Annotated in this window: 53 protein-coding genes (1 of these 53 only partly in view); 31 read left to right on the forward strand and 22 right to left on the reverse strand. The window is 55.5% G+C overall.

What is annotated here, in order from left to right; translation table 11 throughout:
• Positions 1-249 carry the 3' portion of a YtxH domain-containing protein gene (locus KVT34_RS16910; protein WP_217559990.1) on the forward strand. The gene continues 93 nt to the left of window position 1, outside the view, so 249 of the gene's 342 nt are visible here — the last part of the coding sequence; its start codon lies beyond the left edge, outside the window; it ends in the stop codon at positions 247-249.
• Positions 250-380: 131 nt separating this feature from the next.
• Here KVT34_RS16910 and KVT34_RS16915 read toward each other — a convergent pair whose 3' ends face one another.
• Positions 381-2,006 (reverse strand): response regulator, encoded by a 1,626-nt coding sequence (locus KVT34_RS16915; protein ID WP_217559991.1) that lies wholly within the window; start codon positions 2,004-2,006, stop codon positions 381-383.
• A complete protein-coding gene (locus KVT34_RS16920; RefSeq protein WP_217559992.1) occupies positions 2,003-3,820 on the reverse strand; it encodes a cache domain-containing sensor histidine kinase in 1,818 nt (605 codons plus the stop codon). The genes KVT34_RS16915 and KVT34_RS16920 overlap by 4 nt, the downstream gene beginning before the upstream one ends.
• A gap of 239 nt (positions 3,821-4,059) precedes the next feature.
• Between KVT34_RS16920 and KVT34_RS16925 the strand changes: the two genes are divergently transcribed.
• The 3 genes from KVT34_RS16925 (at position 4,060) to KVT34_RS16935 (ending at position 7,265) form a co-directional block, all read left to right on the forward strand.
• Entirely contained in the window at positions 4,060-4,944 is an 885-nt protein-coding gene (locus KVT34_RS16925; protein WP_217559993.1) for a carbohydrate ABC transporter permease, read from the forward strand.
• Positions 4,941-5,777, forward strand: coding sequence for a carbohydrate ABC transporter permease (locus KVT34_RS16930; RefSeq protein ID WP_217559994.1), 837 nt, complete (start codon positions 4,941-4,943; stop codon positions 5,775-5,777). Before KVT34_RS16925 ends, KVT34_RS16930 begins: the two co-directional genes overlap by 4 nt.
• Positions 5,778-5,951: 174 nt before the next feature.
• Positions 5,952-7,265 (forward strand): ABC transporter substrate-binding protein, encoded by a 1,314-nt coding sequence (locus KVT34_RS16935; protein WP_217559995.1) that lies wholly within the window; start codon positions 5,952-5,954, stop codon positions 7,263-7,265.
• A gap of 243 nt (positions 7,266-7,508) precedes the next feature.
• On the opposite strand, the gene KVT34_RS16940 is transcribed toward KVT34_RS16935, so the two are convergent.
• Together KVT34_RS16940 and KVT34_RS16945 are read right to left on the reverse strand one after the other, a co-directional pair.
• Positions 7,509-8,216, reverse strand: a complete 708-nt coding sequence (locus tag KVT34_RS16940) for a GNAT family N-acetyltransferase (RefSeq protein ID WP_254634932.1) — start codon at positions 8,214-8,216, stop codon at positions 7,509-7,511.
• Positions 8,194-9,054: an AraC family transcriptional regulator gene (locus KVT34_RS16945; RefSeq protein ID WP_217559996.1), complete on the reverse strand. Its 861-nt coding sequence runs from the start codon at positions 9,052-9,054 to the stop codon at positions 8,194-8,196. Before KVT34_RS16945 ends, KVT34_RS16940 begins: the two co-directional genes overlap by 23 nt.
• A 104-nt stretch (positions 9,055-9,158) precedes the next feature.
• Here KVT34_RS16945 and KVT34_RS16950 point away from each other — a divergent pair, with 104 nt between their 5' ends.
• From KVT34_RS16950 to KVT34_RS16985, 8 genes are all read left to right on the forward strand, one after another.
• Positions 9,159-9,593 carry a disulfide oxidoreductase gene (locus KVT34_RS16950; RefSeq protein ID WP_042230941.1) on the forward strand — a complete coding sequence of 145 codons (435 nt, stop codon included), beginning with the start codon at positions 9,159-9,161 and terminating at the stop codon, positions 9,591-9,593.
• Positions 9,594-9,740: 147 nt separating this feature from the next.
• On the forward strand, positions 9,741-11,042 hold the full coding sequence (gene melA, locus KVT34_RS16955; protein ID WP_217559998.1) for an alpha-glucosidase/alpha-galactosidase: 1,302 nt from the start codon (positions 9,741-9,743) through the stop codon (positions 11,040-11,042).
• 368 nt (positions 11,043-11,410) lie between these two features.
• The gene (locus KVT34_RS16960; protein WP_217559999.1) at positions 11,411-12,673 is read left to right on the forward strand and encodes an ABC transporter substrate-binding protein; all 1,263 of its coding nucleotides are present in this window, start codon (positions 11,411-11,413) and stop codon (positions 12,671-12,673) included.
• A 181-nt stretch (positions 12,674-12,854) separates the two neighbouring features.
• Positions 12,855-13,799 (forward strand): carbohydrate ABC transporter permease, encoded by a 945-nt coding sequence (locus KVT34_RS16965; protein WP_217560000.1) that lies wholly within the window; start codon positions 12,855-12,857, stop codon positions 13,797-13,799.
• Positions 13,800-14,714: a carbohydrate ABC transporter permease gene (locus KVT34_RS16970; RefSeq protein ID WP_254634933.1), complete on the forward strand. Its 915-nt coding sequence runs from the start codon at positions 13,800-13,802 to the stop codon at positions 14,712-14,714. It abuts the gene before it with no gap.
• An 80-nt stretch (positions 14,715-14,794) separates the two neighbouring features.
• On the forward strand, positions 14,795-15,649 hold the full coding sequence (locus KVT34_RS16975; RefSeq protein ID WP_254634934.1) for a sugar phosphate isomerase/epimerase family protein: 855 nt from the start codon (positions 14,795-14,797) through the stop codon (positions 15,647-15,649).
• Positions 15,650-16,098: 449 nt separating this feature from the next.
• The gene (locus KVT34_RS16980) at positions 16,099-17,145 is read left to right on the forward strand and encodes a Gfo/Idh/MocA family protein (RefSeq protein WP_217560001.1); all 1,047 of its coding nucleotides are present in this window, start codon (positions 16,099-16,101) and stop codon (positions 17,143-17,145) included.
• Between the two features lie 17 nt (positions 17,146-17,162).
• A complete protein-coding gene (locus KVT34_RS16985) occupies positions 17,163-18,356 on the forward strand; it encodes an acyltransferase family protein (protein WP_217560002.1) in 1,194 nt (397 codons plus the stop codon).
• Positions 18,357-18,658: 302 nt separating this feature from the next.
• Here the strand turns inward: KVT34_RS16985 and KVT34_RS16990 are convergent, their stop codons facing one another.
• Entirely contained in the window at positions 18,659-20,116 is a 1,458-nt protein-coding gene (locus tag KVT34_RS16990; RefSeq protein ID WP_217560003.1) for a YcdB/YcdC domain-containing protein, read from the reverse strand.
• A gap of 159 nt (positions 20,117-20,275) precedes the next feature.
• Here KVT34_RS16990 and KVT34_RS16995 point away from each other — a divergent pair, with 159 nt between their 5' ends.
• From KVT34_RS16995 to KVT34_RS17020, 6 genes are all read left to right on the forward strand, one after another.
• Positions 20,276-21,319, forward strand: coding sequence for a delta-lactam-biosynthetic de-N-acetylase (locus KVT34_RS16995; protein ID WP_217560004.1), 1,044 nt, complete (start codon positions 20,276-20,278; stop codon positions 21,317-21,319).
• A 212-nt stretch (positions 21,320-21,531) separates the two neighbouring features.
• Positions 21,532-22,341: a glutamate racemase gene (racE, locus tag KVT34_RS17000; protein WP_217560006.1), complete on the forward strand. Its 810-nt coding sequence runs from the start codon at positions 21,532-21,534 to the stop codon at positions 22,339-22,341.
• Positions 22,342-22,551: 210 nt separating this feature from the next.
• A complete protein-coding gene (locus KVT34_RS17005; RefSeq protein ID WP_217560007.1) occupies positions 22,552-23,754 on the forward strand; it encodes a M14 family metallopeptidase in 1,203 nt (400 codons plus the stop codon).
• A gap of 100 nt (positions 23,755-23,854) precedes the next feature.
• Positions 23,855-24,064: a hypothetical protein gene (locus KVT34_RS17010; protein WP_217560174.1), complete on the forward strand. Its 210-nt coding sequence runs from the start codon at positions 23,855-23,857 to the stop codon at positions 24,062-24,064.
• A 255-nt stretch (positions 24,065-24,319) separates the two neighbouring features.
• A complete protein-coding gene (locus tag KVT34_RS17015) occupies positions 24,320-24,835 on the forward strand; it encodes a hypothetical protein (protein ID WP_009676709.1) in 516 nt (171 codons plus the stop codon).
• 237 nt (positions 24,836-25,072) lie between these two features.
• On the forward strand, positions 25,073-25,306 hold the full coding sequence (locus KVT34_RS17020) for a hypothetical protein (protein ID WP_042230919.1): 234 nt from the start codon (positions 25,073-25,075) through the stop codon (positions 25,304-25,306).
• 247 nt (positions 25,307-25,553) lie between these two features.
• Here KVT34_RS17020 and KVT34_RS17025 read toward each other — a convergent pair whose 3' ends face one another.
• The 6 genes from KVT34_RS17025 to fosB form a co-directional block, all read right to left on the reverse strand.
• Positions 25,554-25,757, reverse strand: a complete 204-nt coding sequence (locus KVT34_RS17025; protein ID WP_042230916.1) for a hypothetical protein — start codon at positions 25,755-25,757, stop codon at positions 25,554-25,556.
• Positions 25,758-26,072: 315 nt separating this feature from the next.
• On the reverse strand, positions 26,073-26,252 hold the full coding sequence (locus tag KVT34_RS17030) for a hypothetical protein (RefSeq protein ID WP_042230914.1): 180 nt from the start codon (positions 26,250-26,252) through the stop codon (positions 26,073-26,075).
• A gap of 211 nt (positions 26,253-26,463) precedes the next feature.
• Positions 26,464-27,018, reverse strand: coding sequence for a signal peptidase I (gene lepB / locus KVT34_RS17035; RefSeq protein ID WP_217560008.1), 555 nt, complete (start codon positions 27,016-27,018; stop codon positions 26,464-26,466).
• Positions 27,019-27,154: 136 nt separating this feature from the next.
• On the reverse strand, positions 27,155-28,261 hold the full coding sequence (gene ytvI / locus KVT34_RS17040) for a sporulation integral membrane protein YtvI (RefSeq protein ID WP_217560010.1): 1,107 nt from the start codon (positions 28,259-28,261) through the stop codon (positions 27,155-27,157).
• Between the two features lie 176 nt (positions 28,262-28,437).
• Positions 28,438-29,184 carry a type I methionyl aminopeptidase gene (gene map / locus KVT34_RS17045; RefSeq protein ID WP_217560011.1) on the reverse strand — a complete coding sequence of 249 codons (747 nt, stop codon included), beginning with the start codon at positions 29,182-29,184 and terminating at the stop codon, positions 28,438-28,440.
• 319 nt (positions 29,185-29,503) lie between these two features.
• Positions 29,504-29,938 (reverse strand): metallothiol transferase FosB, encoded by a 435-nt coding sequence (gene fosB, locus KVT34_RS17050; protein ID WP_217560012.1) that lies wholly within the window; start codon positions 29,936-29,938, stop codon positions 29,504-29,506.
• Positions 29,939-30,046: 108 nt separating this feature from the next.
• Between fosB and KVT34_RS17055 the strand changes: the two genes are divergently transcribed.
• Both KVT34_RS17055 and KVT34_RS17060 read left to right on the forward strand, forming a co-directional pair.
• Positions 30,047-30,349: a heme biosynthesis protein HemY gene (locus KVT34_RS17055; protein ID WP_042230903.1), complete on the forward strand. Its 303-nt coding sequence runs from the start codon at positions 30,047-30,049 to the stop codon at positions 30,347-30,349.
• On the forward strand, positions 30,349-30,570 hold the full coding sequence (locus tag KVT34_RS17060) for a YuzB family protein (RefSeq protein WP_009676710.1): 222 nt from the start codon (positions 30,349-30,351) through the stop codon (positions 30,568-30,570). The genes KVT34_RS17055 and KVT34_RS17060 overlap by 1 nt, the downstream gene beginning before the upstream one ends.
• Positions 30,571-30,633: 63 nt before the next feature.
• On the opposite strand, the gene KVT34_RS17065 is transcribed toward KVT34_RS17060, so the two are convergent.
• Positions 30,634-31,539, reverse strand: coding sequence for a TIGR01777 family oxidoreductase (locus KVT34_RS17065; RefSeq protein ID WP_217560013.1), 906 nt, complete (start codon positions 31,537-31,539; stop codon positions 30,634-30,636).
• A gap of 233 nt (positions 31,540-31,772) precedes the next feature.
• Here KVT34_RS17065 and KVT34_RS17070 point away from each other — a divergent pair, with 233 nt between their 5' ends.
• From KVT34_RS17070 to KVT34_RS17080, 3 genes are all read left to right on the forward strand, one after another.
• Positions 31,773-32,696, forward strand: a complete 924-nt coding sequence (locus tag KVT34_RS17070) for a GNAT family N-acetyltransferase (RefSeq protein WP_217560014.1) — start codon at positions 31,773-31,775, stop codon at positions 32,694-32,696.
• A 127-nt stretch (positions 32,697-32,823) separates the two neighbouring features.
• Positions 32,824-33,771, forward strand: coding sequence for an aminopeptidase (locus KVT34_RS17075; protein ID WP_217560163.1), 948 nt, complete (start codon positions 32,824-32,826; stop codon positions 33,769-33,771).
• Between the two features lie 316 nt (positions 33,772-34,087).
• Entirely contained in the window at positions 34,088-35,314 is a 1,227-nt protein-coding gene (locus KVT34_RS17080; protein WP_217560015.1) for an MDR family MFS transporter, read from the forward strand.
• A gap of 174 nt (positions 35,315-35,488) precedes the next feature.
• Here the strand turns inward: KVT34_RS17080 and KVT34_RS17085 are convergent, their stop codons facing one another.
• Positions 35,489-35,731, reverse strand: a complete 243-nt coding sequence (locus tag KVT34_RS17085; protein ID WP_217560016.1) for a hypothetical protein — start codon at positions 35,729-35,731, stop codon at positions 35,489-35,491.
• A gap of 390 nt (positions 35,732-36,121) precedes the next feature.
• The gene (locus KVT34_RS17090) at positions 36,122-37,282 is read right to left on the reverse strand and encodes a THUMP domain-containing class I SAM-dependent RNA methyltransferase (RefSeq protein WP_217560018.1); all 1,161 of its coding nucleotides are present in this window, start codon (positions 37,280-37,282) and stop codon (positions 36,122-36,124) included.
• Between the two features lie 274 nt (positions 37,283-37,556).
• Between KVT34_RS17090 and KVT34_RS17095 the strand changes: the two genes are divergently transcribed.
• Entirely contained in the window at positions 37,557-38,231 is a 675-nt protein-coding gene (locus KVT34_RS17095; RefSeq protein WP_217560019.1) for an O-methyltransferase, read from the forward strand.
• Between the two features lie 199 nt (positions 38,232-38,430).
• On the opposite strand, the gene KVT34_RS17100 is transcribed toward KVT34_RS17095, so the two are convergent.
• Positions 38,431-39,642 carry an MFS transporter gene (locus KVT34_RS17100; RefSeq protein ID WP_217560020.1) on the reverse strand — a complete coding sequence of 404 codons (1,212 nt, stop codon included), beginning with the start codon at positions 39,640-39,642 and terminating at the stop codon, positions 38,431-38,433.
• A gap of 246 nt (positions 39,643-39,888) precedes the next feature.
• Here KVT34_RS17100 and KVT34_RS17105 point away from each other — a divergent pair, with 246 nt between their 5' ends.
• The 3 genes from KVT34_RS17105 (at position 39,889) to KVT34_RS17115 (ending at position 43,288) form a co-directional block, all read left to right on the forward strand.
• A complete protein-coding gene (locus tag KVT34_RS17105) occupies positions 39,889-41,130 on the forward strand; it encodes a spore coat protein (RefSeq protein ID WP_217560021.1) in 1,242 nt (413 codons plus the stop codon).
• Between the two features lie 156 nt (positions 41,131-41,286).
• The gene (locus KVT34_RS17110; RefSeq protein WP_217560022.1) at positions 41,287-41,913 is read left to right on the forward strand and encodes a fumarylacetoacetate hydrolase family protein; all 627 of its coding nucleotides are present in this window, start codon (positions 41,287-41,289) and stop codon (positions 41,911-41,913) included.
• A gap of 46 nt (positions 41,914-41,959) precedes the next feature.
• Positions 41,960-43,288 (forward strand): CapA family protein, encoded by a 1,329-nt coding sequence (locus KVT34_RS17115; RefSeq protein ID WP_217560023.1) that lies wholly within the window; start codon positions 41,960-41,962, stop codon positions 43,286-43,288.
• A gap of 81 nt (positions 43,289-43,369) precedes the next feature.
• Here KVT34_RS17115 and KVT34_RS17120 read toward each other — a convergent pair whose 3' ends face one another.
• Positions 43,370-43,702 carry a hypothetical protein gene (locus KVT34_RS17120; RefSeq protein ID WP_217560024.1) on the reverse strand — a complete coding sequence of 111 codons (333 nt, stop codon included), beginning with the start codon at positions 43,700-43,702 and terminating at the stop codon, positions 43,370-43,372.
• A gap of 169 nt (positions 43,703-43,871) precedes the next feature.
• Between KVT34_RS17120 and KVT34_RS17125 the strand changes: the two genes are divergently transcribed.
• Positions 43,872-44,771 (forward strand): DUF92 domain-containing protein, encoded by a 900-nt coding sequence (locus KVT34_RS17125; protein WP_483311444.1) that lies wholly within the window; start codon positions 43,872-43,874, stop codon positions 44,769-44,771.
• 97 nt (positions 44,772-44,868) lie between these two features.
• Here KVT34_RS17125 and KVT34_RS17130 read toward each other — a convergent pair whose 3' ends face one another.
• The 5 genes from KVT34_RS17130 to KVT34_RS17150 all read right to left on the reverse strand — a co-directional run bounded on the left by KVT34_RS17130 (position 44,869) and on the right by KVT34_RS17150 (position 49,098).
• Positions 44,869-45,243 carry a LapA family protein gene (locus KVT34_RS17130; protein ID WP_217560026.1) on the reverse strand — a complete coding sequence of 125 codons (375 nt, stop codon included), beginning with the start codon at positions 45,241-45,243 and terminating at the stop codon, positions 44,869-44,871.
• 80 nt (positions 45,244-45,323) lie between these two features.
• A complete protein-coding gene (gene pepF / locus KVT34_RS17135) occupies positions 45,324-47,114 on the reverse strand; it encodes an oligoendopeptidase F (protein WP_217560165.1) in 1,791 nt (596 codons plus the stop codon).
• 236 nt (positions 47,115-47,350) lie between these two features.
• Positions 47,351-47,539, reverse strand: coding sequence for a hypothetical protein (locus KVT34_RS17140; protein ID WP_217560027.1), 189 nt, complete (start codon positions 47,537-47,539; stop codon positions 47,351-47,353).
• Between the two features lie 159 nt (positions 47,540-47,698).
• The gene (locus KVT34_RS17145; protein WP_217560028.1) at positions 47,699-48,535 is read right to left on the reverse strand and encodes a TerC family protein; all 837 of its coding nucleotides are present in this window, start codon (positions 48,533-48,535) and stop codon (positions 47,699-47,701) included.
• A 320-nt stretch (positions 48,536-48,855) separates the two neighbouring features.
• Positions 48,856-49,098, reverse strand: coding sequence for a hypothetical protein (locus KVT34_RS17150; RefSeq protein ID WP_217560029.1), 243 nt, complete (start codon positions 49,096-49,098; stop codon positions 48,856-48,858).
• Between the two features lie 266 nt (positions 49,099-49,364).
• On the opposite strand from KVT34_RS17150, the gene KVT34_RS17155 reads away from it, so the two are divergent.
• Positions 49,365-50,081 (forward strand): class I SAM-dependent methyltransferase, encoded by a 717-nt coding sequence (locus tag KVT34_RS17155; RefSeq protein WP_217560031.1) that lies wholly within the window; start codon positions 49,365-49,367, stop codon positions 50,079-50,081.
• Between the two features lie 88 nt (positions 50,082-50,169).
• The gene (locus KVT34_RS17160) at positions 50,170-50,367 is read left to right on the forward strand and encodes a cold shock domain-containing protein (protein ID WP_009675016.1); all 198 of its coding nucleotides are present in this window, start codon (positions 50,170-50,172) and stop codon (positions 50,365-50,367) included.
• Between the two features lie 111 nt (positions 50,368-50,478).
• Here the strand turns inward: KVT34_RS17160 and KVT34_RS17165 are convergent, their stop codons facing one another.
• Complete coding sequence (locus KVT34_RS17165; RefSeq protein ID WP_217560032.1) at positions 50,479-51,108, reverse strand: TetR/AcrR family transcriptional regulator; 630 nt, start codon at positions 51,106-51,108, stop codon at positions 50,479-50,481.
• A gap of 258 nt (positions 51,109-51,366) precedes the next feature.
• Between KVT34_RS17165 and KVT34_RS17170 the strand changes: the two genes are divergently transcribed.
• On the forward strand, positions 51,367-53,610 hold the full coding sequence (locus KVT34_RS17170) for an MMPL family transporter (protein WP_217560033.1): 2,244 nt from the start codon (positions 51,367-51,369) through the stop codon (positions 53,608-53,610).
• Positions 53,611-53,755 lie beyond the last annotated feature (145 nt).

Below are 53,755 nucleotides of genomic sequence, written 5' to 3' on the forward strand. Positions count from 1 at the left end.
TCGGGCAAGGAGCTGCGCTCGGATATTGCCGCGCAGGCCGCCAACGTGTCGGAGAAAACACAGGAAATCGCACGTACCGTAGGGGAGAAGACTACTGAGCTGGTCGGCAAAGCGAAAGAAGTCACGCTCAACGCGGCGGAAGGAATCCGCTCGATTAAAAGCGGAGAAGGCCAAATTCCCGGCAAGCTGGCTGCGGAGGAAATTGCGGCTTCCGAAGCGGCGCAGGATCTGGTCATTCTCGGGAAATAAAAAAGCAAAAGAACAGCGGCGGTCCGATCACGGGCCGCCGCTTCTTTATGGAACAAAGTAAAGATCGATTCCATGGAATGTCGGTATGGAACCGGGGAAAGGAGGCACTTGCGCGAACGGTCTGCGCCCCTTCAATCCGCTGCCGGGCAAGTATTCCGCTTGCGGAACAGATTCGGGGAGATGCCTTCGCTTTTTTTGAAAGCGCGGCTGAAATATTTCTCGTCCTGGTAGCCGACCGCTTCCGCGACCGTATTGATCTTCAGCTCGGGGTCGGCCAGCAGCAGCTTGGCTTTGTTAATGCGCAGGCGCGTCACGTAATCCGATAAATTTTCTCCGAACTCGGTCTTAAACGAACGGGAAATATGGCTGGGACTGAGATGGAACCTCTCGGACAAATCGTCGAGCAGAATTTGTTCGCGGTAATGAAGCCGCACGTATTTCTCGATGCTGCGGATGACCGAATTCCGGTCGCCCCGCAGCAGAAACTGGGCGATGCCCGTCAGAATCGATTCCATCCGCTTCGTCCAGATAGCCAGGTCCGGCTTTCCGTGCTCGTCAAGCGGCAGGCAGAAAGACAAGTCGTCCGCCGCGCCGAGCTGTTCCTCGCCGTCCTCATCGACCTCATTCTCCAGCAGCAGCCGGCTGTGCAAGAGGGTGAACTCCTGCCACCACATTTCCAGCTGGCGGGTGTGGATATACGGGAGCTTGCGGATCTGCAGCTCCCACTGCTCCAGCACGCGGCGGATGCCCGCCAAGTCGTTCATCCGGACCGCCAGCGTCAGCTCGTCCTCGCGCGCGGCCAGCGGCGCCTGCAGAGTGCCGAGGGCTTGCCTGCGCACGTGATAGGGATGCAGGAAGATATCCTGCTCCCGGAGGTTGCGCAGCTGAAGGGCCGTCTCCGCTTCGTGGAACGTGCGCTGAATCCCGGAGGGAAACGGCTGGACCGTTCCGTAGCCGAGGTGGAAGTGCCCGCGCAGGGCGGCATAGAGGCCCGCGTTGATCTCTTCCAGGATCGCGCCCGCCTGATGGAAGCGGTCGAAGAAGAGCAGAACGGCCGCATGACGGTGCCAGTGGCGGAACGCGAGGCCGAGATTGCTTTTGCTCATAAATTCGCTGCATATGTTCGTGACCGCAAACAAGAGCAGATCCATCGCGCTTTCGAACTTCGCCTGCAGTCTCGCATCCAGCGGCTGGAGGGAGACGACGGCGGCGAGCACCTGCTTCTGATCCCGGCCGATGCCGAATTCACGCTCCAGCGTTTCCGCGTGAAGGGGATACTGCTCGGGATCGAGCAGCAGCTGGACGAAGCTCTTGTCGGCCAGCATCGGTTTGTACAGGTTCGCTTTGGTCTCCGACTGCAGCCGCTGGGCGCGTTCGTTCTCTTCGCTGCGCCACGCCGAGACAGCCCGTCCGACCGCTTCCTCCAGCTCCTCCTCGTCGATCGGCTTCAGCAAGTAATCGAAGCTGCCGAACTGGAGGGCGCTGCGCACGTAAGTGAAATCGTCATAGCCGCTGATGACGATCGCTTTGGTCGGAATGCCGCTTTCGGCGATCCGGCTGAGCACGTCAAGCCCCGTCAAGCCCGGCATCATGATGTCGGTAAAGACAAGCTGGGGTTTCTCGGCAGTCATCAGCCGGATGCCTTCCTCGCCTGATGAAGCCTCCAGCACTTCGGTAATATCGTACTGCCCCCAGTCCACGAGCAGCCGGATTGTCTCGCGGACGTGAGCCTCGTCATCAATGATGAGCGCCTTCATTCAGGTTCACCTTCTTCCTGCATAATCGGTATCGTCAGCAAGACGCGGAAACCGCCGTCTTCTCCGCGGCCAATTTCCATGGTGGTCTGCTCCCGGTAATAAAGCTTCAGACGGGAAAGCACGTTTGCCAGGCCGATATGGTTTCCGGGCTCGCCCATTTCCGCCATACAGGCTTCCAGGTCCGCGCGCAGCGCCGTCAGTTTGTCTTCTCCAATGCCGAATCCGTTATCGGAGACTTCGATGTGAAGCAGGCTGCGGTCACCGATGGAGCGGCATACGATGCGGACGATGTTATCGCTCCGGCTGCCGTCGAATCCGTGTTTGAAATAGTTTTCGACAAGCGGCTGGATGACCATTTTGGGCACCAGAATCGATTCCAGACCGGGTTCGAGCTCCATTTCCGCTTCAAACTGGTCCCGGAAACGCTGTTTTTGAAGCTTAATATAGGACTTCGCATAGTCCCATTCGCTTTTTAACGGAACGATCGTTTCTTCCGTTTTCATGCTGTACCGCATCATTTTGCCGAGCGAAGAAATAAGGGAATACACCTCGCGGTCTCCCTTCTGGAGAGAACGGGCCGCGATCGACTGCAGCGCATTGTTGATGAAATGCGGGTTAATCTGGGCCTGCAGCGCCTTAAGCTCATTCGTTTTATTCGCGACTTCCAGCTTATATTCCCGGAGAATCAATTCATTGATGGTGTGCATCATCGAACGGAAGCGTCTGGCGAGTATGCCGAGCTCGTCGTCGGCTTTGACCCGGATGTCCACGTTCATGTTCCCGGACTCGATTTTGTTCATATAGCCGATCAGCGCGGAGATGGGGGCGGTCATCCGCAGGGAGACATAGATCGTCACGACGGTTGCGAGTCCCAGAAAAATAACGCCGACGAGCGTCCATATGCCGGTAAGTTCCCGCTGACTTTTGTAAAGAACGGAATCCGGAACCCCTTTGACGAGAAGCCAGCTCCCTCCGGGCGCATGGATGGTTTCGTAAATATGAATGCCGTTGTAGGAAGCATCCTCCGAACGGAAGTAACCGCGTTCCGTGCGGGAGGCCGACTGGTTCAGCTCCTGGAGCCACGGCACGGGTTTCTTGCTTCCTTCCGGATCGGGATGGGCCTGGTACATAATTTCGCCGGACGGCCCGATAATATAAAGTTCCTCGCTGCCTTTGGTGTAAAGCTCGTCACAGATCGCTTTGATCGTGTCGGGCGAGAAATCCAGGGACAGAGAACCGAGCGGAATATTGTCCACGATGTTGGTCAAAGCCGTCTGGTAGGTGAATACGTCTCCGGACGAGTAGATAAAGAACTGCTTGCCGTAGGCGGACATGGGGTGGGGAGGCGTAATCCGGCTTTCTTCCCGGCGGATATCCGGTTTGAAGGGAGCGGCTCCCTGATCCGTCCGGACGAGCCTGTTTTCCGATAAAAGATACGATTTGCGCGCTTGTTCCACATATAAGTAAACCTGGCGGACATCCTGCGACGCATATTTCAACGTCTGCATGGAGCGTAAAACTTCCTGCTCCGTCAGAAACAGACGGGATTCGGAAAAGAAGTTGTCTGTCCGGTTCTCCAGTATTTCCATCATCACGGTATTGTGATAGAGAAGTTTCATGTTCTGCTCGACGCTCTGGAGGTACGTATCCAGATTGAGCTTTCCCTGGTGAATCAGATTCAGATTGTCCCGGATCGCTTTGTCTTCCAGCTTGGACTGCGTATAGAAGTGAGAGACGAGAATAGAAGTCGCGATCGGCAGGATCGTAGCCGCCAGAATAAAGGCGATGAGCTTGTTGCGGAGTCTGGACCGCATCGCAATTCCCCCCCTGTCGCTGCTTTGTGGTCATGCCGGCTTCTTGTCGGCATAGTAAGTGTACATCAGGATGCCCGGCGTGCAAATACACGGGCGAAAGTTTTGCCCCAAGCGCAAAATAGTCCACCAAAGGAGCAATTTAAGGTGTGTTTAACGTCATTAAACTGCATTACAATCACAGTATAAATCAAAAAAAGACACATTTGAAAGCGATTGCACTAGAAAGGGGGAGGGAAATCTTGACTACTCGCTCCAAAACGCACGACTGGCTTCAGCAATGGGTATTTGTCGGACCGGCACTTCTATTCTTCACCTTGATTGTCGTCGTTCCGTTTCTGATGAGCCTTTATTACGCTTTTACGGAATGGAACGGAGTCAGCGAAGGGGTCAAATTTATCGGTTTGGACAACTTCAAACGGATCATTTTCGAGGATACCGATTTCCATAACGCCTTCTGGTTCACGATCCGGTTTTCGGTAGCCATGATTATTTTAACGAACCTGGTCGGGTTTGTCCTGGCTCTGCTCCTGACGAAAGCGTTCAAAACGCGCAACGTTCTGCGGACCGTGTTCTTTATGCCGAACGTTATCGGGGGGCTGCTGCTCGGCTTTATCTGGCAGTTTATTTTCGTAAAAGGCTTCGCCTCGATCGGGGAGATGACGGGAATCTCGTTCTTTAATCTTCCCTGGCTGGGCGACGCGCCTACGGCCTTCTGGGGAATCGTCATCGTATCGGTATGGCAGGGAGCCGGGTACCTGATGGTCATCTACATCGCGGCGCTGGCCAATGTGCCCAAAGACCTGATGGAAGCGGCCACGATCGACGGAGCGGGAAGATGGCAGCTGCTGCGCAGCGTGACGATGCCGCTGATTATGCCGGCCTTTACCGTCTGTTTGTTCCTGACGATCTCCTGGGCGTTCAAAATGTTCGACCTGAACTTGTCCCTGACCAAAGGGGGTCCGTTCAACTCCACGGAATCGGTAGCGCTGAACATTTACCAGGAAGCGTTCCGGAATAACCGGCTCGGCCTCGGTACCGCGAAAGCATTGATTTTCTTCTTCGTGGTCGCTTTGATCTCCCTCATCCAGGTTTCCTACACCAAGCGGAAAGAGGTGGAATCATGAGCAGCGGTAGCAAATATACGTCGGGGACCTTTATTCTGGAAGTTCTTACGGCTTTACTGGGCATCCTATTCCTGGTCCCGTTCTACTTCGTACTCGTAAATTCGTTTAAACCGTTTGCGGAGCTGCTGCAAAATACGGCTTCGCTTCCGAAGTCGTTCAGCCTGGACAATTACTCCCGAGTCGTGGATATCATCCACTTCCCGCAAGTGATGGGCAACTCGCTGATGATTACGGTGCTGTCGAACATCGGACTCGTTATCTTCGCCTCCATGTCGGCTTACCGGTTCGTGCGCAAGCCCTCTAAGCTGAACAATGTGCTGTTCCTGCTGTTCGTGGCGGCCATGGTCATCCCGTTCCAGTCCATTATGATTCCCCTGGTGAAGGTTGCGAACAACCTGGGGTTGATGGACAGCCGGCTCGGACTTGTCGTCTGCTACTTCGGCTTCGGGGTCTCCCTGAACGTCTTCCTGTTCCACGGGTTTATCAAAAGCATTCCGAAGGAAATCGAGGAATCGGCTACGGTGGACGGCTGCGGATGGTTCAGCATTTTTTGGCGGATCGTATTCCCGCTGCTGAAGCCGATCGCGGTAACCGTGATTCTGCTCAACAGCTTATGGATCTGGAACGATTATCTGCTTCCGTCCCTCGTTCTGACGAACACGAAGCTGCATACGATTCCGCTTGCGACTTACGCGTTCTTCGGCCAGTACACGAAACAGTGGGATCTCGCCATGGCGGCGCTGACCCTGGGCGTCCTGCCGATCATCGTTTTCTTCCTGCTGCTGCAAAAGCACATCATCGAAGGCATCACGGCAGGCTCGGTCAAAGGCTGAGCATCCGGCTTAACTTCGGCCGAAACCGGTACTTTTCGCCAGGCAAACAGTTTTCGCATCACCTGAGAACGGCGATTATCCCGATTACCGGGGTTTACCGCATAGAGCAGCACCGCTAGGTCACGCTTATACAACCAAACCAAGGTTTGCATCAGAAAAGGGAGGTTTTCTTTCATGACCACAAATAAAAAATGGATCGCGGTAGGTCTCACCACCGCTCTCGTAGGCGGCTTGCTCGCAGGCTGCGGCAGTAAAGACCAGGGGCAAGGAGGAGCATCTCCGTCGGGTTCCCCCGCGGCAGGCGGCGAGAAGAAGAATGTCACGCTGAAAATGTTCCAGTTTAAAGTGGAAATCGCCGAGGCGCTTTCGAAGCTGATTGCCGAGTACGAAAAAGAAACCGGCGTCAAAATCGAAGTTCAGACGGTCGGCGGCGGCGCGGACTACGGCGCGGCGCTGAAAGCGAAATTCAACTCCGGCGACAAGCCCGACATTTTCAACAACGGCGGTAACTCCGACCTCGACGTCTGGCAGGAGCATCTGGAAGATCTGTCCGATCAGCCGTGGGTAAAAGATCTGGCGCAGGGCGCAGGCGATCCGATTTCCAAAGACGGCAAAATTTACGGCATGCCGGTAGGCCTGGAAGGCTACGGCTATATCTACAACAAAGATCTGTTCCAGAAAGCCGGAATCACCGAGCTTCCGAAGACTCTGACACAGCTGGAAGACGCGGCCAAGAAGCTCCAGGCGGCAGGCATTACGCCATTCGTGAACGGCTACGGCGAGTGGTGGGTACTCGGCAATCACTTCGTGAACGTTCCGTTTGCAAACCAGCCGGACCCCGACAAATTCATTAAAGGCCTGAACGACGGCTCGCAAAAAATACCGGGCAATGCCGTGTTCGACAACTGGGTGAAGCTGTTTGACCTGACGCTTAAATACGGCAACAAAAACCCTCTGCAAACCGACTACAACACGCAAGTGACGGAGTTTGCAACCGGTAAAGCCGCTATGACGCAGCAGGGCAACTGGACGCAGGTTCAAATTTCCAAGACGAACCCGAACATCAACATCGGCTTCCTTCCGATGCCGATCTCTGACGATGCCGCCGCTAACGACAAGCTGCTCGTGGGCGTGCCGAACAACTGGGTTATCAACAAGAACTCCCCGAACAAGGATGAGGCGAAAAAGTTCCTGAACTGGCTCGTAACGTCCGATATGGGTAAAAAGTATATCACCAACGAATTCAAGTTCATTCCGGCTTTCAAAACCATCTCCGTGGATGAAAAAGTCGTGGGCCCTCTTGCCGCCGACATTATGAAATACGCGAAAGACGGCAAAACGCTTTCCTGGAACTGGTTCAAATTCCCTGGCGGCGAAGCGACTTCCAAGAAGTTCGGCGACACCATGCAGGGTTATGTAGGCAAGCAGCTCAGCAAAGATCAAATGCTTCAAGACTTCCAGAAAGCTTGGGACAGCTTGAAGAAATAATGAAATACGAGAAAAGCCCGGCATCCCTTTAGACGGATGACCGGGCTTTTTTATGTGCTTTTCAGGAACGGATAAACATACGATTTTTGCGTTCATGAAAAGGAGAAAGGAGGAAAATTTTCGCCAGTCTCATATAAGGGAGAGAGCTCCGACAAACGCTTGAAACTTGTCCGTTTTTGTATGATAATTGCAGTATAACTAGAAAAAAATGTATGTATCATCGTAGGAAAGCTCCATACGGAGTTATTCGAAATCCTCACTTGTAAGCGCAAACAAGATGTGATCCTCCCACACGCCGGCGATGTTCAAATATCGCGGACTGAGGCCGATCCGCACGAAGCCGCATTTCTCCGCCACGCGCAGCGAACGCGCGTTGCGGGGGATGATCGCGGCCTGCACCCGGTGCAGGCCGAGGGGGCCGAAGGCGATGCGCAGGCATTCGCGCAGCGCCTCGGTCATCAGGCCGCGGCCGCCGTACGCCGCGTCGATGCTGTAGCCGACGTACGCGTTCTGGAATGGACCGCGGCCGATGTGGCTCAGCCGGACCGTTCCGATGAGGAGGCCGTCCGGCTGATGGAACACGCCGAAGCTGTAAGCGCGGTCGGTCGCGGATTCGTCTTCGAATCCGCGGATGGCCGCCTGATGAGCTTCGGCCGTGAAGAACGCTTCGCCGCGCACGGGCTCCCACGGAGCGTGCTCGGCGCGGTTGCGCTGCCGGTAGTCCAGCAGCGCGGGAGCATCCTCCGGCGCTAACAGCCGGAGGTACAGGCGGCCGGTTTCGAAGCGGTCGCCCGGGGAGAGCAGGGAAGTGCGATTCATAGTTTCTGGATTCCTTTCCTGTCTGTGTAGTGGCTTATATGAGCGCAAAATCGTGTGAGTGAGCAAGGAGCCGGACTTACGCCTCTTTCCCGGCTTCGCTCCGCCTTCTCTACCGCGAGCAGTCGTAGGCAAGCCGCCCGTGCTTGCCACGGTATTCGGAAGGCGTGCAGCCGAACCATTTCTTGAACTGTTTCGAGAAATAAAGCGGATCCGAGAAGCCTACGGAGTAGGCGATCTGCTCGATCGTCGAGCCCTCCGTCATGAGAAGCTTGGCGCGCTCCATCCGGATCTTGAGCAGAAACTGCGTCGGCGTGAGGCCCGTATGCTGCCGGAACAGCTTCGACAAGTACGTCCGGTGATAGCCCATATGCTGCGCAAGCTGCTCGATGGTCACCGGCTGGGCGTACTGCAGCTGCAGCCACCTCACGGCGCGGTCGATCTGCTGCCGTCCGGCGTCGATTTCCTCGCCTCTGCGGCGGGGGACATCGGCGTGCGTTGCAAGCTTCGCAAGCAGCAGCCGCAGCTCGCCCTCCGCCTGGAGGTCGCAGGCCGGGCCCGCCTCCCGCAGCGCCCGCTCGGCCCGGCGCAGGAAGACAGGCAGGCGGGGAAGCCCCTCCGCGTGTACGACCGGCCTTTGCGCGGTGATGCCGAGGCGGATCAACAGGTCGTCGGCGGAGGTGCCCTTGAAGCCGATCCACCTGTAACGCCACGGGTCGCGTTTGTCGGAGGCGTACGTGACGACTTCGCCGGGGAAGATCACGAAGGTGTCGCCCGGCCCGAGCTCGTATTCCTTGCCGAGGCAGCTGAAGCGGCCCTTCCCGGATTCCACGGTGTGAATCAGGTAGTAATCGAGCATCTGCGGACCGACTTCGTGGCACGGAGCGGTTTGGCCGTAACCCGCGAACAGGACGAACAGCTCTCCTTTGCCGTTATAGGGATTGACCGACACAGAGTGAAACGGTTTAAGCATGATAAGCCTCCAATCACGATAGAAGAACGATAGACTTCGGACGCTTCATTTTTTATAATAAAACATGCACGTCAAGATTGAGCCGGGAGAGGAGCAATACCGTATTGAAATCGAACTCGTTTCTAAAAAATAACGCCCTTCACATGGCCTGGGCCATTTCCGTGGTTGCTACGCTCGGCAGCCTCTATTTCTCGGAAATTATGGATTTTACGCCGTGCAAGCTGTGCTGGTACCAGCGTATCCTGATGTACCCGCTCGTGCTGATTCTCGGAATCGCCGCAACGCGCAAGGATAACAAGCAGGTCATTTACGCGCTGCCGTTCTCCGTCTGGGGGATGGGAATTTCCCTTTACCACTATCTTATGCAAAAAACGTCTCTGTTTAAAGAGGCAGCTTCCAAATGCGGCATCGTCGCATGCGATCAGGATTACATCGACTGGCTCGGGTTTATTACGATCCCGCTGCTGGCCTTCACGGCTTTTACGCTGATCACTGTGATTCTCGGCCTTCTGTGGGTCCAAATGCGCAAAGAAAGATAAGGCGGGCCGTTCGGGTTTAGCGGTCTGCAAAAGTTCACACTACAAATCTCCATACGAAAGTGGGATGTCTCCATGTGCGGTGCCGACTTAAGACGGTATAGTGCTAGGTATAGGCATTCCACTTTTTTAGTCGGGAGATGAGAAGCGATGTCCAAAATCACGTTCATGGGCGCGGGCAGCACGGTGTTCGCCAAAAATATATTGGGGGACTGCATGGTAACGGAGGCGCTGCAGGGCTATGAGCTCGCCTTGTTCGATATTGACGGGGAGCGGCTGCGCGATTCCGAGACGATGCTGAACCATATCAAAAACACCGTAGGCAGCAAGTGCCGGATCAAGGCATACAGCGACCGCAAGGAAGCGCTCCGCGGAGCTAAGGTGGTCATTAACGCGATTCAGGTCGGCGGATACGATCCGTGTACGATTACGGATTTTGAAATTCCGAAGAAGTACGGCCTGCGCCAGACAATTGCCGATACGGTCGGGATCGGCGGAATCTTCCGCAATCTGCGCACGATCCCGGTCGTGCTCGATTTCGCCCGGGACATCCGGGAAGTGTGCCCGGACGCCTGGTTCTTTAACTACACGAATCCGATGGCCGTGCTGACGAACGTGCTCAATACGCATGGCGGCGTCAAAACGGTCGGCCTGTGCCACAGCGTCCAGGCTTGCGTTCCGTCTATGTTCAGGCAGCTGGGCATCGATCCCGAAGGCGTTCAGTCCAAAATCGCCGGCATTAACCACATGGCCTGGCTGCTTGAAGTGACGAAGGACGGCAAAGATTTATATCCCGAAATCAAGCGGTTGGCGAAGGAAAAACAGAAAGAAAAACATCACGACATGGTACGGTTCGAGCTGATGTTCCGGTTCGGTTACTATGTAACGGAGTCGTCCGAGCACAACGCGGAGTATCATCCGTATTTCATCAAACGGAATTACCCCGAACTGATCGAGAAGTTCAACATTCCGCTGGACGAATATCCCCGCAGATGCGTGAACCAGATCGAGCGTTGGAAAAATCTTCGTGCGGAGCTGGTCAACAACCCGCAGCTGGAGCACAAGCGGTCCGGCGAATACGCTTCCTACATGATCGAAGCGATGGAGACGAACGTTCCGTACAAGATCGGAGGCAATGTGATGAATACCGGCCTGATCACCAATCTGCCGAAGGAAGCCTGCGTGGAAGTGCCGTGTCTGGTCGACGCCAGCGGCATTACGCCAACGTACATCGGCGATCTGCCTCCTCAACTGGCGGCGCTGAACCGCACGAATATCAACACCCAACTGCTGACGATAGAAGCGGCCGTGACCCGTAAGAAGGAGCATATTTATCATGCGGCGCTGCTGGACCCCCACACGTCCGCGGAACTCTCGATCGACGATATCGTGGCCCTCTGCGACGAGCTGATAGAAGCGCACGGAGACTGGCTCCCTGCCTATACATCCTGATCCCGACAGAGAACAAGGGACCGAAATTCTTTTCCATGAATTCCGGTCCTTTTTTTTCGGGCAAAAAATAGTTTCCGACACACTCTCCGACCGTTTGGCAAAAATCCGCAGCGGCTCTCCTCCTGAAGTCCCCCTTTTAGCTTAGCGCCAGATGTCCGGGTATTCATTTCCGGAGGCTTCTTTCGACGTTATTTTGAAAATTATTTCCGCCCAAAATTATAATAAAAAAAGTTGTTTCCTTTTCAATTTAAGGGTGCTATGATAACCCCATCTTAAGTTCGAGCGTTGTGAAAAGGAGGCCGAAAACTGCATAAAGGATTCGCCATGCTGGAAGGATCACGTTCACTTATTCACGAGGAGGTCCAGGTATGCGTAAATTCACAGCGGGTATGCTGGCTGCCGTTATGGCGTCGGCGGCCGCCCTGTCGGGGTGTTCCGCAGTCGGCGGCGGAAAGACGGAGCTTAACTTCTGGTACGGCTGGACCGGACCGGAAGCCGAAGCGCTGGAGAAACTGATCAAGGAATTTAACGACACCCATGACGGCATCAAAGTGAAAGGCCTCAGCCAGAGTGACTACCAGAAGCAGCTGACCGCCATTACCGGCGGAAATCCCCCCGATCTCGCTTCCCAATTCGGCCAGAACGTCGCTTCCTGGGGCGTGAAAGGCGCGATGATTCCCCTAGACGATTACATCAAGAAAGACCAGGTCGATCTTGCCGATTTTATTCCCTCCGCACTGTCCACATCCCAATACGAAGGCAAAACCTATGCGCTCCCGATTGCGATGCATTTCAGCATGCTGTATTACAACAAAGATCTCCTGAAGGAAGCGGGTTTCGACGGCCCGCCCAAAACGATCGCCGAACTGAAAACGTACGCGCAAAAATTAAGCGTTGTCCAGGAAGGCGGAAGGCTCGACCGACTGGGTTTATGGCCCGGAGCGGATGCATATACTTTTACGCAAGTGTTCGGCGGCAAGTTCTGGGATCCGGATAAGAAGGAAGTCACGCCGGATGATCCGGGCTTTAAGCAGGCGATCCTGCTTTCCAAAGAGCTGTGGGATAAGTACGGTACGGAAAACCTCGATCGTTTCTCGGCTTCCCTCGGCAAGTACCAGTCTTCGCAGAACCCGTTTTTCTCGGGAAAATACGCGATGGCCCTGGATGGGGAATGGCTGCCGACGTTTATTAAGCAGTATGCGCCGGGGCTGAACTACGGCATCGCGCCCATCCCTTACAGCGAGGATAAACCGGAGCTGAAAAACGCCGGCAGCATCGCCACCAGCGTTTTTTACATCCCCAAGGGCGCCAAGCATCCGGACCAGTCCTGGACGTTCCTGAAGTGGCTGACGGAGAAGCAGCAGATGGTGAAATTCACGGCTGCGCTCGGCAACCTGCCGACCCGGCTTTCGTCGCTCGACGATAAGACGTACGACAGTGTTCCGGGCTTCAAGGAATACACCGAATATGCCAAGAGTCCGAATCTCAAATCGTTTCCGACGCTCCCTTTTATGAACGAATATATGGACGAAATTACGAAAAAGTACAACGACATTCTCCGGGGAAAGGTCGGAGTGGACGAAGGGCTTAAACAGATCAAGGATAAAATTCAGCCGTTGGTCGGGAAATAATTTGCAAGTAAAGCGGGACTTGTGCTCAATATTTGCAAACGCTTACTTAGTGTGGACGTTGTTGTTGCGATTGTGCACGATGTAGCCGCCTCCGCCTGTCAGTCGAGGACCGGGGCGGCGCTATTCCGGCCGCTCCGCCTCCAGACAGGCGGGAGGCCGATTTTCCGAAAGGAGATCCGTCATGAGCACCGATACGCTGAATGCCCGCACCGGCCGCCCTATGCGTTCCCGCAAAGCCAGACGGGATTTCTGGGTCGGTACGGCTTTTGCTTTGCCCTGGATCGTCGGATTTCTCGCGTTTACCGTGTATCCGTTTTTCGGCTCCTTGTATTTCAGCTTTACTAGCTATGATTTATTCAACTCCCCCCAGTGGGTAGGCCTGCAAAATTACACGGAGATTTTAAAAGACGAGACGTTCTACAAATCGCTGCGCAATACGTTCTTCATGGCGTTTATCTCCATGCCGATCGGGCTTCTCAGTTCGCTGCTGATCGCCCTGCTGCTGAACGTCAAGGTGAAGGGGATCGCTTTTTACCGGACGGTCTATTATTTGCCGGCGGTGATCCCGGTAGTGGCAAGCGCGATCCTCTGGACGTGGCTGCTTAATCCGGACTACGGGCTGATCAACATGCTGCTCCGGTCGCTGCATCTTCCCGATCCGGCCTGGCTGCTCGATCCGCGTTATACGAAACCTTCTCTCATCCTGATGGGACTGTGGGGCTCCGGTGCGGGATCACTCATCTTTCTGGCGGCGCTGCAGGGAATTCCCCAGCAGTTTTACGAAGCGGCCTCGATCGACGGGGCGAGTGTATGGCGCCGGTTCTGGCACATTACGCTGCCGGGTCTTTCTCCGGTCCTTCTTTTTCAGCTCATTATGGGCCTCATCGGGTCGTTTCAGATCTTTACGGAATCGTTCATTCTGACGGGAGGCAACCAGGGCGGCGCCTTGGGGGGACCGGATCATTCCCTGATGTTTTACGCCGTTTACTTGTATCAGACCGCCTTCATGTACCTGAAAATGGGCTACGCGTCTGCCTTGGCCTGGATTCTGTTCGTCATCGTCGTCCTTATGACCGTACTCGTGCTGAAAACGTCCGCCCGCTGGGTGTATTACGGAGGTGATTGAATGGAAACTTCCACGAACCTTCAAGGGGGCGGGTTGAACGTCTTGCCGGGCACGCCTGCCGGGATGCCCAAGAACAGGCGCAGGCGCCCGCTGCTCGTACTCCGCAGGACGATCCTGCCGCATGCGGCGCTGTCTCTGCTTGGCCTTGTTTTCCTGTTTCCGTTCATTTGGCTGCTTCTGACTTCGCTTAAGAACCCGTCGGAAATCTTCCAGGTTCCGCCCGCCTTTTTCCCGGAGAAGTGGCAGTGGAGCAACTACGGAAACGCCATCGGATCGATTCCGTTCTTCCTGTACATGGGCAATACGCTGCTGTTGTGCGCGGTCAATATTGCCGGTCAGCTCTTCTCTGCTCCGCTTGTCGCCTATTCCATTACGAAAATCCCGTGGCGCGGAAGGGGAATTATCTTTTCACTTGTCGTGGCGACCATGATTTTGCCGGCCCAAGTTCAGATGATTCCGGTCTATATCATTTTCGCGAAGCTGGGCTGGATCAATACGTTCCTGCCTCTGACGATCGGCAGCTTTTTCGGCGCCCCGTTTTACATTTTCCTGCTGCGCCAGTTTATGATGGGAATTCCGGGCGAACTGTGCGAGGCGGCCAAAATGGATGGCGCGTCCGAGCTGCGGACGTACGGGCAGATCATCGTTCCGCTGCTGAAGCCGCCGCTGATGACGATCGCCCTGTTCACGTTCGTCGGGACATACACCGATTTTATGGGGCCCCTCATTTATTTGAACGACAATACGAAATGGACCATAACGGTCGGGCTGCAGGGGTTTCTTCAGGATCACGGCGCCCAATGGGAGCTGCTGATGGCCGCTTCCGCCATTTTTACGATTCCGATGGTCGTCTTGTATTTTTTCGGGCAAAAATATTTTATGAAAGCCGGTTCCACGCTTTCGGGTTTTAAATAATGGGTTTGTGCCGATTTGTAAATAGGCGGGGACTTGCGGATCTGCCGATCCGTGCAGAGAAGAATTCAGGAGGGGGAGGAATGGCGATGAAAATCAGTCTGAGCATGTGGAGCGTTCATACGTACTGGTACGGAGGAAAATGGGACATCACCGATTTTCTCCGTTTTGCCGCCGGGACGAAAGCGGAAGGGGTGGAGCTCCTGTCCGTCTTCTGGAAGGACCGGGAGCGCGAGCTGCCCGAGATCGACCGGGTGCTGGATGAGCTGGGACTGGAGGTCGCGTGCTTCTGCGCCTGCAACAACTTCGTATCGGCCGATGCCGCAGAACGGGCCGCCCAGCTCCGGGAAGTGAAGGAAGCGGTCGATATGGCGGTCCATTTCGGAGCGCCCGTCGTGCGGGTTTTCTCCGGAGACCGGCCGGATGAGACGATGTCCGTGGATAAGGGCATGGGCTACGTGCTGGAAGGGCTGAAGGCGGCCGCCGCTTATGCGGAAGAGAAGGGCAAGGTGCTGTGCCTCGAAAACCACGGGCTTTTCGCGGGCCGCAGCGACCAGGTGCTTGCGATTATCCGCGAGGTGGGTTCTCCGGCTCTGCTCAGCACGTTCGACACCGGCAACTTCCTGCTGGTGGGCGAGGAGCCTTCCGCAGCCGTACAAGAGCTGCGGGGCCGGATAGGGCATGTCCACGTCAAGGACTTCCTGCGGACGGAGCCCGGAGCCGAGGGGGCCATGAACGCCCTGGACGGCACTCCCTATGTGGGCCGGATAGCCGGAGAAGGCGACGTGGACCTGCCGTATATTTTCCGGGAGCTGGCGGCAAGCGGGTACGACGGCTGGCTCACGGTCGAGTTCGAAGGACTGGAGGAGCCCGTGGAAGGCTCCGTAAAGGCGCTTGACTACGTGCATGAACAAGTGGAGCTTCTGAAACGGGAATAGCGAGCCGGTGGGAGCGGTGCCCGTATTCCTTCTCCCTTTGGCCCTATTTCGAAGGCCGTCTCTCCATCTGCGGGAATCTGCACAAAACCGGCCGACGAACCTTGTCATCGCACGCGCGATCAGACAATAGGATGAAAAAACGCCGCCGATACTTAGTTACGGCGGAAGAACTGAATCGCAAATGCCGCCTAACCGCACGAAGAGATACCGGTCGGCACCGGAAATAATTGTCCGACACGGCTGATACCGGCCGGTACTACAGATAACTGCCGCCGCATCTGATATAGGTTAAACAGATCGGCGCTTACAACGGACTGCAGCGGTCGGCGCAGCCACGGCTACGGCCATGCCAGCCTCTTCGGACCGTCACCCGTCACCATAAAAGGCGCCTGCGTGCCGCTTACAGCGCGGCTTGCCTGGCAGCCCACACGCAAAGGAGCGAAAAGACGATGAGTATTCGAGTCGGAGTCATCGGGACCGGTTCCATTGCCCATATGTTTCACCTGAAGCATTACAAGGACCATCCTGACGTGGAGCTTGCCGCCGTGGCCGATATCGACAAGGACAGGGCCGACAAGACGGCCGCCCAGTACGGGACGGCTTCGTACGCGTCGGCCGAGGAGATGTTGAACGCCGAGCGGCTCGATGCCGTCAGCGTCTGCACGTTCAACGACAGCCATGTGGCGCTGTCGCTGCTGGCGCTGGAGCGCGGCCTCGACGTGCTCGTCGAGAAGCCGATGGCGATGAACCGCGACGAAGCGGCGCGGCTCCGCGACAAGGCGGCCGGGAGCGACCGGCTCGTCATGGTCGGCATGAGCCACCGGTACCGCTCGGATGCGCAGGCGCTGCAGGGTATGGTCGCGTCGGGCGGGCTCGGCAGCATCTACTACGCGAAGACCAAGATCCTGCGGCAGCGCGGTGTGCCCGAAGGCTGGTTCACGGACAGCCGCTATTCCGGCGGCGGACCTATGATGGACATCGGCGTCCATGTGCTGGACCTGGCCTGGTGGATGATGGGCTGTCCCCAGCCCGAATCGGTCACCGGTAAGCTGTTCCGCAAAATCGCCCCTTACGCAACCAAGGGCATAGCGGCTTATATGGCTCATTCCGACATCAACAAGTCGGAGGGCGTCTACGATGTGGAAGATTTGGGCACCGCTTTTATCACGTTTACAAACGGCGCCGTCCTTACCGTCGAAGCAAGCTGGGCTGTCAACGGCAGCCAGGATGACGCCGTTAAGGTGGAGCTTTACGGAACGCGGGGCGGGGGAAGTCTCGAGCCGCTGAGCGTGTTCACGGAAGTGAACGGCTTCCCGGTGGAACACAAGCTTTCCGTTCCGTCCGTTGACTACTACAAGGCGGAGATCGCCCATTTTATCGACTGTGTAAAAACCAGACGCCAGCCGCTCTCGGATGCGGCGCAGGGGTGCGAGGTCGTCGGGATGCTGGAAGCCATCCGGCTTTCCTCGGAGTCCGGTGAGCTGATCCGGCTGTAGACCGGAGTCAAGCCGTCATGAACGAGCCGAAAATTACGTATCTGGACGGACTGCGCGGTGCGGCTGCTCTGGTTGTCGTTTTTGCCCATTTTCTTCAGGTGTTTCTGCCGTCCATGTTCGAAGCACGGCCGCAGGTTTCCCACTTTGCGTTCGACCAGTGGATTCCGCGTACGCCGCTAAATCTTTTGTTCAACGGCAATTTTGCGGTCTGCCTTTTCTTCGTTTTAAGCGGATTTGTCCTGAGCCGCCGCTTCTTCCGGTACCGCAAACGCTCGATTGTGACGGCCGCACTTCTGAAAAGGTATTTTCGTCTCGCCATTCCGGCTTTCTGCTCGCTGCTGCTGGCTTTCGCCGTCATGAAGCTGGACTGGAATTTTTACGAGGAGGCGAGGGGGTACACGCGGGCTACGATGCCCGATCCGTACATGACGGTCCCGTCGTTTGGGACGCTGCTGGAGCAGGGCTTTATCCATGCGTTCTTCGGATATGGCATGGCTTATAACCCCGTACTCTGGACGATGACCTACGAGCTCTTCGGTTCCTTCCTCGTCTACGGTCTGCTTCTGGCCTTCGGCAGGTCCCGCTTCCGGTTCATCCTGTATGCCGCAGGGGGGTGGCTGTTCCGGGACTCTTACTATCTGGGCTTCGTGCTGGGCATGCTGCTCAGCGACTTGTCGGCGGTCTCCGGCCGGAATTTGATTGCGCTGCGTCCCGGAGCCGTTCCTGCGGTACTTGCGCTGCTAGGCCTCTTCCTCGGCTCGGTTCCTTATGTCGGCTGGCAGGGAACCGTCTATGCCTGGCTGCCGCTAGGTCCGGGCGGCTTCCCCGGAGCCGTCACCTACCGGACCGCGGGCGCGGCTCTGGTGCTGCTTGCGCTGCTGAACAGCCCGTGGGGGCAGAAGCTGTTCGGCGGCAGACCGATGGCTTATCTCGGCAAGCTGTCTTTTTCGCTTTATCTCGTTCATTTTGCCGTGCTGTGCAGCTTCTCCTGCCTGCTGTTTCTGCGGCTGGACGGCTGGCTGCCTTATGGGCTGAACATCCTCGTGACCACGCTTGTTTCGCTCCCGCTCCTATTTGCGCTTGCCCACTTGATGTACCGTCTGATCGACGAGCCGGTCGTCCGTCTGCTTTCGCGGGTACGATTCGCAGCGCGCACCGGAAGGAATGCCGATGCCGCCGTAAGACATGCCGGGACGGAAGCGGAACGGTAGCTTGCAGGCGTGTGCATGGACCGTTCCCATGCGGCGTTTAACCGCAAGCGCACCGGCAGCACGGTGAGCGAATCCGTAAGATGGAACGAGGGAACGACGGAACGGATATCCGCGCATCCGGGCCGATCCCAACCCAAGCTGAAAAGCCGGTTCCCCGAAAAAGGGAGCCGGCTTTTTGCTATCCGAGACCTTCTATTTTCCCGCCCGGATAACGAAAACTTTCAGACGATAATTCCCATTCAAGGAACAAGTTGATCAACAACATCCCGCTGGGGAAGCGAAACGAAGAAGCAGCCGACAGATTACGTCTGGGTCACAAACTCGCCGCTTTCGGCATCGATAAAAGCGATCCGGCTCCGCCCGCTTCCTTTGAGGATGGGCGTATACAGAAGATTGTAGGCGCCTTTGGGCGTTTCGGCGTCATAATCCCGCTCCCACTCCAGCTTGAAGTCCACTGCTTCCACGTAGAGCCGGTGAGCTTCGTACGCGTTCAACTTCGCGGCAGGAGCAAGACTCCGGATTTCTTCCGGATTCCAGTCGGGTCCCGAGAACCGGTCCACATATCCGGTGGAAGCATTCACGCACAGCGTCACGAACTGCAAATAGAGAGGAACGTCTTCATAGCGGAGCTGCCACGTAAAAAAGTACCGGAGCTGGCCCTCCGATTCCGACCCGGCATCTTCGGCGTTTTTTTCGTGAAAATAAAAAGCGAGACCCGGCACTTGCAGCCAGTCGTGCATCGCTTTGCGCAGAAAATCATCCGCCCGTTCAAGGCAGTCTTCGTACGAGAGCGCAAGCTTCCCCGGCCGGCGGACCATCCAAATGAAGGAGCGAAGACGCCCGGTATCCTTGTCTGCGGTCGCTTTCACCGTGTCTTCCATCCTTTTGCGGAAATAGCCGTCCAGCGAGAGGTCGGCCGGATTGTCCTCCCGGTCCGCAGCGTGCCAGACGATTCCTCTGAGGTTCTCGTCCATATCCCTTTCCCTGTCTTTTACGAGGGGATAGGTGGAAATGCCGATCAGCTCTTCAAGGCTGCTTAGCGGATGGCCAGTCTCCTCCGGCGATAATTCGTACGCCTTGTAAGTCTCATGCTCCTCTTCCGCCTCGGCATCCGTCCCCTGCGCCAGACCCGTCACGGCGTCGAAACGCCGGTAGCCGGGTTCCGGCTGATAAACGAGACGGAGCCGGTCGTCGCCGCCCGCATATAAGACGGGGATGAGCTTGACGATCGCGAGATTCATCCGCACGGTTTCGGCTAACTGCCGCCGAAGACGCTCCGGCTGCGCCAGAGAGACGGGGAGAGGGGGCGTGGCGGCCGTCCCTTTGTAGGTGAAGCTGGTTACCTCTCCCGATAAGGTAAGCCGGATATAAGCGCCTGTTTGGGGAAGCGGGAGATCGAGTGCGGTCTGCGCCCACTGGAAGAACGCGCTGCGCTCCTCGAGCCGGGACTCCGTCAGGAGAAACCTGTCCGCATCTTCCGGACGCTGGGAGAGGAAAAAAGACCGTGCCCGTTCCCTCAAAGCCTCTGCGCCGATCGGAGCGGCTTCTTCGCACAGCTCTTCGTCTACGGAGTAGGAGAGCAGCCTGCCGGCCGCATCAAGAGTGACGGAGATTCCGCTTTCCCCGGATGGCTCCTGCCAGACAAACAGGGCCTGTGTCTCACCGTCCTCCAGTTCCTGCAGGTCCTCGATGATCAAGTCGAAGTGTGCCGGTACGGAACCGGTCACGGCTGCTTTTTGCTTAAGTTCGTCGATAAGCATCGCAATCGCCCCTTTGTCGGCGGGACCCGGCAGGTCCCTGTTTGATGGCGGAAATTTTTGTTCCGTTTACGTTTAAAACACAGTTTCGGGCAAGGATTCCGCAGCCTGCCGTCGAAAAGGAAAGATTAGCCTCATATTTTAGGGAATCTAGGTGATACCATGAAAAAAACAGCCGCGGCTTCCGCCGTTCTTCTGCTTTCCGGCATACTGGCCGCCGGGTGCGCAGACAATTCCAACGTATCAAATTCCGGAAGTCCTGTCCAATCTCCGGCGGCTACCGCCGGTGCTTCCGCGTCTCCGGCTGCCGCATCGTCACCGGCTCCGGAAAAAACACCGGCAGGCAGCGCGAAGCCTTCCGCGTCTCCGTCCGCTTCGGCTGCGCCGGGAGTTTCTCCCGCGCATTCGTCCGCGGTCAAGGCTTCGCCGTCGGCCGCACCTTCCGCCGCTCCATCGGCAAAACCTTCCGCTTCCCCGGGGGCCGCGAAACCGTCCGCGCAGCCGAAGGGCGAAAGCGGCGCCAGCCGTCAGGCTCTGTCGTGGTACTACATGAAAAAGCCGAAAGGCCAGGTGCCGGATTTTCCGAAAGAAACGAAATCCTTTACCGCCAAAGAGAAAGCCGTCTGGGTCGGACAGGGCAAAAACGTTTACCTGACCATAGACAACGGCGGCCCGATGGGGGATACCGCGAAACTGTTGAAGACGCTTAAAGAGAACAACGTGAAGGCGAACTTCTTCATTTCGGGCAACAACGTCAAGGCCCATCCCGATTTTATCAAGCAGTTGGCGGCGGACGGACATCTCGTGGCCAATCATACGATGACGCATAAGGATATGAATACGCTGAGCGATGAGCAGGTGCGCAAAGAAATTACCGATTTCGAAAAGCTGTACAAAAGTATTACCGGACAGGATGTCGTCAAATATTTCCGCTTTCCGTACGGGAAATACAGCACGCATCTGCTTGATCTGACTTCGGATATGGGGTATACCTCCGTTTTCTGGTCGACCGCGATGCGTGACTGGGAGCCCCGCGCCAACGGAGCCGAGGATCCTTACAACGATATCATGAACAACCTGCACCCGGGCAATATCATCCTGATGCACCAGGGCTCCAAAGAAAACATGGAAGCGCTGGACCGCATTCTGAAAGACGTGAAGAAGGCCGGCTACTCCTTCGGTCTGGTTAGCGAGATCAAGCGCTGACCTCTGAGTGTCGGAAGCTGCCGGATCCCATCCGGCCCTCTTCCCAGCTAGTTCTGCAGCTCCGGGCGCATGCCGCTTTCGGAGCTGCTTTCGTTGGCACCGAATCGGAAATCTGGTATGATACCTAGGTACATTTCGCCTTGGGCAAGCATATTCTATCGATGTATTTACAAGCAAAGCAATCATTTCATTCGCAAAGGAAGCGTATAAGTGTGCAGCAAGCGATAGCCATCCTAGATTCCGGAGTCGGAGGTTTAACCGTTGTAAAAGAAGTTATGCGACAGCTTCCGCAGGAGAAAGTGATTTATTTCGGCGATACGGCACGGACGCCTTACGGCCCCAGACCCGCCGATGAAGTTCTCACTTTTACGAATCAACTTGTGGATTACCTGATCCAATTTAACCCTAAAATGATCGTGATCGCCTGTAATACCGCGACGGCGGTCGCGCTGGAGCAAATCCGCGGCCGGCTGAACATTCCCGTGCTTGGAGTCATTTCCCCTGGAGCGCGTGCCGCGATCAAGACGACTCGAAGCGGCATTGTCGGCGTGATCGGCACGGAAGGCACGATCCGGAGCAATGCGTATGAACAGGCACTGAAAACGATCTCGCCGACGATCCAGGTTCACTCGCTGGCCTGTCCGGCCCTGGTTCCGCTTGTGGAGAGGGGATTGTACTTCTCTCAGGAAGCGGTCGATACCGTGCGCGAATCCCTCCAGCCGCTGCTCGACAAGCCCATGGATTGTCTCATTCTCGGCTGCACGCACTATCCGTTCCTGACGGAGGCTATAGCCCGCGTGGTCGATCCTGAAGTGACGCTGATCTCTTCCGCGGACGAGACCGCCCGGGAAATCAGCACCATCCTTTATCACCGGGGAATGCTGGCGACGACCAAAGACATTCCGGTGCACCAGTTTTTCTGCAGCGGCGATGCCGAGATGTTCCATCACATTACGGGCTCTTGGCTGCGAGAGCAGCTGCTCGGTACCCCGGTTGTGTGGCAGGTGCCGACGTTCGTCTAGTCCGTAACCATTCCGCAATCAAACGACAGGACCGGTAAGTTCCGCCGCATTCTATTTCCGAATCGGCGGGAACCTGCCGGTCCTTTTGTATGCCCGGGACATGAAGAAGGGAAAGGGGGCATAGACATATACTCACAACTCGGTACAGGGAAGCAAGTGCGTGAAGGAAGGCGGCTTCTCTTTGCCTTGTCCTGAGGAGGTATGAGTGGTATGCCGTTTCGCCACGTCGTTCAACAGGGGGAGACGCTGCAGCGGATCGCCAGGTTGTATGCCGTCAATTCCGTTTCCCTTATGGCTGCGAACCCGCAGCTGAGTCTTTACGAGTATGTCATTCCCGGACAGATGATCCTGATTCCGGCCAAACTCGATCATCAATACACGGTTCAACCGGGAGATGACTGGGAAAGCGTGTCGCTGCGCTTCGGGTTATCCCGGGAGGAGCTTTGGAAGGCCAACACCTTCCTGGATCCGGCTGTGCTCAGACCCGATGTCACGATTGATGTTCCGGCTGTCCGCGACAGGTCCGTGGTCCACACGACCGAGGAGTACGGGTATCCCGAAATGCTCCGGGATTTGACGCTTCTGAAGGAACGCTACCCGTTTCTGGAGGAAACCTGCATCGGATACAGTGTTCTCGGCCGGAACATTCCTGCTATACGTATCGGTACCGGAAGCCGGGAAATACAAGTCAACGCGTCGTTTCACGCGAACGAGTGGATTACCTCCCTGGCAGCGGTGAAATTCATAGAGGACTACGCGGAGGCCGTACGCCAAGACGGAGATATTCACGGCTCCGATGCGGCGGCGCTGTTCCGCGAGACGAGCTTATGGATCGTGCCGATGGTGAACCCGGACGGAGTCGAGCTCGTGCTCGGGGGCGTCTATCCGGCGCATCCCCTCTTCACTTCCCTCCATGAGTGGAACGGAGGGTCATTTGATTTCCGCCGGTGGAAAGCGAACATCAACGGCGTCGATCTTAACGATCAGTTCCCCGCCTTCTGGGAAGAGGAACGGGCCCGCCGCGCGGTACCCGGACCCGGACCGCGCGACTATACGGGCGAGGCTCCGCTGACCGAGCCGGAAGCGATAGCCGTGGCTGATTTTACCCGCAGCCGCAGCTTCCGTCACGTTGTCGCCCTGCATACGCAGGGGCGCGAAATTTACTGGAACTACCGGGACTACGAACCGGAGGACGCGGAATTTCTGGCCCTGAAGCTGCAGCAGGCAAGCGGCTTCAAGAGCGTAAAGCTGAGGGGCAGCGATGCCGGGTTCAAGGACTGGTTCATCTACGAATTCCGGCGCCCGGGATTCACCGTTGAACTCGGAAGCGGGATCAATCCGCTCCCGCTGGAGCAGTTTCCGGCGCTTTACGAAGAAACCGCCCGGCTGCTTGTCCGGGCTCTCGCTCTGTAAAACGCGCAAGGAAGCCCCCGCCGCCGGTACAAACGTCCAATCCGCCCGAAAGCGGTCCCCATATACTGAACCAGGCGGTTGTTAGGGGGAGGGAATTACGATGGCGGGAAAAAGCGGAAAAGCAAAAGGCGGCAAGAAGATCGAATCCTCCGGCAGGGTGCAGTATACGATGAGGATTGTCGAATCCTCTACCTGTGCGGTTTGCAAACAACAGTGTGCTAGGGGGCTTCGGTATTTGGAACGGATGTCCCAGCCCGGGGCGCTCGGTAAAGGTGTACCCTGCATATTGACGCGCAGAAAACTCACTTGAGCCTAAGAAAGCGTGCCGATTGGCGATGAAAAACAGACCGACTGATTCCGAAGACTTAGGCCCGGACATATGTCCGGGCCTTTTAAGGGTTATTTTACACAGTCTAAAATGGTAAAAGATACCTATATAAAGTAATTGTATGAATTATGCATTTTAATGGTAAACTAGTAGAGATTATAGGTATAAAGGTTTTTGAAGTTTAATTAATTTTGTTTTATGATAAAGAGTAAGACCAATCCGAATAGGAGGAATAGTATGTCCGGGATTCTGCCACTCGACCAGTTCAAGGAGTTGGAACGTGAGGAGCAAATACGGTTAATCAATCAGTGGAAAGAAGATTATTCCGTAGGCGAAATAACGTCGGCATGGAAGCTCAACAATGCGGCAACCTACTATACCATTTTGAAAAAATTGAACATCTACAACGATACAGTCAGAACATCCAACAAGTTTATGGGCTATACAAATTACCGTTCCCAAAGCAGATCATTGGAACGGCCTTCCGAGCCGTCCGACTTCCGGCGCCTCCCCGAATCTGTTCAGGCAGAAAATCGTCCGGCCGTTTCGGCCCCCGCCTTATCGATCTCGGACAACTTCCGCTACAACGTAAACGGAACCTACCCGGCCGAAGAGGTCGCGCAGATTTTGGAGCGGCTCAGCCTGTTTCTCAAAATCCGGAGTCATGTTCCCGTGAACGTGGAATTGAACATCCGGTTCGGCGATTCGGATGCCGTGACAAGCGAGCTGCAATCCGGCGAACCGCACAGTTGAACGCAGAATGTAAAGGGTTTTCAAGGACGGAGCATCGGCTTATGCGAGATGCTCTTTGTTCTTTTCAAGGCAATTGCGGGTAAGAGGAGAGTATACGGCAGAAGAAGGATGGCACTGAAACGCAGTAAGCCGTATCGCGTATAGGTTATTAGGGACTTCCGTTTCAAACCGGGACACGGCGCGGATGCCGCATATCCGGTTTACGGGATCACGTCCTACCCTAAGGAGGGAACCCGTGTGAAAAAATTATTGTCACTGCGCCACTGGAGCCATGTATTCAAGCGGGCGGGCAAACTGCTGATGTCTCCGCAAGTGCCGATCGGCAGCAAACTTCTCTTTGTAGTTCCGGCGCTGCTGTACTGGGTATTGCCCGATGTCCTGCCGTTTATGCCGATTGACGATATAGCTGTCACGATGATGCTGGCCAGCTGGTTTACGGGCTGGATGGAGCGTAAATATCCGCAGGCTTAAATAAATCACTCGCCGCCGGCCGAAAGGTAAACCAGCACGTCCGAATCTAGAGGTATGGGTACACGCCGGTAGATTCGTATAGCCCGGTGCCGCAGCAAGAACGATTATGTACCGCAAGACGTTTGTACGCCGCGATCCGGCGGGTATTGGTTCAACCCCTCCCCCCGGCCGCGGCTTTTTGTGCATGATGCCACAGCGATAAACGGCATGAATAAATCCGGTCCTAAACAAAAAGGACGAGAATGCCTTACAGGGAACCGGAGTCTCCATGGTGTATGGAGCACTTGTTCTCGATAAACCGGATCTGGTTCTCCAGACGGTTCACTTTCTCGTTATGCACGAGAGAGCCCGGAATCATGCTGATTCTCAGGTCGTTCAGCTCTTCCTTCAACTGGTGCAGGTCCAGACCCGCGTGGGCGCAATCGTAATTGCTTTCGAGATTTTCAATCATCGGTCGCTGCCTCCCTGTTTTAAGGATGAAATGACTTATTTGCTTTTGCCGTTGCCGTTCTTGCGGTCGGAAGTGCGGGTCGTCGTGTTTTGCCGAGCGTGGCCCTGTTGTTTGTGTGACACTGACGTTCACCCCCTGTCCGGTCGGACTGATCAAGACTGAAGCATGTTCACGATGCTTAGTATGCGGCGCGGCGGGTTTTCTATACGGTTCTCCGGATTTCCAAACCCTCTTCTTGCGGCGCCCTTCCGAATCCATAAAAAAGACCTTGAATCGGGTATGTAACCCTTTTCAAGGTCGGCTTTTAAAAAAGGTTTATTGCGAAACGCCCGAGATCAGACGATTCTCCAGGCTCTTTTTGACTTTCTTGATGGCCTCGGTTTCCACCTTGTGGTCCGAGTGAAACTTTTGTCCGGAGAGCGCCATGGCTTCCTTAACGGTCATTTCAACAAGAATCGTATCGTCCCCTTGGGGAATGTGCAGATTGGCATCCATGTTCTTCACTCCTTGTCAATCAAGATTAGGGGTGCGACTGTTCGGTGTCGGAAGCAATGAATGTTGCGGGTGAGAGGCGGAAATGTCTTCCTGCTCCGCCTTTTTAATATAACACATGATGTAAGGTCACTCAATAGGCCGCGCATCAAAAAAAGGAAAAAACAGAGCTTCCGGACAGCCGGAAATCTCTGTTTTTGGCAAGCAAACTGATTTAACCGTTGATCTTGATGCCCAGCACGTGATCCAGCGGAACGGGTCCGATATCGCGGCTGTCTTTGCTGTTGTTGCGGTTGTCTCCCATCACGAACACGTGGCCCGCGGGAACGGTAATTTCCTCGTCGGATTGATACAGCATCGTTTCGTTGAGGTAGGGTTCGTCCAAAGGCTGCCCGTTGCGGTACACTTTGTTGTCTTTGAACTGGAGCTTATCGCCCGCTTTGCCGATGACGCGTTTGACGTACAGGTTATCGTCCACTTTCCCGCTCAAGAGAGAAAACAGCGGATGCTCCATAATGTCGTCCTTAAGCGTACGCTCCCGGTTTACGCGGCTGTCGATAATGACGATGTCCCCGTAGTCCGGTTCGTAGCCCAGCGTATGCGACAATTTGGATACGTAAATACGTTCCTGGTCGGATAAAGTCGGGTCCATCGAATGGCCCAGCACCTTGGTCGGCTGAATACCGAAGATTCCGATTACCAGTGCAATGACGAACGCGATACCGAGGGAAAGCGCCCAGCCTCCAATTTCTTTTGCCACTTTATTCATCGCTAGTTCCCTGCCTTCCGGTTTACAAATCTCTCAAGTTTCTCATGGATTCAGTATATCACGGCTGTTCGCGCCTAGACAAAAAAAGAGGCCGCGGGGGCCTCTTTCTTCTTTAAGCTTGTCTGTAAGGGCAGGGTCAATATTCATCCTCGGGGGAACGGATCCACTTGCGCAGATAGCCCTGGTCGTACAGCGCTTTGATCAGAATAATCAGAATCGGGGAAAGAATAACGCCTGCGACCCCGAAAAGGGACAGCGAGATGATCATAAAGGACAGCATCGTAAAAGCGGATACTCCGAGCGACTCGCCCGTAATCTTGGGCTCCAGCACCTGCCGGACGAGAACGACTACGGCCAGCACGACGGTCAGCCAGATGCCCATCATCGTGCTTCCCGCGATGAAGTGGTACACGATCCACGGCACGAACAAGGTCGAGACGCCGAGCAGCGGCAGCACATCGAAGAAAGCGGCCAGCAGCGAAATCGTAAAGGCGTTGTTGACGCCGAGAATCATGAGCGAGACCAGCACCATGACGAACGTGATGGAAATGAGAATGAGCTGGGATTTCAGATAGCTCACGATGCCCTTGATTACGTTCTCTCGAAGAAAATCGAACGCTTTACGGAACGTTTTGGGCGTCTTTTCGCGGGCGTTCTTTTTCCACCAGTCGATTTCAAGAGAAAGGAAGAAAGCCAGAATAACGCCCGCTACAAAATTCAGCATAAAAGTAGAAAAAGAAGTCACGAGTCCCATGACGCCGCTGGTCAGGAAGTTAAGCAGGCTTTTCAGGAAATTCGTGGCGAAGCTGCTCGCTTTCGTCGCCATCTGATTGGCGATTTCCCTGGATTTCTCGATCACATCGGGAGGCAGCGCCTCGATGCTGTTTTGCAGATCGATCGTGCGTTTTGTAATTTGCTCCTGAAGCATCTGGGTATACTTAGGGAGGACCGTAACCAGATTGTCGATCTGGCTCGTAAACAGAAATCCCGCTCCGGTGAAGACGGCCAGGATGATCAGAACGAACAGCAGCGTCGAAATCGTCGTCGCGAGCATTTTTTTGAGTCCTCTGCGGTGGAGGAATCGGGCGAGAGGCTCGATCATGGCAAAAATGATGAAGGCCCAGAAGATCGGCGTGGCGATCGCGTAAATAAAGCTGAACAATTTCATGAACAGAAAAACGGTGAGGACGATCAGCCCAATGTCCAGGATGGTTTTGTAGTACCGTTTGTAAAACGATATCATAGCATTCCTCCGTAATCGTTATGGCCGCTGGCAGGACGTGTGGGGGATAACTGGGTAGTTGCCGGGCAGGTTTGCCATGCTTTGGCAGGTTATGTAGGTATAAAAGAACCGGGGACGGACGGTCGCAAGCTTCAGGCATGCTGCCCGTCAGCCTCCCGGCTGCAGAGGAACCGCGGTTACTGCGCAGTCAGAATGAGCGGTCCGTCCTGCGTGATGGCGATGGTGTGCTCATACTGGGCGGACAGGCTTCCGTCCACCGTGCGGGCGGTCCAGCCGTCGAGATCCACGGTGGCGAAGTACATGCCCGTATTGAGCATCGGCTCGATCGTCAGCACCATGCCGTCCTTGAGCCTCGTGCCGCGGCCAGCCGGGCCGTAGTGGGGCACCTGCGGCTCCTCGTGCATCTTCTGGCCGATTCCGTGGCCCGTGAAATCGCGGACGACCGAGTAGCCGCGTTCTTCCGCGAAGACTTGAATCGCATGCGCGATATCGCCGATCCGGTTGCCGATGACGGCTTGCTCGATGCCTTTGTACAGCGATTCCTTCGTCGTTTCAAGCAGATTGCCCGCTTCCTCGGAAACCGAACCGACCGCATAGGACCAGGCGGAGTCCGCGAGCCAGCCGTCCAGATTGACGACCATATCGATGGTGACGATATCCCCGTTATTGAGCGGCTCTTTCTTCGGAAAACCGTGGCAGATGACATCATTCACGGAGGCGCAGGTTGCGTACGGATAGCCTTTGTACCCTTTCTGTTCCGGGGTGGCGCCGTTCTCGCGCAGAAATTGTTCCGTGAACTGGTCGATTTCCCAGGTGGTTACACCCGGACGGATCATTTTTGCGATTTCGCGGTGGCATGCCGCCAGCAATTTGCCTGCTCGGTGCATTTTTTCGATTTCGTCTTTGGTCTTAATCGTTACCATAAGAGCGTACATCTCCTCTGCCGAATTATTTGTATATTTCATCAGTATGACCTTTCGGCAGCTTCTAGTTTCGTTCGGGTCAAAAAAAGACGCCGCTGCGCGCGATTGGCATCCCGATAAAGGTCGGCGTAGCTTAAAAAGCTTTCCAAAGCCCGTAAGAAAGCCCAAATTCCATAGTATAAAATAACCGGGTAAAATTCAAATGGGCCGGGCCGAATTTTCTCTGCCCCTGGTTCAGATTATGCTGCCGTCCGTCATGCGGCGCGGCGTCGATGCCATGGAATCCGCAGCCGGTGCGAATCCCCTTATACCGCAGCCTCTACTCCGCCACCGGATCGTCGAAAAACAGCATGTGCCCTTTTTCCTCCCGGTAATAGTCCAGCCTGTCCTGAAGCGTGCCGGTGTGAAATTCGAATTTGTGCCCGTCGGGGTCTTCGAAATAGAGCGAGCGTTTGTCCCGGCTGTCCCGCTTCCGTCCCGGTAGAAGAGCCCCGCAGGCGGCAAGCTTCGCTTCGAGGGCGGGCAGATCCTTCTCGTCCACCGTAAAAGCGAGATGCGTATAGGACTGGCGGATCTCATTGCGCGGAATGTCGCGCTCGGTGTTCAAGGCCAGCCACAGGCCTCCCAGGTCGAAATAGGCAAGGGTACGCCCTTTCACCAGCAGCCTGGCGCCTAGTACCTCCCGGTAGAAACGGATCGAGCGCTCCAGATCGGAAACGGAAACTAGTAAATGGTTGATACCGCGAATTGTCACGGCTTTGCCTCCTCCGGACTATGACTTCTTGTTGATTTCAGGCGAAGCTTTCTTTACAATAAAGATTAAAAGAAAGAATGATAACTTTTCAGGAGATGTGACTACACTATGAACGTCAAAATTACGCGCAACGCAGCTAAAGTTTTGAAACTCGAACTGGAGAAAGAAGAGAACAAGGGTCTTCTGGTCCGCGTCCAGGTAAGCCACAACCACGGCGATCACGCTCACTATGCGCTTGGTCTCGATACACAAACGGATAACGATGTAGTCGTTTCTACCGATAAGGATATTGACGTCCTGCTGGAGAAAGATGAGCCGCTGCTCGACGGCATCCGGATCGATTACTTCTACATTCCGCAAGAAGGATTCATGATTACGAATCCGAGCAAGGGCAATCACGGGGATCATTAATGGCTAATGATATCCGGATTTGCGATAAATGCAAGCATATGCGGGTGAAAACGGCGCTGCCTAAGCTTCAGAAGCTTGCATCGGATGCCGAAGTTAAAGTCGGCTGCAAATCATATTGCGGTCCTTGCGCCCGCTACGCATTCGTTTTTATTAACGGCCGTTATATCAAAGCGCCGACCGAAGACGAAGCAATCGAGCACGCGAAGAAGTTTGTGAAGTAGCCAAAGAAACGGCCCGGGGAACCGGGCCGTTTTTATTTGGCCGAAAGACCCGCTTCCGGTCGTTCAAGCGGGCCTTTCGGCGCCGGTCAGGTCCAGAAGCGCTTCTTCCAGCGTCGGATAGCGGAACTGGAACTCATGCTCCAGGAGCTTGCGGGGAAGCACGCGCTGCCCTTCCAGCAGAAGCATGGAAAGCTCGCCCAGGACGAGCTTTAAGGCGAAGGCGGGGACGGGCATAAAATGGGGCCGCCGAAGCACGCCGCCCAGCGTCTGGGCGAATTCACGGTTGCGGACCGGATGGGGGGCGGTGGCGTTCACGGGCCCGGAGATTTCGTCGTTGCGGATGCAGACATCGATCAAAGCGACCATGTCCGCGATGTGAATCCACGACATCCACTGGCTTCCGCTGCCGATCCGGCCTCCCGCGCCGAATTTGAACGGAAGAACCATTTTGGGGAAGGCACCGCCGTCGGTTCCGAGTACGAGACCCGTTCGGATTTTGACGATCCGGTCCGCGGGAATCCGGTCGGCGGCTTCCTCCCATTCCTTCACGACTTCTGCCAGGAAATCGTCGGCATGGGCGGGACTGAATTCATCGTATGTATGAGTTTCGGATGTGCCGTAAATCGCCATAGCCGAAGCGTTTACGACCACCGGGGGCTTGTTTTGAAGCGCTTTTAGGGCTGAGGCGACAGCCGCCGTCGTTTTCAGCCGTGAAGATAGGATCTGGCGCTTGGCGGTTTCGCTCCAGCGCTGATTAATGGTGGAGCCGGCCAGATTGATCCAGGCGTCTACACCTTCAAGATACCGGGGACTGTGCTCAATCTCCGACCAAGTTACGGTTTGGACGCCCGCATAAGCATGTCCGGAAGCCGAACGGGAAATGAGAATAAGTTCATCTCCCTGCTTTTTGAAATGGGCAATAAGATGTCCGCCGATAAACCCGGTTCCTCCGCTGATGGCAATTCGCATGAGCTCACTCCTCCCTCTCTAACTTCCATTATATGACGAACCGTTTTTTTCCACAAACCTGCCCAAGGCGGAACTTTTCAGGACCTTTGCGGCTTTCCGCCGGGACAAAGCTAGTACTTTTGAACGCAAAAGCACGGTTTCTCTAGAGGAAGAGATGGGTCAAAACTGGTTTTTACTGGGTTCTTTCGAGTGGTATAATAGCGGTATACATAGGGAAAAGGAGGAAGAGACAGGTGATTGTGATCCGAAAATTATCCGAGTGTACCTTAGACCAGGCCGTTCAGGTATGGAATGCCGGGTTTTCCGGGTACTTAGTCGACATGACGACGAATCCGGATGCCTTTATGACGAGACAGGCATACGAGCAATTATCGCCGCAGCATTCCATTGTCGCTTTCGACGGGGAACAGCCGGTCGGGTTTGTTTTGAACGGAATCCGCATGGCGGGAGGCAGAACAATTTCCTGGAACGGGGGCACCGGAGTCATTCCGGCGTACAGGGGCCGAGGAGTCGGCCGTAAGCTGATCGAAGCCTCGCTGGACATTTACCGCAAAGAAGGCGTCGATACGGCTACGATCGAAGCGTTTGCGAGCAATGTCCCGGCGATCGCTCTCTATGAAAGCGTGGGCTACGTCACCCGGGACACGCTGCTGGTGCTACGCAAAACGGGCGGAGCTGCGGGCGGCGGTCCGGCAGAGGGGACCGGCGAGAGCCGGGGCGCCTGGGGCGATGCCGCCGGTCGGTACACGCTGCGTCACGGCACTGCCAGAGACGCCGGCCTCCTGCCGTTCTATCCGGCCCTGGGTGCCTGGCAGGTGCACTGGGCCAGTTTGACGGCGGGAGAGTCGCTGACTATGTTCGAAGACGGCAAGCCGGCCGGATACGCCCTGTACAAGCGCGTCTACGACGCTTCGGGCAAACTTGCCGGCGTCACCCTTTACCAGTGTGAAGCCTCCCCCGACAACCGGGATCCCGAGACTGTGCTCAGGACTCTGCTGGAGACGGTCCTGGACGGTTACGGAGAAGTCTCGTTCAGCGCTTCGCATGTTCCTTCGAGCCGGACGGATCTGCTCCGCCTGCTGGAGGAGAAAGGGTTTCAGACCGTTCACGAGCTGGTCTGGATGACCCGGGACATGACGGAAGAAGGCCGGGCGTGATACGATAGCAGGACAGCTCAGGCCGGCAGGAAGGCTGGCGGCGTCCCGGCAGCGTAAGAAACCCGGAGGCGTCAGCCAGGCACGGCCGGGCAATCCGAAGGATTTAAAGGAGATTGTAACGATGACTATGGACCGTTCCCTAATCGAAATCAGCAAATCGCTGCTGCAGTCGAGCCTTGGCGTAAAGCCGGGCGAGCTGCTTGTCGTCGTGGCCGACGACTATAAGAAAGAACTTGCCGAGCATGTGCATCAGGCCGGACTGGAGCTGGGGGCGGATGCCTCCCTCGTCGTCATGAAACACCGCGAGAAGTCCGGCCAGGAGCCTCCTGCTCCGGTTGCGGCGGCTATGCGCGAGGCGGATGTGGCCGTCTGCCTCACGCAGCACTCGCTGACGCATACGGGCGCGCGCAAGGAAGCGGCGGCCAGCGGCACGCGCGTGGCGACCATGCCGACCATCACGGAAGATATGTTCCGCGAAGGGGCGATTTCGGCCGACTACGCCAAAGTACGCGAGCTGACCGAGCGCGTGACCGCCCGGCTGACCGCCGGGAGCCGGGTTAAGATCGAGAAGGAGCACACGGCGCTCACCTTCTCGATCGCGGGCAGAGCGGGCGTGCCCAGCACGGGCGTCTACCTGAATCCGGGCGAATCGGGCAACCTCCCTTCGGGAGAAGGCTATATCGCCCCGGTGGAAGGGAGCGCTTCGGGCACGCTGCTCGTGGACGGCTCCATTGCCGGGCTCGGCAAAGTGACGTCTCCGCTCACGCTGACCGTGGAGAACGGCCGCCTTGTCGGAGCGGACGGGGAGCAGAGCGAGGCTCTGCTTGCCGTGCTTGGCGACGGGGACGGCCGGCTGCTGGGCGAGTTCGGCATCGGCACGAACGACAAGGCCCGGATCACCGGCATCGTGCTTGAGGACGAGAAGGTGTACGGCACGATTCATGTGGCGTTCGGGAGCAACAATACGTTTGGCGGGACCGTAGCGGCCGGCGTTCACATCGACCTCATGGTGCTCTCACCGCGCGTATATATCGACGACGAGCTGATTTTGGAAAACGGGCGTCTGCTCGTGTGACCCGGCGCATGGACGGAGCCCTCATACGGGCCGCCGTTTGTAGGCGATGCTGCACCCGCGTGCCCGGAGCAGTGCGGCGTGATTTTGACGATCGTCTATCCGTCTCGCTTGAAACTTGTCCGACCGGCGGAAGAGCCTGAGCTCTCCGTCCTTAATCTTGCTGTCCTTACCGGACGGCAAGATTTTTTTGTTGTGCTGGACGAATTGTCGTGTATAATAACAAAAATATACAACAATTGACCGAAGGTAAACGAATGCCTTCCTGGTTACCCGGTCGGCCGGATTCCCGGAAATGTTCGGAAGGAGACTGATTGGCTTGAATCGAATACGGCATTTTTTATCTTTGTATCACCCGCTCGTGCACACGCTTCTGTTCGGTACAGTGATGGCGCGGGCAGCTTCCTCCATGAGTATGCCGTTTTTGGCGCTTTACCTCGTAGCGACGACGGATATGAGCAAAGGGATGATCGGTCTCGTTATCGGCGCAAGCTCGCTGGCGGGAACGGTAGGCGGCTTTATCGGGGGGACGCTCTCGGACCGGATCGGCCGCAAAGCGGTCATGCAGGGGGCGCTGTTTACATGGGCGGCCGTCTTTGTCGGCTTTTCGCTGGTAACGCACCCTCTGCTGTTTCTTCTGCTGAATCTGATCAGCGGGCTGTGCCGCTCGTTCTACGAGCCGGTCTCTCAGGCGCTTATGGCGGATTTGACTGAAAAAGAAAAACGGCTGCAGGTCTACTCGCTCCGCTATCTGGCGATCAATGTCGGCGTGGCGGTAGGTCCCCTGCTGGGTGCAGCCTTTGGGATGGTGAAGGGCTCGCTTCCTTTTCTTCTTACAGGGATCGTTTATCTGTTCTACGGAATTTTCCTCGTCGTTATGATGAGAAAATTCAAGGTTCAGACCGTATCCAAGGAAGTCAAAGAAAGGGTAACGTTCGCAGCCGCATGGAGAGTCGTCCGCAAGGACATGATCCTGCGCTATCAGCTGCTGGGCGGGATGATCGGGGCGATCGGGTATTCCCAGATGTCCATTACCCTGTCGCAGTACGTAAACGAAAATTTTGCCCAAGGGGTCCAACTGTTCGCGGCGATGATGAGCGTCAATGCCGTCACCGTGATCGTGCTCCAGATCCCGTTGTCCAAGCTGGCGGACCGGAAGTCTCCGCTTACGGCGATCGTCGTGGGGAATCTCCTGTTCGCGCTCGGGGACGTCGGCTTCGCGCTTTCGGGCCACTGGCTGCTGCTTATCGCTTCGATGGTCGTTTTCACTATCGGGGAGACGCTCAATTTTCCGGCATCCACGATGCTTATGGACAAAATCGCCCCGGACCATATGCGGGGCACGTACTTCGGGGCGCAGACCCTTACCAGCCTCGGACATTTTGTCGGCCCGTGGATCGGCGGTCTTCTGCTAGCCTCGATCGGCGGCAATATGTTTCTGGTCATGGCGGTTGTGACGGTCACCAGCTCGTTTTTATATTGGCGGGGAAGTCAGCTGCTTACAAAACGGATAGAAGGCGAATACACCGCCGCCGGATCGGCATAGCTGCGAAGCAGTGTGCTTCGTTTCCCGGATTCTTACCCGACAAAGAAAAAAACGGCCTCTTCGTCCGCATACATGCGGCTGGAGGCCGTTTTTGTTTTTGATTAGTCTTGGTATAGGTCAGAGCGGTGACTGACTTCGATGTTCACTCTTGCTTTCCGGATCCTATTCCGGGCTCTATCGTACCGTTACAGCCGCTGATGTAAGCTTCGCTTCGGTGTGCGGACCCTCATCCGCTTTGGGGCTGACTACGACCGCGAGCAGAAAGGCGAGAACGGAAACGACCACGGCCGTTTTACGGAACAACGGGCGATGAAGAAAACGGAACCGCCGGTTCTGGCCTTTCGATTTCGAATGAACGAGAGCTGCAAACATAAGCATAGAGATAAAAAATAAGCCAAGCGCCAGAATACCTTGCATCGCGGTTCCCCCTATAATGAAAAAAATAGTCAGAATTTATTGGGTACTATTTCCTATGAAAATAGTACCATATACAAAGGAAAATGGGAAGATTTTATCAAAAATTTATCAAATATTTTTGTTTTCGATTCTTCGTACGGGATTTATGAGTACATAGGCCCGGTTTTTCCGGGTTAACTCTCCACAATTGACATTGTTTTGTGCCGGGAGCTACATTTGGCCCACTACTCGCAACTCACGGTAGGGTGGTGTCGCGCGGCATGACGGTGAGCCGAAGTTTCCCGGGCTAAATCGCGGCATCGCAGCCTGCGGATAAAATAAAACCCCGGTTCGTTCAGCGAATGAACGAACCGGGGTTTGCGTTTAGATCGGACAGGTGTAAATCTGCCGTTATTGTTCCACGGATTCCGTGTTACGCCGGCGCGGCGGCAGCGGTCCGAAATATTGATACAACTGGCATTCGATCCGTCCGTTAAACAGCTTGCGGCGCTTGTCGGCCGGACGGGTGAAATAATGTTCCAACTGCTTGCTCGGTGACAGGACGAACGTGCTCCATGTATGAAGCGAACCCGTCAGCTGTCCGAGCTGGCGCAGCACGCGCTCCACTTCCTTCTGTTCGCCGAGCCGCTCGCCGTAAGGCGGGTTCGTGATCAGGCAGCCGAAGTCGCTTCGCGGCTTCGCTTTGGCTACCGGCTCGACGTAAAACTTCAGCTCCTTGGACAGGCCGGCCGCTTTGGCGGCCGCCTCGGCGACCTCAATCGCTTTCGGATCGATGTCGGAGCCTGCTATTTCCAGCGGAATGTCGTCGTTCAGGGAATCATAGGCTTCTTCCCGAGCCTGCTCCCAGCGACTCTGGCCGATGATGTCCCAATACTCCGAGGGGAAGGAGCGGCGCAGGCCGGGCGCGATATTCCAGCCCAACATGGCGGCCTCGATCAGAATCGTGCCGGAGCCGCAGAACGGATCGTAGAGCGGGCGGTCCGGCTTCCAGCGGCTCAGGTTTACCAGAGCCGCCGCCATCGTTTCCTTGAGCGGAGCTTCGGTCACAAGCTTCCGGTATCCCCGTTTGTGCAGGCTCGGGCCCGTCGTATCGATCGTCAGCGTGGCGATGTCGTTAAGGAGAGCGACCTCGATGACATAGCGGGGGCCGTCTTCTTCGAACCATTCCGTCCGGTAGCGTTCTTTCATTTTCTCAACGACGGCTTTTTTAACGATGCCCTGGCAGGCCGGGACGCTGGAAAGCTGTGATTTATGGGAACGGCCCTCCACGGGGAATTCGCCGTATTCGGGAATCCAGGCGGGCCAGTCGAGTGCTTTGGTGCCTTCAAACAAATCATCGAATGTCCGCGCTTCAAATTGCCCCATTTTGACAAGAATGCGGTCGGCGGTACGCAACCACAGGTTCGTCCGGCAAATCGCCATTTCGTCCCCGGTGAAGGTAACCCGCCCGTTCTCGACGGTTACATCCTCGTAACCGAGCTCTTTGACCTCTCTTGCTACGATCGCTTCCAGCCCCATGGGACAGGTGGCGATCAAATCCAATTTAGCCATGCTTTCATTTCCTTTCGGGTGGTATCCGTGTAATTTCTAAGTATAGGCGAAAGAGGCGCGGGAGACAAATGCCAATCTTGCCGAAATCAGCCGCCGGGCGGTTGAAGGCGCCTGTTTTTTCATATACAATGTCCTCACAGATCAGCACCGCGCGCGCATGGGGTTCACGCGTCATAGCGGTGCGTTTGGCTTGGCCGATGAACCGGCTGTTCCAGAACTGTCCCATTCTTTGAGGACAGTTGCTGAATACATATGCAGAAAAGAGGAATGTCCCGTGGGAAAAACGACGGATCAAACAAACGGGGGTTCGGAGAAAGCGGCTCCGGGGCCTGAGGAATACCTGGAAGCGCTCTACGCGGAAGATGAAGCGCTCGGATTGGTAAAAGAGGCTATCCGGGCTAACAACATGCCCGATATTTCGGTTGCGCCCGGCTATGGTCGCCTGCTCACCATGCTCGTCGGATTGACGGGCGCCAAGCGGGTGCTTGAAATCGGGGCGTTGGGCGGATACAGCGCCATTTGCCTGGCCAGAGGGCTTGGCGACGGCGGACAGGTGCTCTCCCTGGAGGTGAACGCCGCCTTCGCGGAGACGGCACGGCAGAACGTGATCAAGGCGGGCTTTGGGGACAAGATCGGGTACCGGGTGGCTGACGCCGTAGAAAGTTTAGCCGCGCTGAGGGAGGAAGGTGCGAAGTTCGACTTCTTCTTTATCGATGCGGATAAAGTGAATTATCCGGTTTACCTGGACTATGCCATCGAGCTGGCCAATCCGGGCGCCATTATCATAGGCGATAATATTCTGATGCGGGGGCGGACGATCGATCCGGCCGTTACGAAGAAATCGGTCGAAGCGATGAGGGAGTTCAACCGCCGGTTCGCTTCCGATCCTCGCCTCGAAAGCACGATGCTTCCCGCTTACGACGGGCTTGCGGTAGCGCGGGTGAAATAGGACTCGGGGCGCGCTTGTCTTCCCGAGTGAGCTACAACCAAACAACAAAAAGAACGATCCGCCGGACGCAGCCGGTACAAAGGATCGTTCTTTTTTGTTTGCTCTGGCGGTTGAAGGCGTCTGACCGCGCCTGAACGCCAAAGCGCCAAAGCGGTTACGTCAAGCGCTGTTCTATTTCGCTCATCCGCCCGTTCGTTCCTTACAAGGTTTCGTCCGTAATCTTGTGCTTGCCGAGCAGCGTGCGGTACGACCAGGCCGCGTTAATGGCAAGCATGAAGGTTGCGAACAGGAACAGCTCGCGGATGTTCAGGAAGCCGGACAGAGCGCCGCCGATAACCGGTCCCAGCATGTTGCCGAGAGCCAGGGCGCTCGTATTGAAGCTGTACGAGCGGCTTTCCATTCCGACCGGCGTGTACGTCCGGATCAGGGAATTGACCGTCGGCAGAAGTCCGCCGATAAAAATGCCGAGGCAGAACCGGGCCGCCATCAGCTGCCAGACGTTCTGCACAAAAGCTTGCGGAATGAAGAAGATGGCCGCGCCGATAAGCGACACGAACAGGATGCGCTGCGGGCCGATCCTATCGGACAATTTTCCGAGAAGGGGGGCGGCCACCATGTTCGAGAACCCGGTGATCGACGCGACGAGTCCTGCGTAGAAAGCGAGCAGTTCCCCCGAGCCGTGCAGCTCCTCGACGAAGAGGGCCATCAGCGGCATGGAGCACTGGATGGAGAACTGGATCACGAACGTGATCGAATACAGCGTCGGCAGCTGCCGGATCGGCCTCAGGTCCTTGTAGCCTTGAATGACCGATATTTTCGGCTGTTTTTTGGCTTCGGCGGCATTGAATTTTTCCTTGACCAGCAGCATCGTCACCATCGAAGCGATAAAAAGCATGGCCCCGGTTACATAGAAGATGTACCGGAAGCCGATAAGCTCGGCCAGCAGGCCGCCGATAAACGGGCCGAGAATCGAGCCGGCCACCGCACCCGACTGGAGCGTTCCCATCGCGAATCCGATATGCTCGCGCGGCGTGTTCGTCGACATGAGAGCGACGGAAGCGGGAGCGTACCCGGAGATCGTGCCGTTAACGAGCCTCAGCAGCAGGAGCACCCACGGGGCATGCGCAAAGCCCATCGTCGTCATGACGGCCGCCATTCCGAAGCCGGAGCGCAGCAGCATCACTTTGCGTCCGTAGCGGTCCGCCATTCCTCCCCAGAACGGCTGGAAGAGGAAGGAAGTGACGAAGTTGCCGGCAAAAATAATGCCCGTCCAAGTTGCGATTTCCTGCGCGTCCTGCAAGCCCATCTCTTTGAGATATAAGGGCAAAAACGGCATGATCATAGTCATGCCTGCCATTACGAAAAACTGTCCGACCCACAAAACCGCCAAGTTTACTCTCCAATTGATCACGCAATTCCCCCATTTCTAGTTGTAGTTGCTATACTTTTGCGCCGTCCTGGAATTCATCCCCTTATTATATCACAAAAAGAAGATATTTTTTCCTTCATGCTCAGGAAGGGCTATGAGGATGTATGCTTCCAAGGTTCTACCTATCTTTAACCCGGTATGGAGGGGGCAATCAGCTTCCCTTGCATAAATTTCCCATGGAAAGGGAATTGTAAGCGTAAAGGAACTTACAAAAGGAGCTGTTTGCCCATGCCATTCGGAGCTCATGAAACGTTAGAGGTCCACGAAGTATTGACCGAAAAAATAAATATGATCCAGCATTTTTCTTTTTACGCCCGGCAGGCCCGGCATCCGCAGGTGAAAGCGATCGCCGAGCATCATCTTCAGGCGGGGGTGCAGCACTACAACGAGCTGGTCGCTTATACGCATGACTACAGCGCCGCGCGGGGCCAGGCGCCCTATGGCCAGCCGCCGTTTGTCTCGGTCCAGGATATTTTGTACGGCCTGCGCCGCCCTGCCCCGGTCTCACCGGAAACGGACGGCTCCTTCAATGACGAACAGATTTTATCCGCCATGCTCTGCTGCCACAAAAACAGCGCGAAAAATCAAATGACGGCCGCGCTGGAATGCGCCGATCCCAATGTCCGCCGGATGCTTCTTACAGCAGCCGACGCGGCCGCGGATCATGCCTATGAAGTATTTCTGTTCATGAACAGTCAAGGCCAGTACCAGGTTCCGACGCTTCACGATCATACGGCCAAAACCTACCTGCACACCTTCCAGCCGGTCCGTGAAGCGGATTTGGGCCAGACGTCGGGAAACTACGACCAAGGTTACGGCTACGCCCAGGAATTCAGCCATGCTCACGACTACGGCCAAAATCACTTGTACGGTTATCCGGGTGCCGGCGGCAGCCAGCCGCATCAGCAAAACCACCAGCCGGGCATCTACGGCTACAACGGGGGTTACAGCGCACAGCCGGATAACGGCGGTTATTCCGCATACGGAAGAACGGAAACGGGCTATGGGGCTCATTCCTACGGCAGCTCGGCCTACAGAGGCCAGGGACAGCCGCCGGACGCTTACGGCTTCGCACAGCCGTCCTCTTATACGGGAGGCGGCGCTTCGGGCTACGGCTCCGCCTATGGGCATGAGAGCGCAGGCCAGCAGGCGCTTTACCAGACGCAAAGCCCGTCCTACGTACAAGCTTCCAATTCCACGTATCAAGGGGAGCGGAATTACACGCCGCAAACCGGTTCGGGAACACAGTCATACAGCGGTACGCAGCACAGCAGTACGCAGGCGCACAGCGGCACTCAGCAGCACCAGTCCGGCTACGCCGCTTCCGCCACTGGAACCAGGCAGGCTTCCCACGCCCAGACGCCTGTCGTCAACTCCCAAAGAGGCGGGCAGGAAGAGCAAGCGGAAGAACCCGACAGCGGGGCGCCGACTTCCAAAGCGGGCGATTCTTCCTCCAATCCGATTCAATAAGCGATAGGAAGTGCAGCCGCGACAGCCGTGAAGCTTCCGATAAAAAATCAGTTTAAAACCGGTGTTCTCCTTGAGGCCCCTTAGCGGAACGTTTATAATCGCTAGAGGGCCTTTTTCCATGTATGCCCTTATTCAGAACGGGGAGTTGAGTGACCGATGACGGGAACTGTACGCAACATTTACTGTGTAGGACGCAACTATAAGCTTCATGCCGCCGAACTGGGCAACGACGTGCCGGAAGAGCCGATGATCTTTACGAAACCGACGCATGCGCTTGCCGCAATGGAAGGGGATTTGCTCGAGCTGCCTCAAGGCAAAGGAGAAATCCACTACGAGGGAGAGCTCGTTCTTCATATTTCCAAGTCTTATTCGCCGGGAATGACGGTGGATGAGCTTGTCGATTCTTTCGGACTGGGGATTGACTTCACCCTTCGTGACGTACAAAGCGTTTTGAAGAAAAAAGGCCATCCTTGGCTGGCCGCCAAAGGCTTCTTGAACTCCGCTGCCCTCAGTCCGCTTCGCCCGTTTCCGGGTGCCGCCGAACTGGAAAAGACGGAATTCAAAACCGTGCGCAACGGCGAAACCGTCCAACGGGGCAATATCGGGGAGCTGATTTTCCCGCTGCAAACTATCGTCGATTATGTGGCCGCAAACTACGGCCTCGGAGCGGGGGACCTGATCTATACGGGCACGCCTGCCGGCGTCGGAGCCTGCGCGGACGGGGACGTGTTCGAGCTTCTTTGGGGCGGGGAGACCTTCGGCCGCTGCACGGTTAAGCTGTAAGGAGGGATAGGATGAAATGCCCTGCCGCGGAAAGTAGAGGGGACCGATGAAGAATCAGAGATTGACCCTTCTTATCGTGTCTGCGATCTTCAGCGCCGTTCTCGTTACGGGACTGATGCTTGTCAAAATAAAAATGGACGCGGCATCCGTTCCGCTTGCCGCATCGTCTTCGGAACAGCCGGCCGCCGAGACGCCCGGCGACAATCAGCCCGCCACCTCTGAGGTGCCGGCTCCGACTCAAACGCCCATACCCGCGGCGTCTCCGGTCCCGGGGAAAGCGGAGGAGCCGGCGGAGGCTGCGGCAAGCGAACCGACCGGCAATAAGGATGCGAAACCGGCGGATAAACCGGCGAACCGAGGGGAAACCAAAGCGACCGAAAAGCCGAAGGGTTCGCAGGACACGGCTCCTGCCGTCCGCAAAAAAGTGGGCGATCATGAAGCCGTTGATCTCATTTTTGCCGGGGATGCATTGATGGATTGGTCCGTGAAGGAAACGATCAAGAAGAAGGGGCCGGATTATCCTTTTCAGTTTGTAAAAGCGGAAGTTTCCAAGGCGGATTACGCCTTTGTGAATCTGGAAACGTCGGTGACCGACGCGACCGAGAAGGATACGAACCAGCTCTATAATTTCAAATCGGACCCGCCGTCCCTGAAAGGATTAAAAAATGCCGGATTCGATCTCGTTTCCATAGCGAACAATCATGTGCTCGATTTCGGGAGACAGGGTTTTCTGGATACGTTGAATCACCTGAAGCAGACGGGTCTCCCTTATATCGGAGGCGGCCGCAACGCCGCGGAAGCGTACAAAGCCAAAACCGTCGAAATTAACGGGGCCAGGATCAAATTTCTTGCCTTTTCCCGGTTCATTCCGAGCCGGGACTGGTTTGCGGGTCCCGATACGCCGGGGATTGCTCAGGCTTACGACAAATCCGCCGTTCTGCCGGTCATCCGGCAGGAAAGCAAGGACGCGGACTATGTATTCGTCTACATGCACTGGGGAGTGGAGAAAAACCACAAACCGGAAGAGTGGCAGCGGACCTTCGCCAAAGAAATGATCGATGCCGGGGCCGACGGAATTATCGGGAGCCATGTGCACGTTCTGCAAGGATTCGAATTTTACAAAGGCAAACCCATCGCCTATTCCATCGGCAATTTTTTATTTCCCGATTATGTGAAAGACGCGAAAGCGGACACCGGACTTCTTTCATTAAAGCTGATCAACGGAAAGATTACGGCAGCATTCAACCCGTATTACATTCAAAAAGATCAGATTGTGAAAAGGGACGCGGCTTACGACAAAAAGCAGTTGGATTTTCTCCAGTCCATTTCTTACGGCGTCAAGATACGCGGCAAAGCCATCGAACCCGCTTCCTGAAAAGCAGAAAACACACCTCCCGAGCGGGGGTGTGTTTTGCTTGAAAGGGCGATTTTTGCCATAATGAACCTAAGGCGGAAATTAGCGGGAAGCTTCTTCCTCGCGCTCGTTCTGAATCGGGTCGGGAAGAAGACCTTCTTCCGTAAGGTCCTCGTTCGTTTTCATGCCTTCCATGTCTTTGCCGAGCTGTTTGATTTCATCCATGTTCGGCGCCATCGAACCGTTCATGACCTCATTGATGTCGCGATCCGCGGAATTTTGCTTGGCGTCGTGATATTCATGCTCTTTTACGGATTCGAGATCTTCATTCTCATATTTACGGACATTATTTTTCTGATTAGTGTAGGGATTATGCTTATTTTCATCCGTAATCGGGTTGATGTCCTCGTTCGGCTTGTTTCGGTTGGTTTCCATGATTAAAATCTCCCCTCATAAACGAATGTGTGATGCGGGATCTATTCTTATTTTTACCCGAAATACGGAAAACGAAACCGCGGTTTGCATTCGCCGTCTTTTGCAGGCATTGCTTTGTCTGGTTTTTGTTCGGATGATTGAAAAAAGAGGAGATGTGAGAATGTCGGGAATGGATGTGTGGATAGGGCTGCTGGGAAGCGTCCTGGTGGCAGGGGCCGCCTATTCAAAGCGCTCTCTGACCATGTCGGGCGCAGCCGCGGCGGTTGTCTTGGGCACGCTGATGTATTCCCTCGGTTCTGCCGCCTGGTTCGGCACCCTGATCGCGTTTTTTGTCGCTTCGACGCTGCTGTCCAAGTACAAGCAAAAGCGCAAAGCGGCCATCGAGTCAGGCTACGCCAAAAGCGGCAACCGGGACGCCGGACAAGTGGCCGCAAACGGAGGCCTGGGGCTTCTGCTTTGCATCGGCTCGGTGATCGTCCCTCATCCCGCTTGGTGGGCCGCTTTTGTAGGCGTTATGGCGGCAGTCACGGCCGATACCTGGGCCACGGAAATCGGCGGGCTGAGCCGGACCGCTCCCCGCTCCATCATGACGGGGCGCAAAGTCGCCCCCGGCACGTCCGGCGGGGTCACCGCCCTCGGGCTGCTCGCGACTTGCGCGGGCGGGCTCTTTATCGGCGCGGCGGCGTGGCTGCTGGCGAGGCTCGGGAGCGGCGCCGTCACGGGAGCCGTTGACGCCGCAGCCGCCGCGGCTGCGTCCGGCTGGCAGGCGGCCGCTGTGCTGACCGCCGGGGCGCAGCATCCGCTGGAGACGCTGCTGCCGCTGCTTGCGGCGGGCCTGGCCGGCGGCCTCGCCGGATCGCTGTCCGATTCGCTGATCGGCGCGAAGTGGCAGGCGATGTACCGCTGCGCCGTATGCGGCCGCGACATCGAGCGCGGCTCGCACTGCGGCTCGCCCGCCGAGCCGCTGCGGGGCTTCGCCTGGATGACGAACGATGCCGTGAACGTCATCGGCTCGCTCTTCGGCGGCGCCGCGGCGCTTGCGGCGGCCCTGCTGGCAGGCTGGCTGTGAACAGCCTGCCAGCAGGGCCTAACGCGCCGAAACAAGAAAAAACCTCCATCCCGGCAGGCCGTAAGGGCCGAACGGATGGAGGTTTTTCGGTTTTGGCTTACAGCGCGCCGGAGTTGTTCTTGCCGGAGGCTTCCTCGCCGGACAGACGCTCTTCGTAAGAAGCGGAAGCGGCTTCTGAGGCGGCAGTGCCCGGTAGCACTTCCGTATCGGCCGGAACGGCCGAGCCGCTCAGCTTTTTGCGAAGCTCCTTGATTTCCTTCTGCATCTGCACCTGACGCAAAATGCCGAACAGGCCGACGATAAGTCCGCCGAGAACCGTCGAAATCACGATGACCAGGATTAGAGGCGCGTTCGTTTCCATAAACACGAAATTGACACGAACTTGATCCATGTTCACGACCGCGAAAACCGTCGTAATAAGGGCGAAAATAAGAGCGCCGATGAGCAGCCATTGAATACGGTTCGACTTCATGAAAAATCTCTCCTTTAAACCGGCAAAAAGGCCGTGAAACGGTTCATCGGCCTTAAAGCTCGGGAGAAAGTCCGCGTGAATTACTTCGTCAGCTCTTCCATCTGATCAAGCACGGAAGCGAATACGCTCATCGCCTGCTTGATCGGCTCTGGAGTTGACATATCCACGCCGGCTTTTTTCAGAATGTTGATGGAATAGTCGCTTCCGCCGCTCTTCAAGAAGCCGAGGTAGCGTTCTACGGCAGGCTGGCCTTCGTCGAGAATCTGTTTGGAGAAACTCGTGGCAGCGGAGAAGCCCGTCGCATACTTATACACATAGAAGCTGTTATAGAAGTGTGGGATACGCGCCCATTCCATTTCGATATCTTTGTCCACTACCATTTCTTTACCATGATAGAGGGTATTCAAATCATAATAGATTTTGCTGAACTCCTGTGCCGTTAGCGATTCGCCCTTTTCCATTTTCTCGTGCGTGATTTTCTCGAACTCGGCGAACATGGTCTGGCGGAACACGGTCGTACGGAACTGATCGGCATAGTAAGTAAGCAGGTACAGCTTCTTCTTCGGGTCGTCCGTATGCTTCAGCAGGTAGTCCATCAGAAGCGCTTCGTTGAGCGTGGAAGCCACTTCGGCGAGGAAAATCGTGTACTGGGCGTCCCGGTACGGCTGATTTTCGTCCGACAGGTAGGAATGGATGGCGTGGCCCATTTCATGCGCCAGCGTAAACATGCTGTTCAGATTTTCTTTATGGTTGAGCAGCACGTACGGATGCGTGCCGTAAGCGCCCCAGCTGTAGGCGCCGCTGCGCTTGTTCTGGTTTTCGTAAATATCGATCCAGCCGTCTTTGTAGCCTTTTTCCAGCGTTTCCACGTAGGATTTGCCGAGCGGAGCCAGGCTTTCCTTGATCGTTTCTTTCGCTTCGTCGTAGGTGATCTTCATCTTGAGATCGTCTACAAGCGGTACGAACAGGTCGTACATGTGAAGCTCGTCGACTTTGAGCAGCTTCTTACGCAGCTTCATGTAGCGCTGAAGAAGCGGAAGCGATTCGTGAATCGTATCGATCAGATTCGTGTATACTTCCGGTTTGATGTTGTCGCCGAACAGGGACATTTCCAGAACGGACGGATATTTCCGCGCCTGCGAATAAAAGATGTTCTTGTTGATGTTGGACGAAAGCGTTGCGGCTATCGTGTTTTTCTGCTTGGCATACGTCTCGTAAACGGCTTTGAAAGCTTGTTCGCGAACCTGACGGTCACGGCTTTCTAGGAACTGGATGTAGCTTCCGTGCGTCAGCTCGGCTTCCTCGCCGTTCTCGTTCTTCACCTTAGGGAATTTCATGTCCGCATTGTTGATCATGCCGAAAATGTTGCTCGGAGCGCCGGACATATTGCCGGCCATCGCCAGCAGCGCTTCTTCTTCCTTGGACAGCACGTGCGGCTTCTGGCGGATCATTTCTTCCAGCGTCGTTTTGTATGGCGCCAGATCCTTGTTCTCCACGAGAGCTTTCAACTGCTCTTCGGATAGGCTGACGATTTCGGGAGAGATGAAAGAGAGCGCCTGGCTCACTTCCACGCTGAGCTTCTGGGCTTTATCCGACAGAGCCTGGTATGTAGGGTCCGTCATATCTTCGTGGTGCTTCATGTTGGAATACACGTACAGTCTTTCGGTATGTAGAGAAATATCGTCTTCCAGCTCGAAGCATTGCTTCACAGCGGCAGGATCGCTTAACTTGCCGTGAAATTGGCCGATTTTGCCCAATGCTTCTTTCGTTTCGTTGTATTCTTTGTTCCAGGCTTCTTGATTGGCGAAAAGATCCTCCAGCTTCCAGCGATGCTCGGCCGGGACGTCTTTACGAACGGGAATTTGGTTCATGGGAACCCTCCTGACAGATGATTTCGGATTGGCGGCCGAATGCGCGCCGCTGCCGGGAACCAGCGTGGACGCGAGCAATCCGGCCATAAGGGCGATCGGTAAGAGGCGCATACGGTTTCAACGCTCCCCAGACGGATTTTCCCAGTTGACTTTTCGGGAATCCCGTCTAGTATGACCGATCGGAAGATTAATTATCATTATAGGGGAATGCGTATGGGAAGTAAATTCGCCCGCGATTACCCTGCCATTCCTAATTTAAACAGAGATACGACCACCAGCGAAAAAGAGCAGACCACCAGGATCAGCGCGAAAATGGCCATCGGCCTGCGCAGCTGCGCCGGTATTCGGTTGCGCGAATAAAGCACAAGCAGCGCGAAAGCGAAGCCCGCGATAATAAAGAGCAACACATCATTTGAAATCCCCAAAATACGTTCACCTCATGCCATTATGCGTTTTAACTAGTATGCCATACAACTTCGCCTCATGCGGACAATTTCCTCTTTTCCGGCTAACGCGCAAAAACCCGCCGGCCTTTCAACGGAAAGGGGCGGGTTCGGGAGATTCTCGGGATGCGGATCTAATCGTCAGCCGGCGGATTTAACGGACTTCGGATCTTTGTCCGGTCCTACCTTGACGAAGACGAGACGCCCGCTCGGATCCGACTGCACGGTGAACCGGTCTTCCGGTGCGATGTTGGCTTCGTGGCCCACATGCTTGGGAAGGGTGAGCTGGCCGCGGTCATTGATTTTAACGGAATAACCGGACATTTTCACGACATAACCGGTCACGAGTACTCCGACGATAACTACGGCAATAAAGAGCCATTTTACAAGCGGGTTAGCGGAGAAATAATCATGCATAATGAATTTTTCTTCCGTCAGCATTTTGGCTGCGGTATAGGCGAGCACCCCGGAACCGATGTACATGACAATCGGGAACCGGTCGACGACCTTAATAAAAATGGTGCTTCCCCAGACGACGATCGGCACGCTGACCAGCAGTCCGATAATGACGAGGCCGATATGGCCGTGAGCCGCACCGGCAATCGCAATCACGTTGTCGATACCCATTGCCGCGTCGGCGGCGATAATGGTAGTTATCGCGGCACCGACCGTATTTTTAGCCGCGATGTTGTCGTGATCGCTTTTATCCGTGAGAAGCTTGAGCGCGATCCAGACCAGCAGCAGTCCGCCTACGAAGAGCAGGCCGGGAATTTTAAGTAGATACACAACGAGAACGGTTGCGACTACGCGGATACCGACCGCACCTGCAGTTCCCCAAAGGATGACCCGCTTCTGCAGGTTCTTGGGTACGTTTTTGGCAGCCATTCCGATGACGATGGCATTATCTCCCGCTAACACGAGATCGATGATAATGATGTTGAGCAAGGTGAGCAAGGATGCTGTTGAGAACCAGTCCATGATAGTGAGTTCACTCCTTCATCTTAAAATAGGGTTTGCAAGTCCGGGACTTCTAATTCGGCGGCAATCTACAAAAAAATGCCTTACCGAATTATCCGGTAAAGGCATTTTCTCCAGTGAAGAGGAAAAGACCTTTACCAGCGTGCTGGCAAAGGTCTTGCTAACAACTTTCGTTGCCAATAAAGCCGGGGTTGTTGTCCAACCCGAACTGACGACTTTACTGTAGAAGCTACTCCCCTTTGACTGTCCCGTACATTTAGTTTTATGTGCTTAGTATAACGCGCGTGTCGCAAATACGTCAAGACATTTGTTCGCCTGATTCAGACGTTGCGGAATGCTTCCATCATGGCGTCATACTCTTCGTCGGTCCCTTCGAACCGATCCCGCGGGAATCGCTCCCGAGCCCATTGCATCAAGGCCGGACGGCTGAGAAAAGTATGAGTGTCTTCACCCCATTGGTCCGAAATCTCCCTGGCGACAAGCCGGGAGCCGTTCACTTCAACCGTAACCATATTCCATTTGTCTCTTTTGAAGATGACATGTTTTTTTATCACGTGTGACATGAGAATTCTCCTTTAATCTGGTTTGAAGGATGAGGGACGAATTTAAAGGTAAGAATGCCCCAACCGCTTGCATCTTACTTTAGCATAAGGGATTGAAAATTTCACTAGCATGAACCGGACGGAGGTGGTACAATACGTTCAACCTTTATGGGAAAAGTTGGATGGGGCAGATCCAGAGCCGCCGTCACTTATCCGTAAAGTCCCGTCCGCAGCGACGGACAATCAGTTTAGTTGAGATGAGCCGAGAAGAGGAGAGTGCAGTTGAGATGGAGACAAAACGCTTTTATGAGCAGACGGGTGTCGCTATGACATGCCGCAATTTCGAGGAATATGTCCGGATGTTTGACTTGGAGCCGGAAAAGCTGCGCGGCAAGCGCGTGCTGGATACCGGCGCCGGCGCTTCGGCATTTACGGCCGAGGCTTCCAGCAGGGAAATCGAGGCCAGAGCGGCGGATCCCCTGTACGCGATGGGGCCATCGGAAATCGAAGGGCTGGGGCTTGAGGAGATCGACCGGTTTATTGCCAAGCTTACGGAGAGAAAGCACATGTACAATTGGGACTTCTATGGGGGCCCCGAGCTCCTGAAGGAGCTGCGCAAAAAGTCATTCGCGGATTTTGCCGCCGATTATGCGAATCCCGCTTCCCGTGAAGAGAAATACGCGGCGGCTTCGCTGCCGGAGCTTCCGCACTCGGAAGACGAGTTCGATCTTGTGCTGTGCAGCCACTTCTTGTTTCTGTACGGAGAGCAGTTCGGTCCCGAATTTCATCTCCAGGCGATGAGAGAACTGCTGAGAGTATGTAAACCGGGCGGAGAAGTGAGAATTTATCCGCTGCTGACGTTCTGCGGAGAGCCGTATCCGCAGCTTCCCGAGCTGCTGGCTGAGCTCGCCGGAGAGGGCGTCGCCGCCGAATATAGGCCGACGCGGCTCGCTTTTATCCCGGGTTCGAGGGACTACTTGACTTTGCATAAAGTTGCGGAATGACCCCTTTCTGGCAGTTGAACTGGCAGACAAAGGATGATATAATATCCATATTCGCCATAGATGGCGATACATTTAGGAGGTTGTTCACTTGAAAGGTACAGTTAAATGGTTTAACGCAGAGAAGGGCTATGGCTTCATCCAAGTAGAAGGCGGCGAAGACGTATTCGTTCATTTTTCCGCTATTCAAGGCGATGGATTCAAAACTCTTGACGAAGGCCAAGAAGTAGAATTCGAGATCACGGATGGTAACCGCGGTCCTCAAGCAGCTAACGTCACCAAGTTATAAGATCCAGGGATAACCACCTTCTTATAAATAGTGTCATAGCAAACCAAGACAGCTCCCGATCGAAAGATTGGGAACTGTCTTTTTTGCGGTCTAAATTTGTACATAACCGGCTCATGCGGGCCTATTTCCGATTCCGTTCCAGAGCATGCTGACGATTTTATCGGCGGCGAGCCGCTTGTCCGGATAGGTAAACGTACCGTCGGGCTGTTTGCTGTGTCCGATCATCAGCAGGGCCATGTAAGAACGCGCCGCGAGCCAGGAATCCGCGATGTGGATTTCGCCCTTGTCGGAGGCTTCGGCGAACGCGTCGGCCAGCGCTTCCAGAAGCTGATGCTCCGCTTTTCGCATATTTTCCGTCTGCTCGGGAGTGAGGACGGTTTCGATTTTGTTCATAAAGCCTTCGAAATCGAAGCTTGTCGTGGCCTGAAGGTGATTGTATGTGACTTCCAGCAGCCGTTCCCGGAGAGGAAGAGGCTTCTGGAGAATTTTCAGCGTGGCTGCACGCACCACATTCATAAGCCGGATCGTCGATTCGGTGAGCAGCACGGCTTTGGACGGAAAATAATAATAGACGGACGCTTTGGTGACTCCGCTCGCTTTCGCTATATCGTCCATGGAAACGGCATCATATCCGCTGCGAATAAATTCGTGCATGGCTATTTGGAGAATCCGGTCGGAAACGGGGGCCGCCTGCTCGCTGGAACGGGGCCTTCCGGGAGATTTTCGGGAAGTTGAAGACATAGGCAGTGTTCCTTTCAAAACGGGAATCTGAGAAGTTCATTAAAGAGTATTATACCACAAACAGGGACATAACCTTTCTTAAAGCGTCCGTGGCAGGGAACTCGCAGCTCCGACAAACAGGTTGCAAAAAAGGAAACGGAAAATTTCTGGTTGATTAATTAACTAACTGGTATATATAATTATAACGAAAATGAATGTTTTTCGTCTATAGCGGGGACTAATCGTTTTACTATCCGGATAAAAGGAGAGAACGTCTCAATGAAATCATCGTCCTTTATGGAGGGAATGCTTTCCCGGGTTGCGGGTCCCAGAAGCAAATGGGTTACGGTAGCAGTCTGGATCGTGCTGACCGTTCTGCTCAGCGCTCTGTGGCCGGGCGTCAACAGCCAGGAAAATAACGCGGCGGACCAGCTTCCTGCGGATTCGCTCTCCGTGCAGGCCGCGGCGCTTGAGAAGGAGCAGTTTCCCGCAAGTGGCGGGGTTCCGGCGCTGGTGGTCTTTTACCGGCAGGCAGGACTTACCGAAGGAGATCTTGGCGCCCTGCAGAAAATAGCGGGCCGGCTGACGGAAAGGCCGCTTCCGGAGCAGACTTCTGTGGCTCCTTTTGACAAGATGCCTTTACCGGCTCTGAAGCAGTCCGTGAGCAAGGACGGGACCACCGTCGTGCTGCCGGTCTCGTTTAAAGAAAAAACGGAAACCAAGGTGATCAAGGAGAGCACGGCAAAGCTCAAGGAGATAGCGGCCGACGTGACGGGAAGCGATCCTTTTGCCGTGAAAGATCTTAAAGCAGACGGCTTGATCGCGCGTATTACCGGTCCTGTCGGAATTTCCATGGACGCGAACGATTTGTTCAAGGGAGCGGATTTCTCGCTTCTGACGGCGACGGTCATTCTCGTGCTCGTGCTGCTGATTCTGCTTTACCGGTCGCCCGTTATGGCGATAGTGCCGCTTGTCGGAGTGGCCTTTGCTTACGGCGTTATTTCACCGATACTCGGAAAGCTGGCGCAGCTTGGCTGGATCGTGGTGGATGCGCAGTCTATTTCTATTATGACGGTGCTGCTTTTCGGAGCGGGGACGGATTATTGTCTGTTTTTTGCCACCCGGTACCGGACGGCGCTTCTGGAGCATGAGAATAAGCATCTGGCCGTCAAAGAAGCACTGCTCGGTTCGGGCGGTGCGATCGGAATGAGCGGGCTGACGGTTATCGTTTCGATGCTGGCGCTGCTTTTCGCCAAATACGGGGCCAACCACCGGTTTGCCATCCCGTTCTCTCTGGCCGTGTTTATCATGGCCGCAGCGAGCGTAACGCTTGTGCCGGCGATTCTGGGCATCCTGGGACGCAAGTCGTTCTATCCGTTTGCTCCCCTTACGGCGGAACAGAGAGCCGCGAAGGAAGCGAAGCGGGGAAAACCCGTCCGCGGACAGCGGGCCGTCGGCCGTATGAGCGAAACGTTGGGACGGATGGTGACGGAAAAGCCGAAGACGATTCTGGTCGTAAGCCTTGTTGTGCTGATTGCACTGGCGGGGGTTTCGTCTCAGATCAAATATACATTTAATCTGCTTTCCTCTTTTCCGGAAACGATGCCGTCCAGAGAAGGGTTTACCCTCCTTTCGGAACACTATTCTCCGGGGACGCTGGCCCCCGCCAAAGTGATGGTGGACACGGAAGGGAAGAAGGTGGACGCCGGAGCCGGACTGAAGGCACTTTCTTTTGTGGAGTCCGTCTCGGAACCTGTAAAAGGGAAAACAAATCCCGACATCGTAGCCTACGATGTGCTGTTCAAGGATGATCCGTTCGAGCTGGAATCGATTCATCACATTCCGGATCTGTATGCGGCGGCGGAAGCCTCCCTTCAAGATGCGGGAGTGACGAGTGCCGGCTCCCATGTGAGGGTTTCGGGACAAACCGCCGAGCAGTACGATACAGAGAATGTGACGGGCAAGGACACGAAGGTGGTCATCCCGATTGTAATCGGGATTATCGCGCTGCTGCTTCTCGTCTATCTTCGTTCGCTCGTTGCGATGGTCTATCTGATGGCCACCGTTCTGCTGTCTTACTTCTCGGCTCTTGGAGCCGGCTGGCTTATTTTGCACACGTTCTTCGGAACCGAGGCGATTCAGGGACTGATTCCGCTTTATGCGTTCGTGTTCTTGGTCGCTTTGGGTGAAGACTACAATATTTTTATGGTGTCGGGGATATGGAAAGCAAGCAAAACGCACAAGCTGAAAGAAGCGATCCGGCTTGGCGTCAGCTCGACGAGCAGCGTGATCACTTCGGCCGGACTGATTCTGGCAGGCACGTTTGCGGTACTGTCCGTGCTGCCGATTCAGGTGCTCGTGCAGTTCGGCGTGATCTGTGCGGTCGGCGTTCTGCTGGACACGTTTATCGTCCGTCCGTTCCTGGTGCCGACGATCACGCTTCTGCTCGGCAGAGCGGCGTTCTGGCCGGGCAAGCCGGGAACGCCGGCGGACGAGCGGAGCGTGCCGCGGCCGGGAAATTGACACAAAAAAAGAGAGCAGCGGCATTTGCCGCTCCGCTCTCTTTTTTTGTGTACCGCGCCGGGACCGCAACCGCGCCGGGACCGCAACCGCGCCGGGACCGCAACCGCGCCGGGACCGCAACCGCGCCGGGACCGCAACCGCGCCG

The organism is Paenibacillus sp. GbtcB18 (assembly GCF_019091125.1).
In the GTDB taxonomy this organism is placed as follows: domain Bacteria; phylum Bacillota; class Bacilli; order Paenibacillales; family NBRC-103111; genus Paenibacillus_F; species Paenibacillus_F chitinolyticus.

Coding starts and splice junctions, on each gene's coding strand:
- KVT34_RS16915 (WP_217559991.1), bottom strand. CDS start 2,006: ATGAAGGCGCTCATCATTGATGACGAGGCTCACGTCCGCGAGACAATC.
- KVT34_RS16920 (WP_217559992.1), bottom strand. CDS start 3,820: ATGCGGTCCAGACTCCGCAACAAGCTCATCGCCTTTATTCTGGCGGCT.
- KVT34_RS16930 (WP_217559994.1), top strand. CDS start 4,941: ATGAGCAGCGGTAGCAAATATACGTCGGGGACCTTTATTCTGGAAGTT.
- KVT34_RS16935 (WP_217559995.1), top strand. CDS start 5,952: ATGACCACAAATAAAAAATGGATCGCGGTAGGTCTCACCACCGCTCTC.
- KVT34_RS16945 (WP_217559996.1), bottom strand. CDS start 9,054: ATGCTTAAACCGTTTCACTCTGTGTCGGTCAATCCCTATAACGGCAAA.
- melA (WP_217559998.1), top strand. CDS start 9,741: ATGTCCAAAATCACGTTCATGGGCGCGGGCAGCACGGTGTTCGCCAAA.
- KVT34_RS16960 (WP_217559999.1), top strand. CDS start 11,411: ATGCGTAAATTCACAGCGGGTATGCTGGCTGCCGTTATGGCGTCGGCG.
- KVT34_RS16965 (WP_217560000.1), top strand. CDS start 12,855: ATGAGCACCGATACGCTGAATGCCCGCACCGGCCGCCCTATGCGTTCC.
- KVT34_RS16970 (WP_254634933.1), top strand. CDS start 13,800: ATGGAAACTTCCACGAACCTTCAAGGGGGCGGGTTGAACGTCTTGCCG.
- KVT34_RS16975 (WP_254634934.1), top strand. CDS start 14,795: ATGGCGATGAAAATCAGTCTGAGCATGTGGAGCGTTCATACGTACTGG.
- KVT34_RS16980 (WP_217560001.1), top strand. CDS start 16,099: ATGAGTATTCGAGTCGGAGTCATCGGGACCGGTTCCATTGCCCATATG.
- KVT34_RS16985 (WP_217560002.1), top strand. CDS start 17,163: ATGAACGAGCCGAAAATTACGTATCTGGACGGACTGCGCGGTGCGGCT.
- KVT34_RS16990 (WP_217560003.1), bottom strand. CDS start 20,116: ATGCTTATCGACGAACTTAAGCAAAAAGCAGCCGTGACCGGTTCCGTA.
- KVT34_RS16995 (WP_217560004.1), top strand. CDS start 20,276: ATGAAAAAAACAGCCGCGGCTTCCGCCGTTCTTCTGCTTTCCGGCATA.
- KVT34_RS17005 (WP_217560007.1), top strand. CDS start 22,552: ATGCCGTTTCGCCACGTCGTTCAACAGGGGGAGACGCTGCAGCGGATC.
- KVT34_RS17010 (WP_217560174.1), top strand. CDS start 23,855: ATGGCGGGAAAAAGCGGAAAAGCAAAAGGCGGCAAGAAGATCGAATCC.
- KVT34_RS17015 (WP_009676709.1), top strand. CDS start 24,320: ATGTCCGGGATTCTGCCACTCGACCAGTTCAAGGAGTTGGAACGTGAG.
- KVT34_RS17025 (WP_042230916.1), bottom strand. CDS start 25,757: ATGATTGAAAATCTCGAAAGCAATTACGATTGCGCCCACGCGGGTCTG.
- KVT34_RS17030 (WP_042230914.1), bottom strand. CDS start 26,252: ATGGATGCCAATCTGCACATTCCCCAAGGGGACGATACGATTCTTGTT.
- lepB (WP_217560008.1), bottom strand. CDS start 27,018: ATGAATAAAGTGGCAAAAGAAATTGGAGGCTGGGCGCTTTCCCTCGGT.
- ytvI (WP_217560010.1), bottom strand. CDS start 28,261: ATGATATCGTTTTACAAACGGTACTACAAAACCATCCTGGACATTGGG.
- map (WP_217560011.1), bottom strand. CDS start 29,184: ATGGTAACGATTAAGACCAAAGACGAAATCGAAAAAATGCACCGAGCA.
- KVT34_RS17055 (WP_042230903.1), top strand. CDS start 30,047: ATGAACGTCAAAATTACGCGCAACGCAGCTAAAGTTTTGAAACTCGAA.
- KVT34_RS17060 (WP_009676710.1), top strand. CDS start 30,349: ATGGCTAATGATATCCGGATTTGCGATAAATGCAAGCATATGCGGGTG.
- KVT34_RS17065 (WP_217560013.1), bottom strand. CDS start 31,539: ATGCGAATTGCCATCAGCGGAGGAACCGGGTTTATCGGCGGACATCTT.
- KVT34_RS17075 (WP_217560163.1), top strand. CDS start 32,824: ATGGACCGTTCCCTAATCGAAATCAGCAAATCGCTGCTGCAGTCGAGC.
- KVT34_RS17085 (WP_217560016.1), bottom strand. CDS start 35,731: ATGCAAGGTATTCTGGCGCTTGGCTTATTTTTTATCTCTATGCTTATG.
- KVT34_RS17090 (WP_217560018.1), bottom strand. CDS start 37,282: ATGGCTAAATTGGATTTGATCGCCACCTGTCCCATGGGGCTGGAAGCG.
- KVT34_RS17105 (WP_217560021.1), top strand. CDS start 39,889: ATGCCATTCGGAGCTCATGAAACGTTAGAGGTCCACGAAGTATTGACC.
- KVT34_RS17110 (WP_217560022.1), top strand. CDS start 41,287: ATGACGGGAACTGTACGCAACATTTACTGTGTAGGACGCAACTATAAG.
- KVT34_RS17115 (WP_217560023.1), top strand. CDS start 41,960: ATGAAGAATCAGAGATTGACCCTTCTTATCGTGTCTGCGATCTTCAGC.
- KVT34_RS17120 (WP_217560024.1), bottom strand. CDS start 43,702: ATGGAAACCAACCGAAACAAGCCGAACGAGGACATCAACCCGATTACG.
- KVT34_RS17125 (WP_483311444.1), top strand. CDS start 43,872: ATGGATGTGTGGATAGGGCTGCTGGGAAGCGTCCTGGTGGCAGGGGCC.
- KVT34_RS17130 (WP_217560026.1), bottom strand. CDS start 45,243: ATGAAGTCGAACCGTATTCAATGGCTGCTCATCGGCGCTCTTATTTTC.
- pepF (WP_217560165.1), bottom strand. CDS start 47,114: ATGAACCAAATTCCCGTTCGTAAAGACGTCCCGGCCGAGCATCGCTGG.
- KVT34_RS17145 (WP_217560028.1), bottom strand. CDS start 48,535: ATGGACTGGTTCTCAACAGCATCCTTGCTCACCTTGCTCAACATCATT.
- KVT34_RS17150 (WP_217560029.1), bottom strand. CDS start 49,098: ATGTCACACGTGATAAAAAAACATGTCATCTTCAAAAGAGACAAATGG.
- KVT34_RS17155 (WP_217560031.1), top strand. CDS start 49,365: ATGGAGACAAAACGCTTTTATGAGCAGACGGGTGTCGCTATGACATGC.
- KVT34_RS17165 (WP_217560032.1), bottom strand. CDS start 51,108: ATGTCTTCAACTTCCCGAAAATCTCCCGGAAGGCCCCGTTCCAGCGAG.
- KVT34_RS17170 (WP_217560033.1), top strand. CDS start 51,367: ATGAAATCATCGTCCTTTATGGAGGGAATGCTTTCCCGGGTTGCGGGT.